Source organism: Mangrovactinospora gilvigrisea (assembly GCF_001879105.1).
Classification (GTDB): Bacteria; Actinomycetota; Actinomycetes; order Streptomycetales; family Streptomycetaceae; genus Mangrovactinospora; species Mangrovactinospora gilvigrisea.
Genome location: NZ_MLCF01000120.1, coordinates 1 through 46,689 on the forward strand (window position 1 = coordinate 1; position 46,689 = coordinate 46,689).

Consider the following 46,689-nt stretch of genomic DNA (forward strand, 5'->3'; position numbering starts at 1 on the left):
CACCGAGGATCCCTCCGAGGAATCCACGTCGTGATAGGCGTGAGACAGGAGAGACATCCGATGAGGCGTCAGGCATGGGGCACCCCAGGGTGGTTGGACGGTGGGAAAGCGCTCGGGTGTGATCACACGCGTGCAGGTATGGGCGAAGGTAGCCGGACGTTTGGGCTCCGACAAGAGGTCGGACGTATGAAAACCTTTCCAAGGTCGGATGATTGCTGAACGAAGAGCGTCAATCCCACCGAAAACGTCGGAGCCCCGGCCCGCCACAAGGGCGGAACCGGGGCTCCGGGTGCTGCTCGTTCAGACCGTCATCGGATCTTCGTCCGGCGTCGTCAGGCGGTGAACACCCGCGTCACGAGGTCCTCCTGCTCCTGGTCGTGCCGCTTCTTGGCACCGACCGCCGGGGCCGAGGAGGACGGGCGGGAGACCCGCACCAGCCGCTCGCCCGGCGCCACACCGTCGCCGATCTTCAGGTCGAGGTGGTCGATCAGGTTGAGCGCGATGAACGGCCACGCCCCCTGGTTGGCCGGCTCCTCCTGGGCCCACACGAACTTCGCCGCGTTCGGGTACTTGGCGATCTCCGCCTGCAGCTCCTCGCCCGGGATCGGGTACAGCCGCTCCACCCGGACGATCGCCGTGTCGGTGATCTTCTCCTGGTCGCGCCGCGCCGCCAGGTCGTAGTAGACCTTGCCGGAGCAGAACACCACCTTGCGGACGCCCGCCGGGTCGACGGTGTCGTCCCCGATGACCGGACGGAACTGGCCCTGGGTGAACTCCTCCGTCTTCGACGCCGCCGCCTTCAGGCGCAGCAGCACCTTCGGGGTGAAGACCACCATCGGCTTGTGGGCCGGGTTGTGCGCCTGCCAGCGCAGCAGGTGGAAGTAGTTCGACGGCAGGGTCGGGTTGGCCACCGTCATGTTGTTCTGCGCGCACAGCTGGAGGTACCGCTCGATGCGCGCCGAGGAGTGGTCCGGTCCCTGGCCCTCGAAGCCGTGCGGCAGCAGCAGCGTCACGCCGGAGCGCTGGCCCCACTTCTGCTCGGACGAGGAGATGTACTCGTCGATCACCGACTGGGCGCCGTTGGCGAAGTCGCCGAACTGCGCCTCCCACATCACCAGGGAGTCCGGGCGGGCCAGCGAGTAGCCGTACTCGAAGCCCATCGCCGCGTACTCGCTCAGCAGCGAGTCGTAGACGGTGTAGCGGGCCTGGTCCTCCGACAGGTACAGCAGCGGGGTGTACTCCTCCGCCGTGTGGTTGTCGATGAGCACCGCGTGGCGCGAGTTGAAGGTGCCGCGGCGGGAGTCCTGGCCGGCCAGCCGCACCGGCACGCCCTCCATCAGCAGCGAGCCGATGGCGAGCGTCTCGCCCATGCCCCAGTCGATGGTGCCGTCCTCCACCATCTGCGCCCGGCGCTGCAGCTGCGGCAGCAGGCGCGGGTGGACGGTGAGCCACTCGGGCATCGACACCTGGGAGTCGGCGATCCGCTTGACGACCTCCAGGGACACCGAGGTGTCCACCTTGGTCGGGAACGGCGCCTCCGGCGGCTGCGCCTCGGTCTCGACCGGGGCCTCCTTCGCCGCCTTGACCTCGGTGAAGACCTTCTCCAGCTGGTCCTGGAAGTCCTTCAGCGCCTGCTCGGCCTCGTCCAGCGTGATGTCGCCGCGGCCGATCAGGCCCTCGGTGTAGAGCTTGCGCACCGAGCGCTTCTTGTCGATCAGCGAGTACATCAGCGGCTGGGTGAACGCCGGGTTGTCGCCCTCGTTGTGGCCGCGGCGCCGGTAGCAGATCATGTCGATCACGACGTCCTTGTTGAACGCCTGCCGGTACGCGAAGGCCAGGTCGGCGACCCGGACGCACGCCTCGGGGTCGTCCCCGTTGACGTGGAAGATCGGCGCCTCCACCATCCGCGCCACGTCAGTCGCGTACTGCGAGGAGCGCGAGGAGGAGGGCGGGGCGGTGTAGCCCACCTGGTTGTTGACGATCAGGTGGATGGTGCCGCCGGTGCGGTAGCCGCGCAGCTGCGACATGTTGAGCGTCTCGGCCACCACGCCCTGGCCCGCGAAGGCCGCGTCGCCGTGGATGGCCACCGGCAGCACCGTGAAGGCGGTGCCGGCCCGGCCCAGGATGTCCTGCTTGGCGCGGGCGATGCCCTCCAGCACCGGGTCGACCGTCTCCAGGTGGGACGGGTTCGCCGCCAGGTTCACCTTGATCTGCTCGCCGCCCAGCGCGGTGAAGGTGCCCTCCGCGCCCAGATGGTACTTGACGTCGCCGGAGCCGTGCATCGACTTCGGGTCGAGGTTGCCCTCGAACTCCCGGAAGATCTGCGCGTAGGACTTGCCGACGATGTTGGCGAGCACGTTCAGCCGGCCGCGGTGCGCCATGCCGATGACGGCCTCGTCCAGGTGCGACTCGGCGGCCTGGCCCAGGATCGCGTCCAGCAGCGGGATGAGCGACTCGCCGCCCTCCAGCGAGAACCGCTTCTGGCCGACGTACTTGGTCTGCAGGAAGGTCTCGAAGGCCTCGGCGGAGTTGATGCGGCGCAGGATGCGCAGCTGCTCCTCGCGCTCGGGCTTGTCGTGGCCCTTCTGCTCCACGTGCTTCTGGATCCAGCGGCGCTGCTCCGGGTCCTGGATGTGCATGTACTCGATGCCGACGGTGCGGCAGTACGAGTCGCGGAGCACCCCGAGGATGTCCCGCAGCGTCATCATCGACTTGCCGGCGAAGCCGCCGACCGCGAACTCCCGCTCCAGGTCCCACAGGGTGAGGTTGTGGGAGTTGACGTCCAGGTCGGGGTGGCGGCGCTGCTTGTACTCCAGCGGGTCGGTGTCGGCCATCAGGTGGCCGCGGACCCGGTAGGAGTGGATCAGCTCCATCACGCGGGCGGTCTTGTTGACCTCGTCGTCGTGCGAGACGGCGATGTCCGGCGCCCAGCGGACCGGCTCGTAGGGGATCCGCAGGCTGCGGAAGAGCTCGTCGTAGAAGCCCTCCTCGCCGAGCAGCAGCCGGTGCATCACCCGCAGGAACTCGCCCGACTGCGCGCCCTGGATGATCCGGTGGTCGTAGGTGGAGGTCAGCGTCATGACCTTGGAGATGGCCAGCCGGGCCAGCGTCTCCTGGGCCGCGCCCTGGAACTCCGCCGGGTACTCCATCGCGCCGACGCCGATGATGGTGCCCTGACCGGGCATCAGCCGCGGCACCGAGTGGACGGTGCCGATGCCGCCCGGGTTGGTGAGCGAGGCGGTGACGCCGGAGAAGTCGTCCACCGTCAGCTTGTTGTTGCGGGCCCGGCGCACGATGTCCTCGTACGCCTGCCAGAAGGTGAGGAAGTCCATCTCCTCGGCCCGCTTGATGCCGGCCACCACCAGCTGGCGGTCGCCGTTGGGCTTGGTGAGGTCGATGGCCAGGCCCAGGTTGACGTGCTCCGGGGTGACGAGCTGCGGCTTGCCGTCCTTCTCGTCGTAGGCCCGGTTCATCTCCGGCATCGCCTTCAGCGCCTGCACCATGGCGTAGCCGATGATGTGCGTGAAGGAGACCTTGCCGCCGCGCGCCCGGCGCAGGAAGTTGTTGATGACGATGCGGTTGTCGATCAGCAGCTTCGCGGGGACGGCGCGCACGCTGGTCGCCGTCGGCAGGCCGAGCGAGGCGTTCATGTTGGACGCCACCCGGGCGGCCGGGCCCTTGATCGGGGTGATCGTGGGGCCGGACTCCTTCTTCTCCGCGGCGGGCGCGGGCTTCGCGGCGGCCGGGGCCGGCGGCGGCGCGGGGCGCGCGGAGGGCGCCGGGGCGGCGGCCGGCTTGGGCTGCGCGGCGGGCGCGGCCGCGGCTGCGGGGGCGGGCGCCGGGGCGGCCGGGGCGGCCTGCGGAGCGGGGGCGGCGACCGGAGCGGCGGCGGCGGGGGCCGCGGCGGCCGGCTGGGCCGGCGTCTGCTTGGTCGTGCCGGTGGCCGGGGTACCCGGCTTGTAGTCGGCGAAGAAGTCCCACCAGGCTCGGTCCACGGAGTTCGGGTCCTGGAGGTACTGCTGATAGATCTCGTCGACGAGCCACTCGTTGGGGCCGAAGTCGGTGCCGGGGGCGGGTGCGCCCGGGGCAGACTGACCGTTCGAGGGGTTGGGGGACTGTGGCGACACGGCGGTAACCGCCCTCTTCCGCTTCCTAGATATGTGGACCAGCGGAAGTCAAGGCTACACAGGGACGTATGGATTGAGTCAGCGGTCCCGATCGATGTGACGAATTGCCAACGGTTGCGGCGCTCGATGGTGACGTCCGGTCGGCTCGGCGTGGCCGGGGGCGTGAGAAGGATCACTCCGCGCTCTCGGGCCGCCGCGGCGCGGGGACCGGCGCGGGCGGCGTCCGGCCCGGCAGCTCCACCCGCATCCGGCAGCCCCGGTCCGACTCCGCGACCTCGATCCTGCCGCCGTGCAGGCTCACCGCCCAGCGGGCTATCGCCAGCCCCAGGCCCGTCCCGCCGCGGGCCGAGGCCGCCCCCGGCCGCGGCTCGGCCCGCGCGAACCGCTCGAAGACCCGGGTGCGCTCGTCCTCCGGGATGCCCGGCCCCTCGTCGTGCACCTCCAGCACCAGCGAGCCGGTGTTGCGGCCGGCCCGCGCCGAGACCGCGACCAGCCCGCCCGACGGGCTGTGCCGGCAGGCGTTGTCGAGCAGATTGGCCACCACCTGGTGGAGCCGCTCGCGGTCGGCGATCGCGGTGAGCCCGCGCGGGCGGACGGCCAGCACGATCCGGACGTCCGGGCGGAGCGCCTGGGCGCCGACGGCGGCCTGCCGCACCACATGGATCAGGAACGTCTCGACGGGGAACCAGCGGGCGTCCAGCGGCACCACCCCGTTGTCGAGCCGGGAGAGGTCGAGCAATTGCGCCACCAGCCGGCCCAGCCGCTCGGTCTGCTCCAGGGCGGCCTTCATGGTGCCCGGATCGGGGTCGCTCACCCCGTCCACGATGTTCTCCAGCTGCGCCTGCAGCGCCGAGATCGGGGTGCGCAGCTCGTGCGCCACATTGGCGACCAGCTCGCGGCGGTGCCGGTCGACGCCGGCCAGGTCGGAGGCCATCCGGTTGAACGCCTCGGCGAGCTCGGCGATCTCCGAGGAGGCGGTGGCGCGGGCCTGGACCCGCCGCCCGTAGTCGCCCCGGGCCATCGCCCGGGCCGCCTCGGCCATCGCCCGCAGCGGGGCGGCGACGGCGTGCGCGAGCAGCTGCATCAGGGCGAGCGAGACCAGCAGCGCGGCCACCACCAGCAGCCGGGCTGGGGTGTGCAGCGGACGGGCGGCCAGCAGCAGGCCCGCGGTGACGCCGACGCACGCCGCCATCAGCAGGCCCATCCGCAGCCGCAGCGAGCCCAGCCCCCGGCCGGACGCGGCGCGCGGCGGGCGCTGCTCGGGTTCCGGGGGCGCGCTCAACGGGCCGTCCGCCTCAGGGCGTCTCGAGCGCGTAGCCGACGCCGTGCACGGTGCGGATCCGCTCCGAGCCGATCTTGCGGCGCAGCGCCTTCACATGGCTGTCGACGGTGCGGGTGCCGGAGGCGTCCGCCCAGTCCCACACCTCGCTGAGCAGCTGCTCCCGGGAGAGCACCGCCCGCGGCCGGCGGGCCAGGCAGGTGAGCAGGTCGAACTCGGTGGGGGTGAGGTGGACGTCGCCGCCGGCGACGCGCACCCGCCGCTGGGTGTGGTCGATCTCCAGGTCGCCCAGCCGCAGCGTGCCGCCGTTGGGGGCGTGCGCGGCCACCGCGGCCCGCTCCACCCGGCGGAGCAGGACGTGCACCCGGGCGGAGAGTTCGCGCATCGAGAACGGCTTGGTCATGTAGTCGTCGGCGCCGACGCCGAGGCCGACGAGCATGTCCGTCTCGTCGTCCCGGGCGGTGAGCATCAGCACCGGGACGGGGCGGGCCGCCTGGACCCTGCGGCACACCTCCAGCCCGTCCAGGCCGGGCAGCATGATGTCGAGCACCAGCAGGTCGGGCTGCCAGGCGGCGGCGAGCTGCACGGCGGACGGGCCGTCCCCGGCGACGGCGGCCTCGAAGCCCTCGGCGCGCAGCCGGGCGGCGACGGCCTCGGCGATGGTGGGTTCGTCCTCGACGACGAGGATGCGGCGGGCGGGCGCGTTCTGCTGCGGCCCGCCGGGCTGCTGGACGTACGGGTTGTGGTTGCGGTGCTGCGGGCCGGTGGTGTGCTGGCTGCCGGCGTGCGGGCCGGTTCCGTGTCGGCTCGGATGGTTGTACGGCCGGTCCTGGCCGTAGCGCATGCCCGTCATGGGTCTGCCCCCCAGGTCCCCAACGGCGGTACCCCTGCCGCCTGGTGGAAGCGTACGGCCCGGGGGCTGTCCGCCGACAGAGAACGACGGGACTCGGAACGGGCGCACCGTGGTGGGCTGGGGCGATGAGGATTCTTGTGATGGGCGGCACGGTGTTCGCCGGTCGGGCCGTGGTCGACGAGGCCCTGGCCCGCGGGCACGAGGTGACGGTGTTCAACCGGGGTGTCTCCGGGGTCCCCGCGCTGGGGGATGTCAATGCGCTGCCCGGGGTGCGCGCGATACGCGGCGACCGGCTCGCCGAGGGCGAGGTGGAGCGGCTCGCGGGGGAGGGCGAGTGGGACGTCGTCGTCGACACCTGGACGCGGGCGCCGGGCGCGGTGCGGGCGGCGGCGCGGGCGCTGGCCGGCGTCGCCGGGCGGTACGTCTACGTCTCGTCCGCGTCGGTCTACGACCACGAGCGGATGACGGCGGACCGCACCGAGTCGGCGCGGACGCTCTCCCCGGCGCCGGACGAGGGGGACGACCGGCCCGAGGGGTACGGCCACAACAAGCGGGGCGGGGAGGCGGCGGCGGAGCAGGAGTTCGGGCCGGAGCGGGTGCTGCTGGCCCGCTGCGGGCTGATGGTCGGCCCGGGCGAGGTGGTCGGACGGCTGCCGTACTGGCTGCGGCGCGCGGCGGCGGGCGGCGAGATGGTCGCGCCGGGGCCGGCCGACCTGGACATCCAGTGGCTGGACATCCGCGACATGGCGGCGTTCCTGCTGGACGCGGCGGGGGCGGGGCGCAGCGGGCCGTACAACCTGGTGTCGCCGGTGGGCGCGCTGCGGCTGGGCGCCCCGCTGGAGGAGTGCGTGCGGGTGACGGGATCGGCGGCGACGCTGCGCTGGATCGACGCGGAGGTGCTGCTGGCGGCGGGCGTCGAGCCGTGGAACGAGCTGCCGCTGTGGATTCCGGAGGGGCATCCGTACCGGTTCCTGCACGGGTGGGACGTGTCGCGGGCGCTCGCGGACGGGCTGCGGATCCGGCCGGTCGCGGAGACGGTGGCGGACACCTGGGCGTGGGTGCGGGAGTTGGGCACGGAGAAGCTCGTGGTGCCGGGGCGGCCGGAGGCGTGGCTGACGCCGGAGCGGGAGCGGGAGCTGCTGGCCGGCTAGGCCGTTTCTGACGGATATCCGTGGAGGTAGGAGCGGCGCCGCGGAGATCCGTCAGAAGCGGCCTAGTTGTTCTGTCTCGGGAGGTTGTGGACGGTGATGCAGGTCTCGGCTGGGGGATCTTGAACGGGTGAGGGCCTTCCGGGTTCGGTGTGGATTGCGACATCGACGCCGACCAGAAAGGCCCTCGTGCCCCACCGTAATGCACCCCTGACCGAGACCGGCCGCCTGCGTCTGGCCCGCTGCGTGGTCGAGGAGGGCTGGCCCCTGCGCCGGGCCGCCGAACGCTTCCAGGTCTCGCCGACCACCGCCCAGCGCTGGGCTGCCCGCTACCGGGCCCTGGGCGAGGCCGGGATGACCGACCGCTCCAGCCGTCCCCGCACCAGCCCGCGCCGGACCCCGACCCGCACCGAGCGCAGGATCATCAAGGTCCGCGTGCTGCGCCGCTGGGGGCCGGCCCGCATCGCCTACCTGCTGCGCCTGAACCCGGCCACCGTGCACCGGGTCCTGACCCGCTGCCGCCTGGCCCGTCTGGCCCATCTGGACCGGGCCACCGGCCGGGTCGTCCGCCGCTACGAACGCGCACGGCCCGGCGAACTGGTGCACGTCGATGTCAAAAAGCTCGGCAACATCCCCGACGGCGGCGGACACAAGGCCCTCGGCCGCCCGGCCGGCCGCAGGAACCGCACAAACGCCGGCTACAGCTACCTGCACAACGCGGTCGATGACCACTCCCGCCTGGCCTACAGCGAGATCCTCGGCGACGAGAAGAAGGAGACCGCCACCGCCTTCTGGGCCCGGGCGCAGGCCTTCTTCTCCGCGGCCGGGGTCACCGTCGAGCGCGTGCTGACCGACAACGGCTCCTGCTACAAGAGCTACTTGTGGCGCACCGCTCTTGCGGAGCAGGGCATTTCACACAAGCGGACCCGCCCCTACCGGCCCCAGACCAACGGGAAGGTGGAGCGGTTCAACCGCACCCTGCTGGAGGAGTGGGCCTACGTCAAGGCCTACCGGACCGAGTCCGAACGGCGTGCCGCATACCCCGGCTGGCTGCACGCCTACAATCACCACCGCGGACACACCGCACTGCAGGGCCAACCACCCGCCAGCCGCGTTCCCAACCTCACGGGTCAATACACCTAGTGCCGTGACGGCACTAGTGCCGGGTGGCGGGCCGTTGCTTGTCGCCTGCGGCGGCGTAGACGATGTCCGGGGCGGCGCGGGGGGTGGGGACGGGCACGGGGAGCGCCTCGACCTTCGCGAAGCGCTCGCGCAGGCGGGCCTCGTAGGGGTCGGACGGCGCCGCGGACCACACCGTCAGCACCCCTCCCGGCGCCAGACGGTCCGTCAGCAGGTCGAGGCCCGCCGGGCCGTAGAGGCCGGCGTTGGAGTCGCCGACCGTCCAGTCCGGGCCGTTGTCGATGTCCAGGCAGATCGCGTCGTACCGGGCCGGGGTGCGGCGCAGGTGGTCGAGGAGGTCCTCCTCGACCACCCGGGTGCCCGCGGGGAGCGGCGACAGCGGCCCCTCCCGGTGCCAGGCGACGATCGCCGGGTCCAGCTCCACCACGGTCACCGCGGCGCCGCGCGGGTCGGCCGCGGCCTCGTCGAGCGAGAAGCCGACGCCGAGCCCGCCGATCAGCACGCCCGGCGCCGGACGGCCGTCGAGCCGGTCCAGCGCGGCGCGGACCAGCAGCCGTTCGGAGCGTCCGTCCGAAGTGTCCATGAGGAACACCCCGTTGGAGATGATCTCGTGGCGGACGCCGCCCCCGGGCGCCGTCCGCCGGCGCAGCACGGTCTCGCCGAACGGTCCGTCACGCCGGTCCAGGACCTCGGGCTCGCGGTTCTCGAAGGTCTCCATGATCGCGGGTCATGCTAGTCCGTTCAGCCGTCCAGGCGCAGCAGCGTGGCGCCGCCGGGGGCGAGCGTCAGGGGGAGCCTGGCGGTGGCCTTCGCGGGGGTGAAGGAGTCCGTGCGGGCGACATAGGCGGCGACGCCCTTCGCCGCCGGGCCGAGGCCGAGGGTGACGGTGGACGTCGCGTGCGGGGTGCGGTTGGCCACCAGCAGGTAGCGGACGGAGGCGTTCGCCGGGTCGGTGAAGCGGCCCAGCACCACCGCCGCGCCCGTCACCGAGGCGACCCAGTCGTCCGGTGCGAAGACCGCCACCCGGGCCGGCGGGTTGGGCTCGTTGGCGTGCTCGACGCTCTCCGAGGGCAGGTGCTTGAGCACCTTGCCGACCCGGGAGAGCCAGGTCGCGTTGAGGTGCTTGGAGTCGGCGTAGTGCTCGGTGCGCTTGCCGTCCACGGTGAGCAGCGCCGACTGGAAGCCCTCGCCGCGGGCCGGGTCGGGCGTCCAGTAGGTGAAGTACTGGATGCCCTTGGCCCCGTACGCCAGGCTGATGTTGACCTGCCAGGCGAGGTCGGCGGCGCTCGGGCTGCGGCGGCCGTTGAAGGCGAGCGTCTGGATGAAGACCCAGGACGGGATGCCGGCGGCCTGCGCCACTGCCCGGTGCTGCGCCCAGTTGGTGAGGTAGTTGGGGTCCTCGTTGCCGTCCGCCGACATCGGGTAGCGGTCGAAGGAGAGCAGCGGCGGGTGGACGGCGTCGACCACCGCGTTGAGGTAGGTGTCCTGGCCGGGCCCCTGTCCGGGCAGCAGGTTGATGTAGGGCAGCAGGCCCGGGGCGGCGGTGCGCATGGCGCCCATCGCCTTGCCGAGGCTGTCGAAGACGGCCTGCCCGCTGGGCTCGTCGTAGAGGTTGAAGCCGGCGAGCGAGGGGTGCCCCTGGTAGGTGGCGACGATCTGCTTGGCGAGCGCCGCCGCGTCCGCGCTGCTGATCGACATCGGGGTGGTGCGGTCGTCGCTGATGGTGAAGCGGTGGGTGAGGTCCAGCAGCGACTGGTCGTCCGCTATCAGCATCTTCAGGCCGACGGCGTCCGCCTGGGTGAGCGCGTACTTGAGGATGTACTGGTCGAAGAGGTAGTTGCCGGTGATGGCGAAGGTGAAGCCGGCGTCCACGATCTCCTGGTAGCGCTGCTTGGTGGTCTCGAAGGGCGGCGGCGGCCAGAAGATGCCGATCGGGAAGTCGGGGCCGGAGAGCAGCGGGAGGTCGTCGGGCCAGGGGTCGGTGTCGGCGGCGGCCGCGGCCCGCGGCGCGGCCGCCGCGGCGGTGCCGGCGGCGGCCGCGGGGACGGCCGCGCCGGCGGCGAGGGCGAGTCCGCTGCCGAGCACGGCGCGGCGTGATGCTCTGGTCATGGTCGTCCTTCTGAGTGCGGGTCAGGAGGTGGAGATCTTGAAGCACCAGGCGTACTGACCGGAGTCCGCGGCCCGGGCGGGGACGTCGATGCGCAGCACCCCGTCGCCGCCCCGGCTCCAGGCCAGGGCCGGGCCGTTCCAGCCGAGCAGGGTGATGCGGGCGCCGGCCGGTATCGGCACGGGGGAGGAGACGGCCAGCGACGATCCCGGCCTGGCGAGCGAGAAGATGTAGAACGCGCGGTCGGGCCGGAGGGTGAAGCGCAGGTCCGCGCCCTCCTCGGGGGTGCGCGACCAGTAGGTGGTGTCGAAGATCGCCTCGCCGTTGACGTCCAGCCAGGCGCCGATCTGCGTCAGCCGGTCGGCCATCACCTGGGGGATGGTGCCGTCCCCGCGCGGCCCGATGTCCAGCAGCAGGTTGCCGTTCTTGCTGACGATGTCGACGAGCAGCTGCACCGCCGCCTCGGCCGTCATGTACTGGTCGTCGGGGGTGGCGCTGTTGTAGCCGTAGGAGTGCGGGTCGAGGCCGCGGCTGGACTCCCACTTGGCGGTGACCGTGGAGTGGTAGGTGGTGTACTCCGGCGTGGTGAAGTCGTGGTGGGCGATGCCGCCCCGGTCGTCCACCGCCACGTCCTTGGGCGCGGCCCCGGACGGGAAGTACGCCGAGTTGTACAGCTCCGAGACGGTGTGCAGCGAGTCGTTGGCGCCGCCGATGTCGAACCACAGGATGTCCGGGGCGTAGCCGTGGATCAGCTCCATCACCTGCGGCGTCTGGTACTGCGAGACGTAGTCGCGGCCGGCCGTGTAGCCGGTGTAGGGCACCGGCTGCAGGGTGTAGGGGTTGCGCGGGGCGTGGCCCATCCAGGGGTTGTCCGGGTTGAACCACTCGGGCAGCGAGTAGTAGAGCCCGTTCTTCAGCTGCGGGGTGTGGCGCCGGGACGCCTCGAAGAGCTCCTTGACCAGGTCGCGGTGGGGTCCGAGCTTGCCGGCGCAGCGGCCGGAGACGGCCGAGTCCCAGTTGGCGAAGCCCTCGTGGTGCTTGGACGTCAGGACGTAGTAGCGGGCGCCGGCCTTGGCGAACAGCTCCACCCAGGCGCGCGGGTCGAACTTCGCGGCCGTGTAGGAGGGGATGAAGTCGTCGTAGGCGAAGGACTCGCCGTACTTCTGCGCGTGGTAGGTGTACGTCGGACCGCCCGTGCTCTGCATCGAGTTCCAGTACCACTCGGCGTAGGTGCCGCCGACCGGCGCCCAGGCGGGTACCGAGTACACGCCCCAGTGGATGAATATCCCGAACTTCGCGTCCTGGAACCAGTAGGGCGCCTGGTGGGTCGCGAGGGAGGCGTCGGTGGGCTGGAAGCGGGGGATGCCGACGGTGAGCGCGGTGCGCTGGGAGGCGGCGGTGGTGCTGCCGGCCCGGGCGAGCACGGTTCCGGTGACGGAGGTGCCGGCGGCGGTGCCGTCCGTGGTGCGCACCGCGATCCGGACGCGGGCCTGCTCGCCGGGCTCCAGCCGCTGGATCTCCGCGGGGGCGGCGGTGGCCAGGTGGGGCGCGTCGACGAGGACGCGCAGCCGGTCGCCGGGGGTGACGGCGACGGTGCCGGAGTTGGTGACCGTGGCCTCCACGGACTGCCACGCGCGCGGGCCGAGCAGGCTGGTGGTGGAGCGGGCGCCGGTGAGGGCGAGGGAGCGGCCGCGGGCGGCGGGGCGCAGCGTCAGGGCGAAGATGTGCGAGGCCGTCTCGTTGGCCTGCGCGGGGTTGCCGGGCGGCAGGGTGAGGGCGACGGCCTGCCGGGACGGGTCCATCCACACCTCGGAGACCGAGATGCCGACGGGGTTGTCGTCGCGCTGGCCGTTCGGGGCGTAGCGGAAGGCGGTGTGCAGCGGCGCGCCGGCGCCGGCCTGGTACCAGTCGGGGGCGGCGAAGCTGCCGGTGGTGGTGGAGCCGTCCGCGTAGCTGACGGTGACCGTGCCGCCGCCGTTGCCGTAGGAGCCGGCGGTGAGCAGCGAGGCGGCGTAGTAGCCGCCCTGGGGGAGGGGGATGCGCTGGCCGTTGGCGACGAGGTTGTTCCTGGCGCCGGCGGCGTCGGAGGGGAAGAGGTACGGGGTGCCGGCGACGGTGGTGGTGCCGGCGGCGGGGAGCTGCTCGCCGGGGAAGGCGTAGCCGGAGCCGTCGAAGTTGCCGTCACGGGCCGGGGCGGTGGCGATGCCATCGTTGTCGAAGAGCGCGCCGAGGTCGACGGTGACGGGGTCGGCGGGCGGCTGCCAGCCGCCGCCGGCCTGCGCGCTCGCCCGGGGGGTGCCCAGGGCGGCGGCGGTGCCGGCGGCTGCTGCGGTGGCTAAGACGGTGCGGCGACGGTAGGTGCTCATGAACCCTCCCGGGGGTCGGGCGGCGCTTCTGAGGTCCAGTCATCCGATGTGAAGCGTCGGCCGGGAGGGACATGGGTGTCAATGCACGAATCAGCCTCGGATCGCGGCTGACCGAGCGTTAGCGCGCAGCGAGCAGGTGGTCCATCGCCAGCTGGTCCAACCGCTCGAAGGCGCAGCCGCGCTCGGCGAGCTCGTCGGCGGTGGGCGTGTCCTGCTGGTTGCGCAGGTCGGCGAGGGTCTCGCCGGCGCCGAGGGTGGGCTGCGCGAGCTCGTCGACCTTGGCGACGCGGAGCGCCTCCTGCACCTCGGGGTCGGCGCGGAAGGCCGCGGCCCGCTCCTTGAGGATCAGGTAGTTCCGCATGCAGCCGGCCGCCGACGCCCAGACGCCGTCGTAGTCCTCGGTGCGCGGCGGCTTGAAGTCGAAGTGCCGCGGCCCCGCGTAGCCGGCCCGCTCCAGCAGGTCCACCAGCCAGAACGCCTGCCGCAGGTCGCCGTTGCCGAAGCGCAGGTCCTGGTCGTACTTGATGCTGTTCTGGCCGTTGAGGTCGATGTGGAAGAGCTTGCCGGCCCACAGCGCCTGCGAGATGCCGTGCGTGAAGTTGAGCCCGGCCATCTGCTCATGGCCGACCTCGGGGTTGACGCCGAACAGCTCGGGGTGCTCCAGGCGCTCGATGAAGGAGAGCGCGTGGCCGACGGTCGGCAGCAGGATGTCGCCGCGCGGCTCGTTGGGCTTCGGCTCGATGGCGAACCTGATGTCGTAGCCCTGCTCCAGGACGTACTCCGCGAGCAGGTCGAAGGCCTCCTTCATGCGGTCCAGCGCGTTGCGGACGTCCTTGGCGGCGCCCGACTCGGCGCCCTCCCGGCCGCCCCACGCGACGAAGGTCTTCGCGCCGAGCTCGGCGGCGAGGTCCAGGTTGCGGGCGACCTTGCGGATCGCGTAGCGGCGCACCTCGCGGTCGTTGGCGGTGAAGCCGCCGTCCTTGAAGACCGGGTGGGTGAAGAGGTTGGTGGTGATCATCGGCACGGTCATGCCGGTGGACTCCAGCGCCTTGCGGAAGCGGGCGAGGATCGCCTCCCGCTCGGCGTCGGACGACCCGAAGGGGATCAGGTCGTCGTCGTGGAAGGTGAGCCCCCAGGCGCCGAGGTCGGCGAGGCGCTCCAGGGCCTCGACCGGGTCGAGGGGGCTGCGGGTGGGGTCGCCGAACTGGTCCTTGCCGAGCCAGCCGACGGTCCACAGCCCGAAGCTGAAGCGGTCGGCGGGGGTGGGGCTGAAGGCTGAGGTCATCGCGTGCTCCTATTCGTCAAGCCGATTGACAAACTAGTATGCGGAGGCCGCCCGCGGCAATGTGTCGGAGCGAACGGCGCGCGGCGGACAGCGCGGCGCGCACAGCGCGGGGCGGACGGGTTCGGGAGCGGACGAGAGGATGCGGGCATGGCAGCGATCGTGATCGGGGTGGACAGCTCGACCCAGGCGACCAAGGCGCTGGCGGTCGACGTCGAGAGCGGCGAGGTCGTCGGCACCGGCCGCGCCCCGCACACCGTCCGGGGCACCGGCGGCGCGCGGGAGTCGGACCCCGAGCAGTGGTGGGACGCGCTCCGCGCGGCGCTGGAGGCGACGGGGCGCGCCGGGGAGGCCGCGGCCGTCTCGGTGGGCGGCCAGCAGCACGGGCTGGTGGCGCTGGGGGCGGACGGGCGACCGGTGCGGCCGGCGCTGCTGTGGAACGACGTCCGGCCCGCGCCGCAGGCCGAGCGGTTGGTGGCGGCGCTGGGCGGGCCGCAGGAGTGGGCGCGGCGGATCGGCTCGGTGCCGACGGCGGCGTTCACCGCCGCCAAGTGGGCGTGGCTGCGCGCCAACGAGCCGGAGGCGGCGGCGCGGGTGCGCGGCATCCGGCTGCCGCACGACTATCTGACGGGCCGTCTGCTCGGCGACGCGCTGCGGCACGGGGTGACGGACCGCGGGGACGCCTCGGGGACGGGGTGGTGGTCGGCGGTGACGGGGGCGTACGCCGAGGAGGTGCTCGCGCTCCCGGAGGTGGCCCTCGATCCGGCCCTGCTGCCGGAGGTCGCCCTGCCGGGCAAGCCGGTCGGGGAGGCGGCCGCGGGGCTCCCGCTGCGTCCCGGGGCGCTGGTCGCCACCGGCACGGGCGACAACATGGCCGCGGCGGCGGGGCTCGGGCTCTCCGCGGCGGGCTCGGGCGGAACGGCCGTGCTCAGCCTCGGCACCTCCGGGACCGCCTACACCGCCTCCGCCCGACCGGCCGCCGACCCGACGGGCGTGGTCGCCGGCTTCGCCGACACCCTCGGCGGCCACCTGCCGCTCGCCTGCACCCTCAACTGCACGCTGGCGGTGGACAAGACGGCCGCCCTGCTCGGCCTCGACCGCGACGCCGCGGCGGACTCCTCCGGCGAGGTGGTGATGCTGCCCTTCCTGGACGGCGAGCGCACCCCCAACCTGCCGTACGCGTCCGGGCTGCTGTACGGCCTGCGCCAGGGCACCACCGGCGCCGAGGTGCTGCGCGCCGCCTACGAGGGGGCGGCCTACCTGCTGCTGGCGGCGCTCGACGAGGTCCGCGCCCAGGCGGGCGGCGGTGGTTCGCCCTCCGGCGAGCTGCTGCTGATCGGCGGCGGCGCGCGCGGACGCGTCTGGCTCGACGTCGTCCGGCGCCTCAGCGGCGCCCCGGTGCGCGTCCCCCGCGCCGACGAGCTGGTCGCCCTCGGCGCCGCGGCCCAGGCGGCCGGCCTGCTCACCGGCGAGGACGCCGCCGCGGTGGCTCACCGCTGGCAGACCGCCACCGGGCCCGTCCACCCGGCCGTGCGGCGCGACGAGCGGGCCTGCGCCCGGCTCGCCGAAGCGGTGGCGCGGTCGGGGGAGCTGACGGCCCGTCCGCTCTGAGACCGGCCGGGGTCAGCGTGCCGGCAGGCGGTCGGCCGCCGCGGCTGCCAGGGCGGCCGGGGCGGGGCCGATGTCCAGGCTGGTGCCGGGCTCGTCCGGGCCGAGCGGCTCCAGGGTGGCGAGCTGGGAGTCGAGCATCGCGGGGGACATGAAGTGGCCCTCGCGGTGGCCGATGCGGTCCTCGAGGAGGGCGCGGGAGCCGGTGAGGTGGAGGAAGGCGACCTCGGGGGCGGCGGTGCGCAGCAGGTCGCGGTAGGCGCGGCGGAGGGCCGAGCAGGTGACGACGCCGCCGGTGCCGTCCTCGTGGCGGGCGCGCAGCCACTCCTTGACCGCCTCGAGCCACGGCCACCGGTCGGCGTCCTCCAGCGGGATGCCGGCGCTCATCTTGGCGATGTTCGCGGCCGGGTGGAACTCGTCGGCCTCGGCGAGCGGCAGTCCGAGCCGCTCGGCGAGCAGCGCGGCGACGGTCGTCTTGCCGGCGCCGGCGACGCCCATCACCACGACGAGCGGAGGATGCGGGGAGTGGGTCATGGGGTCAGCCTGCCTCGATTGGTAGTACTTAAGCAAGGTGATGTGACTGATTAGTAATACCGTGTGGAGCGGATACCCTGAGGCTGTGACCAGTAAGGCGCTGCCCGACCGGCTGGTCGGGGCCCTCGGACCCGACATCGTCTCCGGCCGGCTCGCGGCCGGCGATGTGCTGCGCCTCACCGAGCTGGAGGCGCGGTTCGCGGTCTCCCGGACGGTCGTCCGCGACGCGGTGCGCCGGCTGGAGGGGGCCGGGCTGGTGGCCGCCCGGCGCAGCGTCGGCATCACCGTCCAGCCCGCCGCGCGCTGGGACGTCTACCACCCCGCCGTGATCCGCTGGCGCCTCGCCGACCCCGGCGCCCGCCGCGCCCAGCTGCGCTCGCTCGGCGAGCTGCGCGCCGCCGTGGAGCCGTCCGCCGCCGCGCTCGCCGCCCGCCGCGCCGACCCCGATCAGTGCCGCCGGCTCAGCGCCCTCGGCGCCGACCTGACGACCACCGCCCGCTCCGGCGACATGGCCGCCTTCGCCGGCCACGACCGGGAGTTCCACACCCTGGTGCTGGAGGCGTCGGGCAACGAGATGTACGTGCGGTTGGGCGAGGTGGTCGAGGAGGTGCTGCGGGGCCGCGGCGAGCTGCGGCTGATGCCGCGTCACCCCGCGTCCGAGGCGGTGCGGTTGCACCGGGCGGTCGCCGAGGCGGTCTGCGCGGGGGAGCCGGAGGACGCCGCGCGCGCCATGCGGGGCATCGTCGACCAGGCGATGGAGGAGATCGCCGAGGACCTCGACGCCCGGGACGGTGCGGCATGAACGTGCCGAGCGGAGGCCCGGCGTCCCAGGCCGGGATGCGCCGCCGCAACCTCGCCCTGGTGCTGCGGACGGTCGCCGAGCGCGGCCCGCTCTCCCGCGCCTCGGTCGCCAACGAGGTGGGGCTGACCAGGGCCGCCGTCTCCACGCTGGTGGAGGACCTGCTCGCCGCCGGGCTCCTCGCCGAGCTGGGCCCGGAGCGTTCGCAGCGCGGCCGGGTGGGGCGGCCGGGCAGCGCGCTGCGCCTCGCGGCGGGCCGGTCCGCGCCGGTGGGCCTGGGCGCCGAGATCGGCGTCGACCATCTGGCGGTCTGCGCGGTCGATCTGCGCGGCGCGGTGCTCGCCCACGTCCACGAGGAGACCGACAACCGCGGCCGTCCGCCGTCCGCCGTGGTGGGCCGGCTCGCCGAGCTGGCCGCCAAGCTGACGGAGGGTCTGGACGCCGGCGGCCCGCCCGCCGGCCTCGCCGTCGCCGTCCCCGGCCTGGTGGGCGACCCCGCGGACGGCGTCGTCGCCCGCGCCCCCAACCTGGACTGGACGGAGGAGCCGGTGGCGGCCCCGCTGCGGGACCGGCTGGGCGGCCTGCCGGTCACCGTCGACAACGAGGCCAACCTCGGCGCGCTCGCCGAGATGTGGCTCTGCCGGCCGCCCGGGGTCCGCGACTTCCTCCATGTCTCGGCCGGCATCGGGGTGGGCGCGGCGCTGGTCATGGACGGCCGGCTGCGCCGCGGCGCGCGGGGCTTCGCCGGGGAGCTGGGGCATGTCCCGGTGCGCCCGTCCGGCCCGGTCTGCAGCTGCGGGGCGCGCGGCTGCCTGGAGCAGTACGCCGGGGAGGAGGCGGTGCTGCGGGCCGCCGGCATCGACCCGGCGGAGGCCGCGCGGCAGGCGGGGCCGGCCGGCCGGGTGCGGCTGCTGGCGGAGCGGGCGCGGCGGGGCGACGGACGGGTCCGCGGTGCGCTGGTGCGCGCGGGGACGGCACTGGGCATCGCGCTCGCCGGGACGGTCAACCTGCTGGACCCGGCGGCGGTGGTGCTGGGCGGGGGCTTCGCGGAGGTGGCGCCGTGGGCGCTGGCCGCGGTGCAGCGGGAGTTGGCGGAGCGGCTGCCGGCGCGGGGCGTGCCGCGGCTGCTCGAGGTGTCCGTCCTGGGGCGGGAAGGGCCGCTGCTCGGGGCGGGTAATTCGGTGATCCGCGGGATTGTCGAGGATCCGGTGGGATATTGGGAATCCAGAGCGCGATGAGCTGAGGTTTTCGCGTTGTCCGGGGCGGCCCGCTTGTGGGCGCTGTTCGGATCCGCTGTGCTTATTCGCGCAGTTCCGTGCGCCCTGTGCCGGGGCCCGCGGCAATCGGAGGGGTGGGTTCCCAATTGGCCGACGATTTTCCGGAATTGACCATTCTGCATGTGGCGCAGCCGGTCACCGCCGGGGTGGCGCGGATCGCCGCCGACCTGATCAGGCGGCAGCGCGCCGAGGGGCTGGACGTGGTGCTCGCCTGCCCCGACGCCGGGACGCTGCCCGGCGAGGCCGCCGCGGCCGGGGCGCGCGTGCTGCGCTGGGAGGCGAGCCGCGAACCCGGGCGCACGCTCCCCGGGGAGGTGGTGCGGCTGCGCGCCGCCGTGCGGGCGGCCGCGCCCGGCCTCGTCCATCTGCACTCCTCCAAGGCCGGGTTGGCCGGGCGGCTGGCGCTGCGCGGCCGGCTGCCCACCGTCTTCGAGCCGCACGCCTGGTCGTTCGCGGCCGTCGGCGGCGCCACCGCGCGGGCCGCGCTCGCCTGGGAGCGGTACGCCGCCCGCTGGGCGCACCGGGTGCTGTGCGTCAGCGACGGGGAGCGCGCGCAGGGCGCGGCCGCCGGGGTGCGGGCGCGCTTCGCCGTGGTGCCCAACGGGGTGGACACCGACTCCTACGGCGACGGCGATCCGCGGATGCCGTCCCGCGACGAGGCCCGCCGGGCACTCGGCGTCCCGCCGGACGCGGCGCTCGCGGTGTGCCTGGGACGGGTGTGCGAGCAGAAAGGGCAGGATCTGCTGGTGCGCGCGTGGCCCGCGGTGGTGGACCGACTCGGGGGATCCGGGGGCGCGTTGGGGGAGCCCGGCACCGGAGCGCGCGCGGGAGTGCGCCGTCCGGTCCTGGCCATTGTCGGGGAAGGGCCCTGGGCGGGGCGGGTGCGCGAGGCCGCCGGGGGGCGTGGGGACGTGCTGTTCCCGGGGGCGGTGGACGACCCCCGCCCCTGGTACGCCGCCGCCGACGCGGTGGTGGTGCCCTCGCGGTGGGAGGGCATGGCCCTGGTGCCGCTGGAGGCGATGGCGGCCGGACGGCCGGTTGTGGTCGCCGACGTCGCCGGAGCCGTCGAGGGGCTGCCACCGGAGTGGCGGGATCGGGCTGCTGTGCCGCCCGGGGAGCCCGGGACGCTCGCCGCCGCCCTCGCCGACCTGCTCCAGGACCCGGACGCGGCCGCCCGGTTCGGCGACGCGGGCCGCCGCCGGATGCGCGAGCGGCACGGCCTGGCGGCGATGGGACGCGGCGTCGCGGCCGTCTACCGGGAGGCGCTGGCGGAGGCCGGCCGCGGCTGACCGGAATGCCGTTCGTCGGATCCTCGATTGCGCAAGGGTCGATCGGGCCGCATTTCAAAGGAGTTCGATGATGGCCGGTAAGCATTGCCCGGGTCACGACCCCGACAAAGGCCGGTCACAGGGTTTCGGCAACGCGTTGTACCTTCGCGGGGGCAACCGGTAGCCTCTCGAATGCGTCTCTGCCATGGGGAAGGCAGCGCACTCTTGGGGAACACAAGTCTTGGGGATCTTTGGGGAGTTCGGGGGGCGTGGGGGGTCCGCGGCATGGCACGGAGGTGCCGCCGAGCACACCCTTGTCGTCGTCCTTCTCCCGGTTCACAGCGCCCGGTCAGGCGCGGGCGGTCCGCCTCCGCACGCGCTGAGCGGGTGGTTCGGGTTATGGGAGGGGCCTCGAACCGATGACGACCTATCACGATCAGGATCTGCACGGGGGGATGCAGCGCGGCGCGGTCGCCGCGCCGCCCGAGGCGCGGCCTGCCGCGCCGGTCCCCGCGCTCACCACGACAACGCTCAACACCGGGCGGCGCGGCCGTCGTCCGGACACCGCTGACCGCCGGCCGGGCAGCCGCCCGGCCGCGAGGGGCAGCGGCGGCGGTCTCCGCCAGGCGCTGGCGCCGGCCCTGGTCGACGCCCTGGCGCTGGTGGCCGGGCTGATCGCGCCCGGCGCCGGCTCGCTGCACGGCGGGCTGCTGCGCGCCGCGGTGCTCGTCCCGGTCGTGCTCGCGGCGAACGCCGCCGGCGGCCTCTACCGGCCCCGGCTGTCGCTCTCCGCGCTGGACGAGACGCCGCAGCTGGCGATCCGGGGTGCGGCCTGCCTCGCCGTCGTGCTGGCCCTGGGGCAGAGCCTGCGCTGCGGCTTCCTGAGCGTGCCCGCCGCGCGCGGCGCGTTCCTCGTCTCCTTCACCGTCTACCTGGTCACCGCGGTGTGCGGGCGCTCCGTCCTGTACGGGCTGCGGCGCGCGATGCGGCGGCGCGGGCCCGGCCGCCCGGTGCTGATCCTGGGCGCCGGACGGGTCGGGCGGCGCATCGCCGGCGCGCTGCGCGAGCACCCCGAGTACGGGTTGTGGCCCGTCGGCTTCCTGGACGCGGCCGTGCCGCGCACCTCCGAGCCGCTGGCGCTGCCCGTGCTGGGCACGCCCGCCGACCTCGGCCGGGTGGCCGTCGACTTCGGCGTCCGGGACGTGGTCGTCGCCTTCGGCTCGTTCGGCGAGTACGAGACCGCCGAGGCCGTGGAGACCTGCCGCCGCCTCAACCTGACGGCCCAGGTGGTGCCGTGGCCCTCGGGCGCGCGCACCGGCGCGGCCCCAGAGGGCGGCGCGCGCGGCGACCACCTGTGGGGCTTCCCGGTGCGGCGGTGCGCCGCGGAGCGGGAGCGCCCCGGGGCGCGGTTCGTCAAGCGGTTCATCGACGTGGCGGTCGCCGGCGGCGCGCTGCTGCTGCTCTCGCCGCTGCTGGCGGCGTTCGCGGTGGCGGTGCGGCTGGACGGCGGGCCGGGTGTGATCTTCCGTCAGAAGCGCATCGGGCACGGCGGGCGCGCCTTCACCATGCTGAAGTTCCGCAGTCTGCGGCCCGCCACCGAGGGCGAGTCGGAGACCCGCTGGTCGATCGCGCACGACGACCGGCTCAGCAAGGTCGGCAACCTGCTGCGCAAGACGTCCATCGACGAGCTGCCGCAGCTGTGGAACGTCGTCAAGGGCGAGATGAGCCTGGTCGGGCCGCGGCCCGAGCGGCCGCACTTCGTCGAGCGGTTCAGCCGGGCGTACCCGGGCTACGGGCAGCGGCACCGGATGCCGACCGGGCTGACGGGGCTGGCGCAGATCAACGGCCTGCGCGGGGACACCTCCATAGAGGACCGGGCGCGGTTCGACAACTACTACATCGAGCACTGGAGCCCCTGGCAGGACGTGGCGATCGCGCTTCGCACCGTCGCGGGGCTGATCCGTCCTGGGGGTAGCTGAGGTATGTCACGGTTGCCGTCCGCGGTGCTCACGCGCCGTTCGCGCCGCCCCTCCGCCCCGGCACCCCGCCCGGTCCGCTCCGCGGACCGCGGTGCCGGGCGGGGGCGGGGTCCGGGCGGGCAAGGGGGCGCCGCCGGCGATGTCGCGGCGCTTCCGTTCGCGCCGATGGCGGCCCTGCTCGGGCTGGCGCGCGGGCTGGTGCGGCGGCCGGCGTGGCTGGCGGCGGCGACCGCGGTGCTGGTGTGCGTGCCGACGGGCAATCAGGACGTCTCCGCCTCCTTCCACATCGGCCCCGCCGATGTCGCCTCCCTGCTGCTGGTCTGCGCCGTCGCGATGCAGGCGCTGCTCGGCCGGGTGAAGCTGCCGCGGCGGATGCTGTGGCCGGCCGGCGCGCTCACCGCGGCCTTCGCGATATCGGCGATCACCGCGGTGGACACCTCCGCGGCGCTCTCCGGCTTCATCCGCTACATCCAGATCTTCGTGCTGGTGCCCAGCGCCGTCGCCCTCTCGCTGCGCGAGCGGCGCGATCTGCGGCTGGTGCTCGGCGCGGTGCTCACCACCGCGCTCTTCGAGGGCGTCTACGGCACCGTCCAGTACCTCACGCACACCGGCGCCTCCTACGACGGCCAGAACATCCGGGCCGTCGGCACCTTCGGGGCGCTGGACATCATGGGCATGTCCACGGTGGTCAGCTTCGGGATGATCGCCGCCCTGGGGCTCGCGCTGACGGCCCGTCGGACACGCAACCGGGTGCTGCTGCTGCTTGCCGCGGCGTTCTTCCTGGCGCCGCTGGTCTTCTCGCTGAGCCGGGGCAGCTGGATCGCGGTCTCCGTCGCGCTCGTCGCGCTGGCGCTGCTGTCCGCGCCGCTCGCCGCGCTGCGCGGCGCGGTGGTGGTGATCGCCCTCGCGGTGATCGTCATCGGCGGGTTCGGCGTCGGCTCCGCGACCGTCGGCCAGCGGCTCTCCTCCATCACCTCGGCGAGCTCCGCGCCCGACCAGTCGGTCGACGACCGCTACGCGCTCTGGGCCACCGCCGAGAACATCTGGCGGGACCGGCCGATCACCGGCGTCGGCCTCAAGGGCTTCCCGGTCTTCCGGGACGGGCACGCCGGGATGCAGCTCTCCGCCGCCTCGGACGCCGAGTCGCAGGGCCTCGCCTTCACCCGCGAGCCGCTGCTGTCCCCGCACAACATGTATCTGCTGGTCCTCAGCGAGCAGGGCCTGATCGGCATGTCCGCGTTCCTGCTGCTGATGGTCGGGATGCTGGTGCTGGGGGCGCAGCGGCTGATCCGGGTGCGGGTGGCCGGCCGCCAAGCGCGGGTGGGGCGCGGCGCGCTGAGCAGATCCGGCTTCGGCGCGGGCCCGGCGGCGTTCGGGCTCGGGCTGTGGATCGCCATCGACTTCCTCTACGCCGACATCGGCGGCGCGGACACCGTGCTCACCGCGGTGGCGCTGGGCGTCGCCGTCTGGTGGGCCTTCGGCGAGGTGCGCACCGCGCCCGCGCCGCCGGCCGCCGACGCGGGCCGGGCGGCGCCGACCTCGCCCGCCGGGCTGCCGTCCGCGGTCCCGCCGCCGCGCCGCCCCTGGCCGCGGGTCCCCGAGGAGTGGACGTCGCGCGGGGCGCTCTACCCGCCGGAGGCGCCCACCCAGCACGGTTTCGGGCGGCCCGCCGGGGTGTGGCCGGCGCCGCTGACCCGGGGGCGGGAGCCCAGCCCGCCGGGGGTGTTCCCGTTCAACGCCGGCTCTCCGCTGGACGCGGTGATGACCCCGGCGTACGGCATCCCGGCGGCGGTCGAGTCCGCCGCGGCTCCACCCCGGCGGCGGGGCCGCGGCCTGCTGCGGGCCACCGGGGTCACCGCGGTGCTGTCCGCGGCCGGCTCGATCCTGGGCCTGCTGCGCGACCTGCTGATCGCCCGCTACTTCGGCGCCACCCGCGACACCGACGCCTTCCTGGTCGCCTGGACGGTGCCGGAGACCGCGGCGCCGCTGCTCATCGAGGACGCCATGGCGTTCCTGATGGTGCCCGCCTTCTCCCGCACCGTCACCGAGGCCGCCCGGCGCAGCGCCGAGGCGGACGCGGACGGCGGCACCGACGGCGACACCCTCTCCGGGCTGGCGCTCAATCAGCTGGACGCCGTCCGCGAGGCGGTGCGCGGCCTGGTCGCCGCCACCCTGCCGCGCATCGCGCTGGGCCTCGCCGTCTTCGGCGGGATCGTCCTCGCCGGGGCGCCGCTGCTGGTCCACGGGCTGGCGCCGGGCCTGGAGGACGTCTCGCTCGCCGTCACCTGCACCCGGCTGACGGCCGCCACCGTGCTGCTCTTCGGCCTCGCCGGGTACCTGTCGGCGGCGCTGCGCGCGCACCATGTCTTCGGCGCCCCGGCCGGCATCTACGTCGCCTACAACGTCGGCATCCTGGCGCTGCTGATCGCGCTGCACTCCAGCGTCGGCATCAAGGCCGCCGCGGGCGGCGTGGCGCTCGGCGCGCTGCTGATGATCCTCGTCCAACTGCCGGGGTTCCTGCGGATTCTGAGGCTGCGCCGGAAGGTCGCCGGGATCGCCCTCGACCTGGGGCTGCCGAGCCCCGTGCCGGGGCCGCGCACCCGCACCAAAGGGCGGGGCGCGAAGCGCTTCCTTGGAGGGGCGGTGGTGGGAGACGGGCGGGCGCTGGCCGGGATCTCGATGGCGGCGTTCGTGCCGATCGCGGTCTTCACGCTCTCCCGGCAGGCGCAGGTCTTCGTGGAGCGGTTCCTCGCCTCCGAGCTGGCGCCCGGCACCATCTCGTACCTCAACTACGCCACCAAGGTGGCGCAGGTGCCGATGTCGTTCGCGCTGATCCTGTCCACCGTCACCTTCCCGCTGCTCTCCCGGCACCTGGCCGCGGGGCGGATGGACGCGGCGCGCCGCCGCATCGAGGCGGACCTGGGCGGGGTCTCGGCGGTCACCGCGATCGGCGCCGCCTTCATGATCGCGTGCGCTCCGCAGCTGGTCCAACTGCTCTTCCAGCGCGGCGAGTTCACCCCCGCCGACACCGCGGCGACCGCCTCGGTGATGCGGGTCTACCTGCTCGGGCTGCTCGGCCAGGCGCTGGTGGGGGCGCTGGTGCGGCCGTTCTTCTCGGGCACCGCGGCCGGCGGGGCGGCCGGGGTGCGGCGCGACCGGGACGGGAACCCGGCCGGCCGGATCACCCGCCACGACGTGTGGTTCCCGGCCTGGTGCATGCTCACCGGTCTGGTGCTCACCGGCGTCGTCGGCGAGCTGCTGCTGCATGTCTGGGGGGCGAAGGGGATCGCCCTCGCCAACGCGGTCGGCATCACCGTCCCGGCCCTGATGCTCCTGGTGGGGCTGAAGGTGCTGGTGGTGCGGGTGTCGATCACCCGGCTGGCGCTGCGCGTCGGCCGCTGCCTGATCGCCGCCGGAATGGCCGGGGTGACGGGCTGGGCGCTCGCCGACGCCGTGCTCAAGCCGCACGGCTGGCCGCCGATCGCGATCATCGTGGTCTGCGCGGTCGTCATGGGCGGCGAGTACCTGATGACCGGTTACGGCCTGGGGGCCGAGGAGATCACCGGCCTGCTGCGGCCCTTCGCCCGGCGGGGCGAGGAGCAGGGCGCCGAGGGGAACGGCGCCGGCGGAGCGGTGGAGGAGAGGGGGAAGGGATGACCGAGGAACGCGCGGAAAGACCGGATCCGGCGGGCGCGCAGGGGCGCTTCCCGCCGATCCTGATGTACCACTCGGTGGCGCACACCGCCGACGACCCGTACAACATCACCGTCACCCCGGAGCGGCTCGACCGGCAGCTGGCCTGGCTGCGGCGGCGCGGCCTGCGCGGCGTCTCCGTCGCCGAGCTGCTGGACGCGCACACCGCCGGCCGCTCCCGCGGCATGGTCGGGCTCACCTTCGACGACGGCTACGCCGACTTCGCCGAGCACGCCCTGCCGGTGCTGCGCCGCCACCGCTGCACCGCCACCCTCTATGTGGTGGCCGGCCGGATCGGCGAGGTCAACGCCTGGGACGAGCAGGGCGACCGGCGCCGCCTGCTGGACGCCGACGGGGTGCGGGCGATGGCCCGGGCCGGCGTCGAGATCGGCGCGCACGGCATGCTGCACCGCCACATGGCCGGCCTTCCCGAGGCCGAGCTCAAGGACGAGACGGCCGGCTGCCGCGCCCTGCTGGAGGAGGTGCTGGGCCGCGCCCCGGCCGGCTTCTGCTACCCCTACGGCGAGGCGGACGCCGCCGCGGCGGCGGCCGTCGAGGACGCCGGCTTCGCGTACGCCTGCGGCATCCGGCGCACCGGGCTGACGGGCCGCTGGGCGCTGCCCCGCCGCTACGTCGGCTCCATGGACGTGTGGTGGCGGCTGGAGGCGAAGCTCCTCAAGCAGCGCCTCACCGAGCGCGGCGGGGTGCCGCTGTGACGCCGCCGCTGAGGGTCCTCCATGTGATCACCGGGCTCGCCGCCGGCGGCGCCGAGCAGCAGCTGCGGCTGCTGCTGCGGCACCTGCCCGAGGAGCGGGTGCGCTGCGAGGTCGCGGTGCTCACCAACCCCGGGATGCTCGCCGAGCTGATCGCCGCCGACGGGGTGCCGGTCGCCGACGTGGGGATGCGCGGCAACCGGGACTTCGCCGCCACCCGCCGCCTCACCCGGATGATCGGCGCCGGCGGCCGGGACGGCGCCTACGATCTGGTGCACGTCCATCTCTACCGGGCGATGCTGCACGGCCGGCTGGCCGCCCGGCTCGCCGGGGTGCCGCACCTTCTCGCCACCGAGCACTCGCTCCATCCGGAGCGGATCGAGGGACGGCGCGTCAACGCGGCGATCCGCGGCCTCTACGTCGCCGGGGAGCGGCTGGGGGAGATGACGGTCGCCGTCTCGGACGCCGTCGCCGAGGCGCTCGCCGGCTGGCGGGTGCCCGCCTCCCGGGTGCGGGTGCTGCCCAACGCCCTGGACACGGCCGCGTTCGCGCACCGCCCGGAGCGGCGCGCCGAGCTGCGCGGCCGGCTCTCGATACCCGGCGACCGGCCGGTGATCGCCGCGGTGGGGCGGCTGGAGGCCGACAAGGAGTGGCCGGTGCTGCTGCGCGCGGTCGCCGCGATGGCCGACACCGAGCCGCTGCTCGCCGTCGTCGGCGAGGGCTCGCGCCGGGCCGAGCTGACGGCGCTCGCCGAGCGGTTGGGGATCGCCCGGCGGGTGGTGTTCACCGGGGAGTCGGGTGAGGTCGCCTCCTGGCTGGACGCGGCGGACGCGCTGGCGTCGCCGTCGCCCCGGGAGACGTTCAACCTGGCGGTCGTCGAGGGGCTGGCGGCGGGGCTGCCGGTCGCCTGGCGGTGCGCGCCGGCGCTGGCCCGGGCCCGCCTGGACGCGGGGATGGCGCGGCAGGTGGGGACCGACGAGGCGGGTGCGTGGCGCGAGGCGCTGGAGGGTCTGCTGACGGCGCATCCGCCGACGGGGGTTCGGGCGTCTGTACCCGTGGGGGTTCTGGAGAGGTTCTCACCGGAGAGGCTGGGGGCCTCGATGGCCTCGCTGTACGAGGAGTTGGCGGGTCGTCCGGGGCTCCGGAGGATCGCCGCGGGGCGTGCGGTCCGCCGCCGCGCGGCCGGCCGCCCCTACTCGCTCGCGCCCACCCGGCGGAGCCGCACGTCCAGCAAAAGTCCCGCGCCCCTGACGGGGCGTGCGGCGCCAAGGCTTGAGCCCGGCGTTCGGGGCGGCGAGGGGGATCGCCTGCCGGACGGGTCCGGGCCCGATACACATCCGCACAGCTTGACGGAAGGTCACCATGGCTGACTCGGCCCGGATTCTGCGCAACCTCATGCGACGGTGGTGGCTGGTGCTGCTCGCCGTCGTCGTCGGCGTCGGCGGCGGGGCGGCCTATGCGTTCAGCGCCGCCAAGTCCTACAGCGCGTCCGCCTATGTGGTGGTCTCGCCGACCAGCCGCGCCGCGACGGCCGACAACACCCTGGCCACCAACTTCGCCCAGGCGTACGGCAGGATCGCCGCCCAGCCGCAGGTGCTCGCCCCGGCGGCGACCACCCGCGGCATGACCGAGGACGACCTGCGCCGCCATGTGGCGCCGCAGACCTCGCCGGACGCGCCGATCGTCCAGATCACCGGCAGCGCCGCGCTGCCCGCCGCGGCCTCGGCGAACGCCAACGCCACGGCCAACGCGCTGGTGGCGTTCGGCAACCAGCACTCCACCGACACCCAGGTGCGGCTCTCGGTGCTCTCCGCCGCCACCGCGCCGACCGCCCCCAGCTCGCCGAAGAAGTCGCTGGACATCGCGGTCGGCGCGGCCGCCGGCCTGCTGCTCGGCGCGCTCGCCGGGCTGCTGCGCTCGACGCCCGCCTCCAGCGGTGCGAACGGCCTTGCGTCGGGCTCCGGATCCGGGCCCGGCCCGCTGCCCAACCAGGTGCCGTCACCGGCCCCGTCGCGTCCGGCGACGCCGGAGGGCTGGGGCGAGGGCGGCGGCTACGGGCCGCCCGCCGGGCCGTCGGCGTCCGGGGGGACGCCGGCCGGCAAGAGCGCCAACAGCGCGTCGAAGGCCGCCCCGGGCAAGGGGTCCGGCCGATGAGGTCCACCGGAACGGGGGAGGCGGCGGGCATGCCGAGGACATCGCGAACACCAAGGATCTCGAAGCCGCAGGGCGGCCCGCGCCGCCCCCATGTGCCGCGCGTGCTGCGGGTACCGCCCATCACGCTGGCCTCGCGCACCGGCCGGGACGGCTGGAGCAGCGAGATCCTCACCGACCCGGCCGCGTTCACCGCGCTCGCCGCCGAGTGGGACGCGCTGCACGCCGTCTGCTCCACCGCCACGCCGTTCCAGACCCGCGGCTGGCTCGCCTCCTGGTGGCGCCACTACGGCGGGCACGACCGGCTGCGGCTGGCGGTGGTGCGGCGCAGCGGCCGGCTGGTGGCCCTCGCCCCGATGATGATCGTGCGGCGCGGGCCCTGGTGGGTGCTCTCCGCGATCGGCGCCGGGATCTCCGACTTCGCCGATGTGCTGGTGGACGACGCCCGCGGCACGGCGGAGCCGTCCGAGGTGCGGGAGGCGGTGCGCCGGCTCGGCTGGACGCTGCTGCGCATCCCCGGCTGGCAGGTGATCGACCTGCGCGAGGTGCGGCCGGGCGCCTCCGCCTTCCGGCTGCTGGACGTCTGGCCGGGCGCGCGGGCCCGGCTCGCCGACTCGGTCTGCATGCAGCTGCCGTCCCGTCCCATCGAGGAGTTCGTGCGGAGCCTGTCGCACCGCACCGGCTCCAAGACCCGCAGCAAGATCCGGAAGATCGACGCGCTCGGCCTGAAGGTGGAGCGGGTCGAGGCGGACGAGGCCGCGGACGCCGCGTCCGCCGTCCTCGACCTGCACCGCCGGCTGTGGGTGGGGCGCGGCATCACGCCGGAGCACCTCAAGGGCCGCTTCGAGGGCCATCTGCGCACCGCGACGCGGGAGATGGCGGCCGCGGGCCAGGCCGAGGTGCTGCTCTACCGGCACGGCGACGAGCTGGTCGCGGGCGACCTGGTGCTGGTCGGGCACGACATGGTCGGGCCGTACCTGTACGGCGTGCACCCGGAGTTCCGCAACAAGGTGGACGTGGCCGTGCTGCTGCTGCGCCAGAACCTGGTGCTGGCGCAGGACCTGGGCCTGCCGGTGCTGAGCCTGCTGCGCGGCCAGGAGCCGTACAAGGTGCGCTGGCACCCGCAGGAGGAGCACAACTCCCGGGTGCTGCTGGCCCGCCGCGGGCGGCTCGGCGAGGGCGAGCTGACCGGCTACCGGGCGCTGGCCCGCGGCCGGCGGAAGGCCGCGGACCTGGTGAAGGAGCGGATGCCGAAGGCGGTCGAGGGCCGGGAGCGGCTGCGGCGCGCCCGTTCGGCGATGATCGAGAGAGGGTGGGGTGGTTGACCCGATCCGCAACGGCTCGCTGCGTCCCCAAACGCAGCGAGGCGTCACCGGGGGCGTGCGCCCCCATGTCCGGCTCAGCCCGCCGCCGACCTCATCCCCGACCGGTACGCCTGCGCCGACTGCGTGTTGCTGCCGCAGCCCCAGTCGCCCGAGCCGTAGACGCCGTGCGGGCAGTAGTTGGTGATGGTCTGGTAGGCCACGTTGTGGGTCGCGATCCACTTCAGCATGTCGGTGACGAACGCCGTGTCGTCGCCGTGCCGGAAGAGCCCCCACTCGGGATAGGAGACCGGCTTGCCGTGCTTGGCGGCGAAGTCGACCTGGTCCTCCAGGCCGTCCGGCTGGTCCACGTAGTCGCGCCAGGTGCTGCCCGGCTCCTGGTCGTAGCTGTCCATGCCGATGATGTCGACGACGTCGTCGCCCGGGTAGCACTTCTCCCAGGAGATGGCGTCGGTGCCCCGGCTGGGGTCGAAGTCGAACCTGAACTTCTGGCCGGGCACCGAGCGCATGGTGGCGACGATCGAGCGCCAGTACGTCTTCCAGGCCGTCGGGTCGGGGCCGCAGCGGCCGGTGTAGGTGATGCCGTTCATCTCCCACCCCAGCACGATCACCGCCCCGTTCATGCCGTCCGACACCAGGTTCTGCGCCAGCGCCCGGTAGTGCGCGTCGAACGCGCCGCCGGCGCCCTGCCGCAGGATGCCGCGCACCTGGTCGTCGCTGAGGTTGTCCTCGTTGCGGTCGGACATCGGGACGTTGAGCACCAGGATGCGGCCCGACTTCTGCTTCACCCACTGGGACCAGGGCCCCAGGATGTCGTCGCTGCCCTCGATGTCCGACCAGGACCCGCCGCGCAGATAGGTGTGGCCGACGGTCACCGGCCCGGCCCCGGCCCAGGCCTCGAAACCGGCCACCTTGGAGACGCCGTCGTCCCCGGAGCCCAGGAAGGCCCCGAACGGCACCTGGTGACGGGCCGTCTGATGGCGGTGCGGCTTCGGCGGCGGATGGCTGCCGCCGTCCCGTCCGAGCAGCGCGTCGCGGGCGAGCAGCGCTGCCCCGGCGACGATCACCAGCCCCAGCACGACCGATGCGGCGAGCAGCCGCGGCCTGCGGCGCAACCGCCGGCCGCGGCCGCTCGCCTCCCCCTTCTCGGCACCCCTGTCCCCGGTGCCACGGCCGCCCCTGCGGGCCCCGCGGTTGCGTCTGGCATTCATGCCTGCCCCCCAATCCGGAGCCATCGGCCCCGGAACCCTCGAACGGGTGAACCCCCGTCACATCATCCCGCAATAACGGCCTTTGTCGACACTCTTGCACGTTTCCCTGTGGAGGCCGCATGAGTGGGTTCGGGCTTGACAGCGCGGTGCCGGCATTGGTGCTTCGCATCGACCGAAACCCGTTGCACCACGGCACGCTCGGCGCGATCCGCTCGCTCGGACGCGCCGGTGTCGAGGTGCATGCAGTTCTGGAGGACCGCGGCGTGCCCGCGGCCCGCTCCCGCTATCTGCGCCGCGTCTACCCGATGGGCCCCGAACCCGGTCCCGTGCTGCTCGGCGGGCTGCTGCGGCTCGGCGAGCGCATCGGGCGCCCGACGCTCCTGGTCACCATGGACGACGCCGGGGCGCTCTTCGCCGCCGAGAACGCCGAGGCGCTCCGCGAGCGGTTCCTGCTGCCCGTCCCCAAGGACGCCGGGCTGCCGCGGCGGCTCGCCGACAAGCAGGCCGTCGCCGAGCTGTGCCGCTCCTGGGGCGTGCCGCACCCGCGCACCGAGGCGCCGGCCGACGCGCTCGGGCTGCGCGCCGCGGTCGCCGCGCTCGGGCTGCCGCTGATCGCCAAGTGGGCGCGCCCCTGGCTGCTGCCGGCGGCGGCGACCGCGAGCGCGGCGGCGCCGCCGCTGCGCAGCACCCAGGTGGTGCGCACCCGGGCCGAGGCCGAGGCGCTCTTCGCGCGCCGCGGCGAGGCCGGGACAACGTTGCTTCTGCAGGAGCTGCTGCCGGAGTCGCCGCAGGGCGACTGGTTCTTCCACGGCTACTTCGACGCGGCCGGGCGGTGCCTCTTCGGGGCGACGGGCCGCAAGGACCGCTCCTGGCCGCCGCACGCCGGGCTGACGGCGCTGGGCCGGTGGCTGCCCAACCCGGACATCTTCGGACTGGCGGAGCGGCTCGCCGGCGGAATCGGCTACCACGGCGTCGTCGACCTGGACTTCCGCCGCGAGCCGGGGACGGACCGCTACCACCTGCTGGACTTCAACCCGCGGCTGGGCGCGCAGTTCCGGCTCTTCGCGGACGGGTCCGGGCTGGACGTGGTCCGCGCGATGCACCTGGACCTGACGGGCCGCCGGGTGCCGGCGGTCCGGCCGCGGCCGGGGCGGGGGTTCTGGGTGGAGAACTACGACCCGGTCGGAGCGCTGCGGCTGATGCGGGAGGGGGAGCTCGCGCCGGCCGCGTTCGTGCGGTCGCTGCGGGGGGTCGGCGAGCGCGCATGGTTCGCGGCGGACGATCCGGTGCCGTTCGCGCTGATGTGGCGTCAACTGGCCGCGCGGGGCGCGGCACGGGCGCTGCGCGGGCGCGCGCGGCGGCGCGCGGACGAGGAGCAGGCGCCGGGCCGGGTCCCGCTGGAGCCGATCGCCGCGTCGGAGGGGCCCGCATGAACGCGGCGGCTCGGCGGCGGCTGCGTGCCCCGCCTCGAAGGGCGATGACCCGGTCCCTAACCAGAACCACCTCCGAGGGGGAGGAAGCACCATGCCGAACCAGAACCGACCCGCCGACGTCACCGTCCTCGGCGCGGGCCCGTACGGGCTCTCCGTCGCCGCACACACCCGCGCCGCGGGCCTCCGCACCCGGCTGCTGGGCAAGCCCATGAACACCTGGGCCGCCCACATGCCGTCCGGCATGCTCCTGAAGTCCGAGTGCTGGGCCTCGCACCTCTCCTCGCCCGCCGCCGGCAACGGCCTCGACGCCTGGTCGTCGGCGCACGGCCGGCCGTACGGCCACGGCACCCCCGTCCGCGTCGAGGACTTCATCGACTACGGCCGCTGGTTCGCCGAGAACGCCGCCGGCGGGGACGTCGAGGAGACCGCCGCCGTCCGGCTCGCCGGGGCGCCCGGCCGCTACGAGATCACCACCGCGGACGGCGAGGTCTTCCGCTCCCGCACCGTCGTCCTCGCGCTGGGCGTGCTGCCCTTCGCGCACCGTCCCGACGAGCTGGACGGCCTGGCCCCGGAGGTCGCCACGCACGCCGGCGACCTGCACGACCTCTCCCCGTTCAAGGGCCGCAAGGTCGCCGTCATCGGCGCCGGGCAGTCCGCCCTGGAGACGGCCGTGCTGCTCGCCGAGGCCGGCGCCGAGCCGCACCTGGTGGCGCGGAAGGACGCGCTGCGCTGGAACGGGCGGCCCACCCTGGAGGCGCGCTCGCGCATCGAGCGGCTGCGCGCGCCGGAGGGCGGCCTCGGCCCGGGGTGGCCCAACTGGATCTTCTCCAACCTGCCCGCCGCGATGCACCGCGCGCCCTCGCCGGCCCGGATGCACACCGTGCGCACCGCGCTCGGCCCCGCCGGGGCGTGGTGGCTGCGGGACCGCTTCGAGGGCGTCGTCCCGACCCTGCTGGGCCACCGGCTGGTGCGGGCGGCGCAGCGCGGGGACGGGGTCCGGCTGGAGCTGGAGGGCGAGGCGGGGCGCCACGTCCTCGACGCCGACCATGTGGTGGCCGGCACCGGCTACCGCGTCGACCTCGACCGGCTGGCGCTGATCGACCCGCAGCTGCGGGCCGGCATCCGGACCCGGGAGGGCTTCCCGGTGCTCGACCCGCACCTGCAGTCCTCGATGCCGGGCCTCTATGTCGTCGGCCTCGCCGCGGCGGGCTCCTTCGGCCCGGTGATGCGCTTCGTCTACGGGGCGCCGTTCGCGGCCAAGCGCGTTGCGGCGCGGCTGGAGCGGGGGCGCTCCCGGGCGGCGAAGCGCGCCGCGTGATCGTCGCGGGGCCGGGGAACCGGCGCGGCCGCGGGTGGACCCTCGCTCACCCGCGCACCCGCGGCGGAGGCGCGTAGTCGCTGCTGCCCCGCGCCCCCGACGGGGCGAAGCTGCCGGCGATCAGCAGGACGCCGCCCACCAGCAGCAGCGGCACGATCATCGCCACCCGGTAGCCGCTGCCGTCGGCGATCGCCCCCACCAGGGGCGAACCGACGAGGAAGCCGACGTAGTTGAAGACGTTGAGGCGGGCCACCGCGGTGTCCGAGCGTCCCGGGAAGCGCTGGCCGCCGGAGGCGAAGATCTGCGGGACGAGCACCGAGATGCCCAGCCCCAGCACCACGAACCCGACGATCCCGAACCACGCCCCCGGCGCCGTCGCCACCACCGCGAACCCGGCCACCGCCAGCACCGCGCCGCCGCGCACCACCCACACCGGGCCGACCCGCCGCACCGCGCGGTCGCCGAAGGCGCGGCCCAGCAGCACCGTCACCATGTAGGCGTTGTAGGGGACGGTGGAGAGCTGGTCGCTGCTGTGCAGGGCGTCCTGGAGGTACTTGGCGCTCCAGTTGGAGACCGTGGAGTCGCCGATGTAGGCGAACGTCATCGCCGCGCAGAGCGGCAGCAGCGGCTTCCACGGGATCTTCTCGCTGGCGGCGGCCTGGATCTGGGCGGCCTGCTCGGCGCTGGGCGAGGGGTACTTCAGCGACGCGACCAGGCAGACGGGGATCACCAGCGCGGCGACCACCCCGAAGAGCAGCGAGAGGTGCAGGTGCCAGTGCGCCCCGGCCCACGCCCAGGATGCGCCGAGGATGCCGCCGAGCGCGAAGGCGGCGTGGAAGCCGAGCATGATGCTGCGGCCGTACTGGTGCTGGAGGTTGACGCCCAGCATGTTCTGGCTGGCGTCCAGACAGCCGACGGCGAGGCCGAAGGCGGCCAGCGAGATCGCCGCCTCGGGGAGGGTGCCGCCGAAGCCGGTCCCGGCGAGCGCCAGGCAGAGCACCGGCTGCGCCCAGCGCAGCACCTGGCGGGGGCGGATCCGCCGGACCAGCTGGTCGGTGGTGATGCTGCCGACGCCGGCGAGGATAGGGACGGCCGCGAGGAAGATCGGCAGCACCGCGTCGGAGATCCGGTACTGGTCCTGGATCGCCGGTATTCGGGTCACCAGCAGGCCGAACGACAGCCCCTGGGCGCAGAAGCTCACCGCCAGCGCGATGCGCGAGGTGCGGAGTTCCGGTGACGGTGCGGGAACGGCCATGCAGGCACCTCGCGAAGTGACGGTTACCCCCGGGTATCTGGCCGTCAGAGTAACCGCGGGGCACCGATCTTCCTAGAGGTCGGCGGGCTCAGGCGTGCAGCGCCGGACGGAGCCGCTTGGCGGACCAGGTGCGCTGCACGGCGGCGACCGCCGCGGCGATGATCCAGAAGGCGGCGAGCAGGCAGGCGAGCACCGCGACGTCCCGCCACAGCTCGGACGTCCGCCCGCCGGTGAGCGTCACCCGCAGCCCGTTGACCAGGTACGTCATCGGGCAGAACGGGTGGATGGCGCGGAACGGGGCCGGCTCGGTCTGGATCGGGTAGAGCCCGCCGCAGGAGACCAGTTGGAACATCAGCAGCACCAGCATCACCAGCGCCCCGGCCACCCCCCACAGCGCCCGGCACACCTGGCCCACCGCGGTGAACGCGGCGGCGGCCAGCGCCAGCAGGCCCAGCGTCGCCCACAGGTGCTCGGCGCCCAGGCCCAGCCCGGCGTCCGCGACGACGTAGAGCACCACCGCGCCCACCACGCCGATCAGCGCGGCCGGGGCCCAGCCGCCGATCGCCACCGCCCAGGGGCGCGTCCGCGCGCTGAGCGCCCGCAGGTTCAGCGGCCGGACGATCTCGTAGACCACCAGCCCGAAGACCCACAGCGCGATGGAGAAGAAGAACGGCGCCAGCCCCCGCCCGTACACCCGGGCCGGGTGGTGCGTCACGGTGTCGATCTTCACGCCGCGGCCGATCGCCGCCGCCTGCGCGTCGATCGCCGACTGCTGGGCGGCCACCGCCTGCTGCAGCGCCGAGCCGGTGGCGCCCTTCGCCTGCGCCTGCGCCTGGGCCTGCTGGGTCAGCGCGGCCTTCGCGTACTGGGTGAAGGCCGCAGAGTCGACGGCGGCGCGCAGTTCGCCCACGGCCGCCTCGGTGAGCTTGCTGACGATGTAGCCGTGCGCGTTGTCCAGCCGGAACGTCAGCCGCGCCTGGCGCGGCGAGGAGCCGGAGACGGAGGCGAGGTCCGCGCTGAAGTCGCGCGGGATGGTGAGGGTGACCAGGAAGTCGCCGTTCTTCAGCCCCTCGGCGGCGCCGTCCGCCCGCACCGCCGACCACTTGAGGTCGTGCCGCTTGAAGAGCTCGGCGCGCAGCCGGGTGCCCGCGTCGAGGGTCCGGCCGTTCACCGCCACCGGCCGGTCCTCGTTGACCAGCGCGGCCGGCACCTCGTCGACCCTGCCGTACGGGTCCCAGTTGGACCACAGGTAGACGCAGCCGTAGAGCGTCGGGATCAGCGCCAGCGCGATCAGCGCGGCCGGGCGGATGGGGGAGCCGCGCAGCCAGCGCCGCAGTTCGGCCCAGGCGAGGTGGAGGCCCGTCATCGCTCGCCCTCCCGGCTGCTGTCGCGCGGTTCGGATCCCGGGTCCTGGTGGTCGCTGAGCGCCACCACCTGGTGGGCGCCGCCGATCCGGGCGCCCTCGGCGGAGTCGCAGGTGGCGACGATGAGGGGGCCGCCCTCGTGCTCGGCGGCGCCGCTCAGCGCGCTCCAGGCGCGCTGCCGGGAGGCGTCGTCCAGGTCGCGGTCGACGGCGTCCACCACGACCGCGTCCGCCTCGCCGGGCAGCACCAGGGCGACGGCGAGCAGCAGCCGCTCGACGGGGGTGAGCGTGCCGTAGCGGCGGTGCCGTCCGCTGCGGACCAGGCCGCCGAGGCCCACTCGTCCGAGTGAGGTCTCCACGGCGGCGGCCGGCACCCGGCGGCGCAGGTAGCGGTGCGCGGAGCGGACCAGTTCGCCGACGGTCTCGTAGGAGTCCGGCTCGGCGGCGCCCGTCGCCCGCGCCACCAGCACGCGTTCGCGCAGCTCGCGACGCGGTGTGGAGGCGCCGGGCACGGCGGCGGTGGTGGCGGTGGCCCCGTTGCCGGCGACGCCCAGGCGGACGGTGCCGGTGGACGGGCGGAGCCGTCCGGCGAGCGCCAGCAGCAGGCAGGTGGCGCCGGTGCCGCCGGCCCCGGCGACCGCGGTGAGGGTCCGCGGCGGGGCGCTGACGTGGGCGTACCGGAGGGCGGGGCGGCCGTCGGGTCCGCGCACGCTCAGCGAGGAGGCGACGAGGCTGGGGCCGGGCTCTGACATATCGACAAGTTTGCTGCCCTATGAGGTGAATGTCCGGGATTTGTGCGCGGTGCGCCGCATGACGGCCCGGATAGGTGGTCATAGGCAACGGCAGTAGGCTTGCTCGCCATGCGGACGGAGCCGGGAACGCCGGAGACCAGCGAGGACGCCGGCGGCGGTGACGAGATCGCCGCCGTGGAGCACGAGCTTGCCGTGCTGACACGCAAACTGCGCTCGTTGGCGCGGGAGTTCGCCCGGCTCGTCCACCCGGAGCTGGACCCGAGCGCGTACGGGCTGCTCACCCGGTTGATCGAGGTGGAGCACTGCCGGGCGTCCGACCTGGCCTGCTACTTCGGGGTCGGCAAGGCGACGATGAGCCGGCAGCTGAAGGTGCTGGAGGACCTCGGGCTGGTGCGGCGCGAGCCGGACCCGGAGGACGGGCGCGCGTGGCAGCTGCTGCCCACGGAGGAGGGGCTGCGCCGCTGCGAGCAGGTGCGGGTCACCCGGCAGGGGGAGTTCCGCAAGCGGCTCGGGGCGTGGGACCGCCCCGAACTCGCCGAGCTCGCCCGCCTCCTGGCCAAACTCAACCGCACCGGCGACGCGTAGGACCGCGAAGCGGTCCAGGCGGGGCGCCCCGCGCCGCGGGCCCGGCACGGCGGGGCGACCGCCGTCAGCCGTGCAGCTGGGGGACGATCAGGTACAACCCGTACAGCACCCCCGCCGCGCACAGCGCGAAGCAGCTCACCGCACCCGTCAGCGCCGCCGCCCCGCCGGAGCCCGCCTCGCGCCGCCCCCACGCCGCGATCCCGACGCAGAAGAGCGCGACCAGCACCACCGTCGAGGCGATCCCGACACCGGCGACGATCCCCAGTGCGTTCCAGTCGACATTCATCGGCATCGCTCCCAAAGCCTCATGCCGCCCGCGCCGGCGGCTCCGCCGCCAGCGGAACCGCCACCGCCGGCGCCACCGCCGGCGCCGCCAGATCCACCGCGTTGACGTTGTCCGCGCCGACCCGGCTGCGCCGCGACCGCACGAAGACAAGCGCCGCCACCGCCGCGCCGACCGCCGCCACCGCGGCCACGCCCGCCGTCCCGCGGTCCGCGACCAGCGCCGCGCCCCCGCCGACCAGCGCCGCCGCCGGCAGCGTCAGCACCCACGAGACCGCCATCCGGCCGGCCACGTTCCACCGCACCGAGCGCGCGCTCCTGCCGACGCCCGCGCCCATCACCGCGCCCGAGCAGACGTGCGTGGTGGACAGCGCCATCCCCAGGTGCGACGAGGAGAGGATCGCCGCGGTGGCCGCGGCCTGGGCCGCGAACCCCTGCTTGGGGGAGATGTCGGTGAGGCCCGAGCCCAGCGTCCTGATGATCCGCCAGCCGCCGCAGTACGTCCCGAGGGCCATCGCGGCGCCCGCCGAGACGATCACCCAGACCGGCGGCGTCGCCCCGTGCGGCAGCGCGCCCGCCGCGATCAGCGTCAGCGTGATGACGCCCATCGTCTTCTGCGCGTCGTTGGTGCCGTGCGCCAGCGAGACCAGCGCGCCGGTGGCGATCTGACCGGCGCGGAAGCCGCGCCGCGCGGTCTCCGGCGCGTCCTGCTCCGCGCGGCGGGTGATCCGCGCGGCCGCCTTGGTGGCCAGTGCCGCGGCGACCCCCGCGACCAGCGGCGCGGCCAGGGCCGGCAGCACCACCTTCTGCACCACCGCGGCGAAGTGCACCCCGTGCATCCCGACGCCCACCACGGTGGCGCCGATCAGCCCGCCGAAGAGCGCGTGCGACGAGCTGGAGGGGATGCCGTACAGCCAGGTGACGAGGTTCCAGAGGATCGCGCCGACGAGGCCGGCGAAGATCACGGCCGGGTTCAGGCCGCTGGATTCGTCGATGATGCCGCCCGAGATGGTCTTGGCGACCTCGACGGAGAGAAACGCTCCTGCGAGGTTCAGGACGGCGGAGACGGCCACCGCGACTCGGGGTGAGAGCGCGCCGGTGGCGATGGTGGTGGCCATGGCGTTGGCCGTGTCATGGAACCCGTTGGTGAAGTCGAACACCATTGCCGTGATGATCACGGCGAGCACGAGTGCGGAGATGTGTTCCATGCCTCAAAGCAATCGTCAGGTGACAGCGACGCGACGAAACGTAGGGAGATCAGGTGAACGGAAGATGAACCCAGCAAGCCTTTGGTCTTAACCCGCCCCCGGAGTGCTCCCCGTGCGCCGGTCATGCGCCCGTCATGCCCCGATTTACGGGAGTTGTCACTCTGTTTTCGGATGCCTTCAGTTCTGATCGAGACGGACGAGAACGGCGGTCGCGTCGTCCGTCGGCTTGCCGCGCGGGACCTCCGTGCCGTCCGGGTCGGCCGCCTCCGCCTTGCGCACCGCCGCCACCAGCCCCTCCGGCCCCTCGGTGCGCAGCCGGCGGAAGGTGTCCGCCCAGTCCTCGGTGCCGAACACCTCCACCAGCCGCGCCGCCCCGTCGGTGAGCAGCGCGAGCCCCCGCGCGGCGGACCGCGGCAGCCGTCCCGCCACCGCGGCGTGCGCCGCCGCCGGGGCGGCCGCCGCGGTGAAGAAGCCGTCCGGGGCGTTGCGCAGCCCCTCCACCGCGGCGACGTACGCCCGGCGCGCGGCGGTGTGCTCGGCGGAGCCCTCCCCGGACGCCTCGGCCGCCGCCCGCACCGCGGCGCGCAGCGACGGGACCGGCTCGGGCAGCCGGCGCAGCCGGTCGTCCTCGATCGCCGATACCTCGCCGCCGAACCCCTCGATCAGCAGCACCGAGTCGGAGAGCACCAGGTACTCCACCTCCTCGGGCCCGATCCGCACCGCGGCGACGGTCGACTGCGGGGTGCGCGGATGGGCCAGGTCGCAGCTGCCGGCGTGGCGTTCGGCGACCTGCGCGATCGCCGCCGCCAGGCAGTCGGCGAGCGGCCGGCCCGGCTCCTCGGTGGCCGCCGTGAACAGTGCCGCGCCCAGCCGCCGGACGTACCAGGGGACGTCGTGCAGGCAGCCGGAGCCGTCCGGGTGCGGGGTGACCCCGTCGAGGACGACGGCGAGCTCCGGGGTGGCCAGGGCGAGGTCCTCGTTGGTGCGGTCCGGGAGGCCGGGCTCGGAGGCGAGTTCGATGCGGTGCGTCGGCATGCGCCCAGTATTGATCAACCGCACCTGATCGCCCGCGGTCGGAAACGATCGGCACCGGGTTGACGCGCCCGGACGGCCCCCCTGCGCCGCCCGGCCTCGCTACTCCCGACCGTCGCGCGGCGCGCCCCTTCCGGGTGGCATCACTCGATTGAGTGAACGGCTGGCGGTGGCGGGCGACTTGGGACGCCGAAGGTGCCATCGTCTCGTCTGTCCCGATACTCCTCAGCACCCCGTTATTTGGTGAGGGACCACCACATCAACCGGATTGCGCGAGATTGCGAGAAGCGGTGCCCACCACGCCCTCCCAGCAGCCCGCGGCGGACTGGTCCTGGCGCGATCGGCTCCACGCCCTGGTGGCCGGGCCCGCCGTCGCCCGCCGGCTGCACGACGCCGCGCAGGACGAGCGCCGGGCCGCCGAGGCCGCCCGCGAGCAGGCCGCCCAACTGGCGGCCGAGCGCGACGCCCTGACGCAGGAGCGCGAGACGCTGCGCGCCAGAATCGCCGACCAGGAGACCAGGCTGGCCGCGCTCGACGCGCGGCTCGCCGACGCCGCCAACCAGCGCGGCGAGCTCGCCGCCCAGCAGGAGGTGCTGCGCCGCAGCAGCCACTCCACCATCGTCAACCTCTCGCTGCGCACCCTGACCCTGGTGGAGCGCCAACTCGGCCTCATCGAGAGCCTGGAGAGCACCGAGGAGGACGCCGACAGCCTCGACAGCCTCTTCAAGCTCGACCACCTCGCCACCCGGATGCGCCGCAACAGCGAGAACGTCCTGGTGCTGGCGGACGCCACCGGCGCCGGCGCCGCCCGCCAGGGCCGCACCTCCACCGAGTCCGTCCCGCTGCTCGACGCGCTGCGCGCCGCCGTCTCCGAGATCGAGCACTACGAGCGCGTCAATGTGCAGTTCCTGCCCCGGGTGGACATCGTCGGCCGGTGCGCCGACGACATCGCCCACCTGCTCGCCGAACTGCTGGAGAACGCCGCGGCGTTCTCGCCGCCCACCGAGGAGGTCGCGGTGAGCGGCTGGCGGCTGGACGGCGCCACCGGCAGCAACGGCGAGGTGATGCTCTGCATCGAGGACGCCGGCATCGGCATCGTCGCCGAGCGCATCGCCGAGCTCAACGAGCTGCTCGCGTCCGGCGCCCCCGGCGGGATGGCCGCCGCGGCCGGCGCCGACGGCGAGGAGCCGGCCGGCGCGCCCGCCGGCCGCGGCGGCGCCTACTCCTCCCGCAGCATGGGCCTCTTCGTGGTCGCCCGGCTCGCCCAGCGGCACGGCGTCCGCGTCCAGCTGCGCGAGGTGGCGCAGGGCGGCACCACCGCCGTGGTGGTGCTCCCCGACGAGCTGCTGCGCGAGCCCGCCCCCGAGGAGCGGCCGACGGCGGCCGTTCCGGTCTCCCGCCCCGGTGCGGCGGTCGAGGCCCGCGGGGACGGGCCCGCCCAGCACCCCGGGCTGCAGTCCGGGCAGGCCGGCGGAGCCCTTCCGGCCCGCCGTCCGGGCGCCGCTCCCGAGCCGCAGCCGCAGCCCGAGGCGGACGGCGCGGAGCAGACCCCCGCCGGTCTGCCCCGCCGCGTCCCGATGGCCCATCACCTGCCCGGCAGCCTGCAGGGATCGGTGCCCGAGGCGGCCGCCGCCACCCCGCGCAACGGCACCCCGGCCAACGGCGCCGCCGTCAACGGCGGCACCCCGCGCCCGCCGCGCCCGCGCACCGAGGACGGCCCCCGGCACGCCCGCGGCTCCGACGCCGCCGAGGAGCTGCGCCGCCGGCTCGGCGGCTTCCAGCGCGGCCTGAGCGCCGGCCGCGCCGCCGACGTCGGCGACGAGCTGCCCGACGAGGACGCCGCCCCCGGCGTCGAACCGGACGGCGGCGTCCCCGGGTTCGGCGAGTTCGGCGCCGGAGGCCGCGCCGACGACGAACCCAGGCCCGAGGGGGACCGATGAGACGACCGAGGCCGATGAGACCGGTGCGCTTTCCCGGGCAGCCGCCGGAGGCGCCGCCGCCCGGCTCCAGCCGCGCCGCCCGCAACCTCAAGTGGCTGCTCGCCAACCTGGTCTCCGAGGTCGAGGGGATCCGCCAGGTGGTGGTGGTCTCGGCGGACGGGCTGCTGCTCGCCTCCAGCGGCCCCGGCGCGCCCGAGCCGGCCCCCTCCGGCCGGCGGCAGCCCGCCCGGGTGGGCGCCGGCGTCCACGAGGCCGGGCTGGCCACCGTGGTCTCCGGCGTGGTGAGCCTCGCCTCCGGCGCCGCCGGCCTGCTCGACCAGGGCGAGATGCGCCAGACCGTGATCGCGATGGACCGCGGGCACCTGTTCGTGATGTCCATCAGCGACGGCTCCTGCCTGGGCGTGCACGCCGCCGAGGAGTGCGACCTCGGCGTCGTCGGCTACCAGATGGCCGTCTTCGTGGAGCGGGCCGGCCATGTGCTCACCCCGGAGCTGCGCACCGAGCTGCGCGCCTCGCTGGCCACCACGGGAGCGGGGTGAACGCCATGGGCGCCGGCACGGCGGCGGCGGACGGGGGAGGACGCGGCGGCTCCGCCCGCGTCCGCCCGTACACCATCACCGGCGGGCGCACCCGCGTGCACCGCGAACTCAATGTGGAGACGCTGGTCTCCGTGCTCACCGGCGGGCCCTCGGTGCGGCGGCTGCGCACCCGGCCGGAGCTCGCCGCGATCTGCGAACTCTGCGTCCGGCCGCACTCGGTGGCCGAGGTCTCCGCGCTGATCAGGGTGCCGCTCGGGGTCGCCCGGGTGCTCATCGGCGACCTCGTCGACCAGGGCCGGCTGCGCGTCCACGGCCTCGGCCCGGACGCCGACCCGAACGGCAGCCCCGACAAGGTGCTGCTGGAGCGGGTCCTGGGCGGTCTGCGGAGGCTGTGACGCACCGTCACCGCCCGCGGCGGGCACGTCCCCGCCCCGCCCCGCGCACGTGCAGCACACCGCACCACCCACGGAAACCACGGAACCCTCTTGACCCACCGGAAGGGGTCGACCGCTGCGATGAGCATGACGGACACCGGGACCGCGAGGCCCGGGCCGGGCGGGCCCGCCATCTCCACCAAGATCGTGGTGGCGGGCGGCTTCGGCGTCGGCAAGACGACATTCGTGGGAGCGGTCTCCGAGATCGCCCCGCTCACCACCGAGGCCGTGATGACGCAGGCGAGCGCCGCCGTCGACGACCTCTCGGCGACCCCCAACAAGATAACGACCACCGTGGCCATGGACTTCGGGCGCCGCACCCTCGAGTCCGACCTGGTGCTCTATCTCTTCGGCACCCCGGGGCAGGCGCGCTTCTGGTTCATGTGGGACGACATCGTGCGTGGCGCGATCGGCGCCGTGGTGCTGGTCGACACCCGCAGGCTGGACGACTGCTTCGCACCCATCGACTACTTCGAGGCGTGCGGGCTGCCGTTCGTGATCGCCGTCAACCGCTTCGACGGGGCGCCGCAGCACAGCCTGCTGGACGTCCGCGAGGCGCTGGCGCTCTCGGAGAACGTTCCGGTCGTCTCCTGCGACGCCCGCCACCGCCACTCGGTGGTCGAGTCGTTGATGACGCTGGTGATGCACGCGCTGTCGGCCCGGGCATAAGGCGCAACTCGGGTCAGACCGAACCCGGCTCCCCCGGAAGCCTGTTCGCACTTGCCGCTGCACGGGACTATGCACACGTCAACCGCACGCGCAGCGCGGCGCGAACCCGTAGGGTGGAAGGCGTGACGGGCACAATGCTGATTGTCGGAGCGGGCCAATCCGGGCTCCAGCTTGCGCTGGGCCTCCAGGCGCAGGGGCGTGAGATCACCCTGGTGACCAACCGCAGCGCCGCGGACATCCGCGGCGGGCGGGTGCTGTCCACCCAGGCGATGTTCCACACCTCCCTCCAGATCGAGCGCGATCTGGGGCTCAACGCCTGGGAGGAGGAGACCCCCCGGATCGCCGGCCTCGGCATCAGCGTCGCCGCGCCGGAGGGTCTGGATCCGGCCATCGACTTCCTGGGCACGCTCGACGGCTACGCCCAATCCGTCGACCAGCGGATGAAGTTCGCCGGCTGGCTGGAGACGTTCGAGGAGCGCGGCGGCCGGGTGCTCGTCCAGCACGCCGACCTCGACACCCTCGACCGGCTCTCCGCCGGCCACGACCTGGTGATCGCCGCCACCGGCCGCGGCGACCTCGGCCGGCTCTTCCCCGTCGACCCGTCCCGCTCCCCCTACGGCGAGCCGCAGCGCGCGCTGGCCGTCGCCTATGTGCACGGCGGCCGGCTGCGCGACGGCGACGGCGGCCGCCCGGCGATCCACTGCAATCTGCTCCCCGGCGCCGGCGAGCTCTTCGCGATCCCCGCCCGCACCCTCTCCGGGCCGTGCGACATCCTGTTCATCGAGGCGGTCCCGGGCGGCCCGCTCGACGTCTTCGGCGACGTCCGCGACCCCGACCGCTTCCTGGAGCTGATGCTCGAGAAGGTGCGGCAGTTCGCGCCGTGGGAGTACGACCGGTTCAAGGACGCCGAGCTGACGGACGAGCAGGCCTTCCTCTCCGGCCGCGTCACCCCGGCCGTCCGCCGCGCCGCCGCCGAGCTGCCCTCCGGTGTCCCGGTGCTGGGCGCCGCCGACGCCGTCGTCTCCAACGACCCGATCACCGGCCAGGGCGCCGGCGCCGCGGCCCGCTGCGGCGCGCACTACCTGCACGCCCTGGTGCAGCGCGGCGACCGCCCCTACGACCAGGCCTTCCTCCAGGGCGTCTTCGACCGCTACTGGACGGAGCACGCCCAGCACGTCACCAAGTGGTCGAACGGCCTGCTCATGCCGCCGCCTGAGCACATCGTCAAGCTCTTCGCGGCCGCCGAGCGGCTGGAGCCCGTCGCCGACCGGATCGCCAACGCGTTCGACGACCCGTCGGACCTCGAGGAGTTCTGGTACCAGCCGAAGGACGTGGACGAGTACCTCGGCAAGGTCCGCGCCTCCCTCGGCATCTCCCAGGCGCGCTAGCGCCGGAGCACCGGCCCGTGCTCACCCCGCGGTCGGGGACGGCGACCCGCTGGGCGTGGGCGACACCGAGCTGCCGCCCGAGGCGGAGGTGGACGTGGACACCGACGCCGAGGGGCCGGGCTTCGCCGAACCGCTCGCGGTGGCCGTCGGTCTGGGTGTCGGGCTCGGCTTCGCGCTCGTCGACCTCGACTTCGACGGCGACGGCGACGGCTTCGGGTGCGAGGGCGAGCCGCCGCCGGAGCCGCCGCTCGAAGCCCCGGTGGTGCCCATCGAGGCGCCGGTGAACCCTATCCCCGACGCGCCCGAGGCCGCGGCGCCGCCCGGCACCCGGTAGCCGTTGTCCACCGACGGCGCCAGCGGGTCGGGCCGCACCACGCCCTTGATCGGCATCGACGCCATGTCGGCGATCTTGATGACGGTGCCCGGCCGCGGCGCCTCGATGATCAGCCCGTTGCCGATGTACATCGCCACATGGCTGGCGTCCGCGAAGTAGACCACCAGGTCGCCCGGCCGGATCCGGTCGAGCGGCACCCGGGTGAGCTGCGCCCACTGCTGCTGGCTGGTCCGCGGGATGGCCACCCCGGCGTGCGCCCACGCCTGCGAGGTGAGCCCGGAGCAGTCGAACGCGCCCGGCCCGTCGCCGCCCCACAGGTACGGCTTGCCGAGCTGCCCGAACGCCCACTCCAGCGCCGCCTTCCCGGCCGCCGAGGGGTAGCGCTCGCCCCGGCCCAGCTTCCCGGAGTGCAGCAGCGCCAGCTGCGCCGCGTTGATCTGCTGCTGCTCCAGCTTGAGCAGCTGGTCCAGCTGAGCGCCCGTCAGCGACATGATGATGCCCTGCACGGCGGCCAGCTGCTTCTGGACGTCGGCCGCGGCCTTCTTCTGCTGCGCGGCGAGCTTCTTGGCCTGCGCGACGGCCTGGTCGGACTTGGCCTTCAGCGCCTTCAGCCGGGCCTGTTGGCCCTCCAGGTCGGTGAGCACCCCGGCCTGACGGCCGGCGGCCTGCTTCAGCGCCTGGCCGACGTCGAGGGTGTCCTGCGGGTCCTTCCCGGCGAGCAGGTCCGCGAGCCCGCCGGTGCCGGCCTCCCGGTACTGCTCCCGGGCCAGCGCCCCGGCCTGGTCGTGCTGCGAGGCGAGCTTCGCCCGGGTGGCCTTGATCTGCGCGGAGAGCGTCCTCTGCTGCTTCTGCAGCGTCTGCTCCTTCACCACCACGGTGTTGTAGGCGTCGGTGGCCGCCTCGGCCTTCCGGTAGAGGCCCTGCAGCCGGGCGAGGAGGGCGTTCAGGTCGACGGGGGACCCGGCCGACGGCTGGGCGACGGCGGCCGATGCGGACGCGGCCGTCGCCACCGGCACGGCGAGGGCGGCGCAGGCGGCCAGCGCGACGGCCGCACGGCGGCGTCTGGTCCCGAGTCCCGACATCAGCAACCCCTCCCGACGGCCCTGGCCCTGACACAACGTCATCGACAATGCCCCTACCCACCGGTATCGGCAAGAGCCCCGGTTCCCCTTTCCTCCCGAATGCGCAACGGAATTCATCCGTACGGCAGCCAACGCCGCCCGCCCCGCACCCTTCCCGCACCCGCCCCGCAACCGTCCCGCGCCCGCCCCGACGCGTCGGCCCCCGACGTCCGGAGCAC

At 74.5% G+C, this 46,689-nt stretch carries 36 protein-coding genes; 20 read left to right on the forward strand and 16 right to left on the reverse strand.

All coding sequences use genetic code 11. From position 1 onward, the window contains the following. Positions 1 to 332 precede the first annotated feature (332 nt). The 3 genes from BIV57_RS18865 to BIV57_RS18875 all read right to left on the reverse strand — a co-directional run bounded on the left by BIV57_RS18865 (position 333) and on the right by BIV57_RS18875 (position 6,259). Positions 333 to 4,127, reverse strand: a complete 3,795-nt coding sequence (locus tag BIV57_RS18865; protein ID WP_071658028.1) for a multifunctional oxoglutarate decarboxylase/oxoglutarate dehydrogenase thiamine pyrophosphate-binding subunit/dihydrolipoyllysine-residue succinyltransferase subunit — start codon at positions 4,125 to 4,127, stop codon at positions 333 to 335. A gap of 172 nt (positions 4,128 to 4,299) precedes the next feature. Further along, complete coding sequence (locus tag BIV57_RS18870) at positions 4,300 to 5,409, reverse strand: HAMP domain-containing sensor histidine kinase (RefSeq protein ID WP_245797803.1); 1,110 nt, start codon at positions 5,407 to 5,409, stop codon at positions 4,300 to 4,302. Positions 5,410 to 5,422: 13 nt separating this feature from the next. Continuing rightward, positions 5,423 to 6,259, reverse strand: a complete 837-nt coding sequence (locus BIV57_RS18875; RefSeq protein WP_245797804.1) for a response regulator transcription factor — start codon at positions 6,257 to 6,259, stop codon at positions 5,423 to 5,425. Positions 6,260 to 6,384: 125 nt separating this feature from the next. On the opposite strand from BIV57_RS18875, the gene BIV57_RS18880 reads away from it, so the two are divergent. Both BIV57_RS18880 and BIV57_RS18885 read left to right on the forward strand, forming a co-directional pair. Beyond that, the gene (locus BIV57_RS18880; RefSeq protein ID WP_107409625.1) at positions 6,385 to 7,410 is read left to right on the forward strand and encodes an NAD-dependent epimerase/dehydratase family protein; all 1,026 of its coding nucleotides are present in this window, start codon (positions 6,385 to 6,387) and stop codon (positions 7,408 to 7,410) included. Positions 7,411 to 7,596: 186 nt separating this feature from the next. Next, positions 7,597 to 8,550, forward strand: a complete 954-nt coding sequence (locus BIV57_RS18885; protein WP_071658030.1) for an IS481 family transposase — start codon at positions 7,597 to 7,599, stop codon at positions 8,548 to 8,550. A gap of 13 nt (positions 8,551 to 8,563) precedes the next feature. Here the strand turns inward: BIV57_RS18885 and BIV57_RS18890 are convergent, their stop codons facing one another. The 4 genes from BIV57_RS18890 to xylA all read right to left on the reverse strand — a co-directional run bounded on the left by BIV57_RS18890 (position 8,564) and on the right by xylA (position 14,305). Beyond that, the gene (locus BIV57_RS18890) at positions 8,564 to 9,265 is read right to left on the reverse strand and encodes a spermidine synthase (protein WP_071658031.1); all 702 of its coding nucleotides are present in this window, start codon (positions 9,263 to 9,265) and stop codon (positions 8,564 to 8,566) included. Between the two features lie 23 nt (positions 9,266 to 9,288). Continuing rightward, positions 9,289 to 10,656, reverse strand: a complete 1,368-nt coding sequence (locus BIV57_RS18895; RefSeq protein ID WP_217651745.1) for a hypothetical protein — start codon at positions 10,654 to 10,656, stop codon at positions 9,289 to 9,291. 21 nt (positions 10,657 to 10,677) lie between these two features. After that, positions 10,678 to 13,020, reverse strand: coding sequence for an alpha-L-fucosidase (locus BIV57_RS18900; protein WP_071658032.1), 2,343 nt, complete (start codon positions 13,018 to 13,020; stop codon positions 10,678 to 10,680). 118 nt (positions 13,021 to 13,138) lie between these two features. Next, positions 13,139 to 14,305 carry a xylose isomerase gene (gene xylA / locus BIV57_RS18905; RefSeq protein WP_071658033.1) on the reverse strand — a complete coding sequence of 389 codons (1,167 nt, stop codon included), beginning with the start codon at positions 14,303 to 14,305 and terminating at the stop codon, positions 13,139 to 13,141. Positions 14,306 to 14,452: 147 nt separating this feature from the next. On the opposite strand from xylA, the gene xylB reads away from it, so the two are divergent. Next, the gene (xylB, locus tag BIV57_RS18910; protein WP_071658034.1) at positions 14,453 to 15,913 is read left to right on the forward strand and encodes a xylulokinase; all 1,461 of its coding nucleotides are present in this window, start codon (positions 14,453 to 14,455) and stop codon (positions 15,911 to 15,913) included. 12 nt (positions 15,914 to 15,925) lie between these two features. Here xylB and BIV57_RS18915 read toward each other — a convergent pair whose 3' ends face one another. Beyond that, positions 15,926 to 16,444: a gluconokinase gene (locus tag BIV57_RS18915; RefSeq protein WP_071658035.1), complete on the reverse strand. Its 519-nt coding sequence runs from the start codon at positions 16,442 to 16,444 to the stop codon at positions 15,926 to 15,928. Between the two features lie 85 nt (positions 16,445 to 16,529). Here BIV57_RS18915 and BIV57_RS18920 point away from each other — a divergent pair, with 85 nt between their 5' ends. The 9 genes from BIV57_RS18920 (at position 16,530) to BIV57_RS18960 (ending at position 29,649) form a co-directional block, all read left to right on the forward strand. Next, a complete protein-coding gene (locus BIV57_RS18920; protein ID WP_071658036.1) occupies positions 16,530 to 17,246 on the forward strand; it encodes a FadR/GntR family transcriptional regulator in 717 nt (238 codons plus the stop codon). Further along, entirely contained in the window at positions 17,243 to 18,481 is a 1,239-nt protein-coding gene (locus BIV57_RS18925) for an ROK family protein (protein WP_071658037.1), read from the forward strand. The genes BIV57_RS18920 and BIV57_RS18925 overlap by 4 nt, the downstream gene beginning before the upstream one ends. A gap of 146 nt (positions 18,482 to 18,627) precedes the next feature. After that, entirely contained in the window at positions 18,628 to 19,809 is a 1,182-nt protein-coding gene (locus BIV57_RS18930; RefSeq protein WP_071658038.1) for a glycosyltransferase family 4 protein, read from the forward strand. Positions 19,810 to 20,207: 398 nt separating this feature from the next. Next, entirely contained in the window at positions 20,208 to 21,767 is a 1,560-nt protein-coding gene (locus BIV57_RS18935) for a sugar transferase (protein WP_245797805.1), read from the forward strand. Between the two features lie 165 nt (positions 21,768 to 21,932). Then, on the forward strand, positions 21,933 to 25,424 hold the full coding sequence (locus BIV57_RS18940; protein WP_071658039.1) for a lipid II flippase MurJ: 3,492 nt from the start codon (positions 21,933 to 21,935) through the stop codon (positions 25,422 to 25,424). Then, complete coding sequence (locus tag BIV57_RS18945) at positions 25,421 to 26,176, forward strand: polysaccharide deacetylase family protein (RefSeq protein WP_071658040.1); 756 nt, start codon at positions 25,421 to 25,423, stop codon at positions 26,174 to 26,176. Before BIV57_RS18940 ends, BIV57_RS18945 begins: the two co-directional genes overlap by 4 nt. Next, positions 26,173 to 27,543 carry a glycosyltransferase gene (locus tag BIV57_RS18950; RefSeq protein ID WP_139275718.1) on the forward strand — a complete coding sequence of 457 codons (1,371 nt, stop codon included), beginning with the start codon at positions 26,173 to 26,175 and terminating at the stop codon, positions 27,541 to 27,543. The genes BIV57_RS18945 and BIV57_RS18950 overlap by 4 nt, the downstream gene beginning before the upstream one ends. Next, on the forward strand, positions 27,536 to 28,327 hold the full coding sequence (locus BIV57_RS18955; RefSeq protein ID WP_071658042.1) for a Wzz/FepE/Etk N-terminal domain-containing protein: 792 nt from the start codon (positions 27,536 to 27,538) through the stop codon (positions 28,325 to 28,327). Before BIV57_RS18950 ends, BIV57_RS18955 begins: the two co-directional genes overlap by 8 nt. Positions 28,328 to 28,356: 29 nt before the next feature. Beyond that, a complete protein-coding gene (locus tag BIV57_RS18960) occupies positions 28,357 to 29,649 on the forward strand; it encodes a GNAT family N-acetyltransferase (protein WP_079170479.1) in 1,293 nt (430 codons plus the stop codon). Positions 29,650 to 29,723: 74 nt separating this feature from the next. Here the strand turns inward: BIV57_RS18960 and BIV57_RS18965 are convergent, their stop codons facing one another. Beyond that, positions 29,724 to 30,857: a glycoside hydrolase family 26 protein gene (locus tag BIV57_RS18965; protein ID WP_107409627.1), complete on the reverse strand. Its 1,134-nt coding sequence runs from the start codon at positions 30,855 to 30,857 to the stop codon at positions 29,724 to 29,726. A gap of 119 nt (positions 30,858 to 30,976) precedes the next feature. Between BIV57_RS18965 and BIV57_RS18970 the strand changes: the two genes are divergently transcribed. Further along, positions 30,977 to 32,290 (forward strand): carboxylate--amine ligase, encoded by a 1,314-nt coding sequence (locus BIV57_RS18970; RefSeq protein ID WP_139275719.1) that lies wholly within the window; start codon positions 30,977 to 30,979, stop codon positions 32,288 to 32,290. Between the two features lie 91 nt (positions 32,291 to 32,381). Next, positions 32,382 to 33,608, forward strand: coding sequence for an FAD-dependent oxidoreductase (locus tag BIV57_RS18975; protein WP_071658045.1), 1,227 nt, complete (start codon positions 32,382 to 32,384; stop codon positions 33,606 to 33,608). A 46-nt stretch (positions 33,609 to 33,654) separates the two neighbouring features. On the opposite strand, the gene BIV57_RS18980 is transcribed toward BIV57_RS18975, so the two are convergent. The 3 genes from BIV57_RS18980 to BIV57_RS18990 form a co-directional block, all read right to left on the reverse strand. Further along, complete coding sequence (locus BIV57_RS18980) at positions 33,655 to 34,863, reverse strand: MFS transporter (protein ID WP_071658046.1); 1,209 nt, start codon at positions 34,861 to 34,863, stop codon at positions 33,655 to 33,657. Between the two features lie 88 nt (positions 34,864 to 34,951). Then, positions 34,952 to 36,229, reverse strand: coding sequence for a YhgE/Pip domain-containing protein (locus BIV57_RS18985; RefSeq protein WP_071658047.1), 1,278 nt, complete (start codon positions 36,227 to 36,229; stop codon positions 34,952 to 34,954). Further along, a complete protein-coding gene (locus tag BIV57_RS18990) occupies positions 36,226 to 36,978 on the reverse strand; it encodes a hypothetical protein (protein ID WP_071658048.1) in 753 nt (250 codons plus the stop codon). Before BIV57_RS18990 ends, BIV57_RS18985 begins: the two co-directional genes overlap by 4 nt. A gap of 108 nt (positions 36,979 to 37,086) precedes the next feature. Here BIV57_RS18990 and BIV57_RS18995 point away from each other — a divergent pair, with 108 nt between their 5' ends. After that, positions 37,087 to 37,563, forward strand: a complete 477-nt coding sequence (locus BIV57_RS18995) for a MarR family winged helix-turn-helix transcriptional regulator (protein ID WP_071658061.1) — start codon at positions 37,087 to 37,089, stop codon at positions 37,561 to 37,563. A gap of 64 nt (positions 37,564 to 37,627) precedes the next feature. On the opposite strand, the gene BIV57_RS19000 is transcribed toward BIV57_RS18995, so the two are convergent. From BIV57_RS19000 to BIV57_RS19010, 3 genes are all read right to left on the reverse strand, one after another. After that, positions 37,628 to 37,855: a hypothetical protein gene (locus BIV57_RS19000; protein WP_419185731.1), complete on the reverse strand. Its 228-nt coding sequence runs from the start codon at positions 37,853 to 37,855 to the stop codon at positions 37,628 to 37,630. 13 nt (positions 37,856 to 37,868) lie between these two features. After that, positions 37,869 to 39,053 (reverse strand): inorganic phosphate transporter, encoded by a 1,185-nt coding sequence (locus BIV57_RS19005; protein ID WP_071658049.1) that lies wholly within the window; start codon positions 39,051 to 39,053, stop codon positions 37,869 to 37,871. Between the two features lie 177 nt (positions 39,054 to 39,230). Continuing rightward, complete coding sequence (locus BIV57_RS19010) at positions 39,231 to 40,088, reverse strand: protein phosphatase 2C domain-containing protein (RefSeq protein ID WP_071658050.1); 858 nt, start codon at positions 40,086 to 40,088, stop codon at positions 39,231 to 39,233. Between the two features lie 287 nt (positions 40,089 to 40,375). Between BIV57_RS19010 and BIV57_RS19015 the strand changes: the two genes are divergently transcribed. The 5 genes from BIV57_RS19015 to BIV57_RS19035 all read left to right on the forward strand — a co-directional run bounded on the left by BIV57_RS19015 (position 40,376) and on the right by BIV57_RS19035 (position 45,055). Further along, a complete protein-coding gene (locus tag BIV57_RS19015) occupies positions 40,376 to 42,025 on the forward strand; it encodes an ATP-binding protein (RefSeq protein ID WP_071658051.1) in 1,650 nt (549 codons plus the stop codon). A gap of 14 nt (positions 42,026 to 42,039) precedes the next feature. Further along, on the forward strand, positions 42,040 to 42,564 hold the full coding sequence (locus BIV57_RS19020) for a roadblock/LC7 domain-containing protein (protein WP_071658052.1): 525 nt from the start codon (positions 42,040 to 42,042) through the stop codon (positions 42,562 to 42,564). 5 nt (positions 42,565 to 42,569) lie between these two features. Beyond that, positions 42,570 to 42,959 (forward strand): DUF742 domain-containing protein, encoded by a 390-nt coding sequence (locus BIV57_RS19025; RefSeq protein WP_071658063.1) that lies wholly within the window; start codon positions 42,570 to 42,572, stop codon positions 42,957 to 42,959. Positions 42,960 to 43,079: 120 nt separating this feature from the next. Then, complete coding sequence (locus BIV57_RS19030) at positions 43,080 to 43,667, forward strand: GTP-binding protein (protein ID WP_071658053.1); 588 nt, start codon at positions 43,080 to 43,082, stop codon at positions 43,665 to 43,667. Between the two features lie 134 nt (positions 43,668 to 43,801). Next, complete coding sequence (locus BIV57_RS19035) at positions 43,802 to 45,055, forward strand: styrene monooxygenase/indole monooxygenase family protein (protein WP_071658054.1); 1,254 nt, start codon at positions 43,802 to 43,804, stop codon at positions 45,053 to 45,055. 21 nt (positions 45,056 to 45,076) lie between these two features. Here the strand turns inward: BIV57_RS19035 and BIV57_RS19040 are convergent, their stop codons facing one another. Next, complete coding sequence (locus BIV57_RS19040) at positions 45,077 to 46,471, reverse strand: C40 family peptidase (protein WP_071658055.1); 1,395 nt, start codon at positions 46,469 to 46,471, stop codon at positions 45,077 to 45,079. Between the last annotated feature and the right edge of the window lie 218 nt (positions 46,472 to 46,689).

Excerpts from the sequence above, each read along its gene's own strand:
- xylA (WP_071658033.1), bottom strand. The coding sequence starts at position 14,305 with ATGACCTCAGCCTTCAGCCCCACCCCCGCCGACCGCTTCAGCTTCGGG.
- BIV57_RS18955 (WP_071658042.1), top strand. The coding sequence starts at position 27,536 with ATGGCTGACTCGGCCCGGATTCTGCGCAACCTCATGCGACGGTGGTGG.
- BIV57_RS19010 (WP_071658050.1), bottom strand. The coding sequence starts at position 40,088 with ATGCCGACGCACCGCATCGAACTCGCCTCCGAGCCCGGCCTCCCGGAC.
- BIV57_RS18890 (WP_071658031.1), bottom strand. The coding sequence starts at position 9,265 with ATGGAGACCTTCGAGAACCGCGAGCCCGAGGTCCTGGACCGGCGTGAC.
- BIV57_RS19030 (WP_071658053.1), top strand. The coding sequence starts at position 43,080 with ATGAGCATGACGGACACCGGGACCGCGAGGCCCGGGCCGGGCGGGCCC.
- BIV57_RS19000 (WP_419185731.1), bottom strand. The coding sequence starts at position 37,855 with ATGCCGATGAATGTCGACTGGAACGCACTGGGGATCGTCGCCGGTGTC.
- BIV57_RS18945 (WP_071658040.1), top strand. The coding sequence starts at position 25,421 with ATGACCGAGGAACGCGCGGAAAGACCGGATCCGGCGGGCGCGCAGGGG.
- BIV57_RS18985 (WP_071658047.1), bottom strand. The coding sequence starts at position 36,229 with ATGACGGGCCTCCACCTCGCCTGGGCCGAACTGCGGCGCTGGCTGCGC.
- BIV57_RS19040 (WP_071658055.1), bottom strand. The coding sequence starts at position 46,471 with ATGTCGGGACTCGGGACCAGACGCCGCCGTGCGGCCGTCGCGCTGGCC.
- BIV57_RS18900 (WP_071658032.1), bottom strand. The coding sequence starts at position 13,020 with ATGAGCACCTACCGTCGCCGCACCGTCTTAGCCACCGCAGCAGCCGCC.
- BIV57_RS19020 (WP_071658052.1), top strand. The coding sequence starts at position 42,040 with ATGAGACCGGTGCGCTTTCCCGGGCAGCCGCCGGAGGCGCCGCCGCCC.
- BIV57_RS18995 (WP_071658061.1), top strand. The coding sequence starts at position 37,087 with ATGCGGACGGAGCCGGGAACGCCGGAGACCAGCGAGGACGCCGGCGGC.
- BIV57_RS18880 (WP_107409625.1), top strand. The coding sequence starts at position 6,385 with ATGAGGATTCTTGTGATGGGCGGCACGGTGTTCGCCGGTCGGGCCGTG.
- BIV57_RS18965 (WP_107409627.1), bottom strand. The coding sequence starts at position 30,857 with ATGAATGCCAGACGCAACCGCGGGGCCCGCAGGGGCGGCCGTGGCACC.
- BIV57_RS18935 (WP_245797805.1), top strand. The coding sequence starts at position 20,208 with ATGACGACCTATCACGATCAGGATCTGCACGGGGGGATGCAGCGCGGC.
- BIV57_RS19005 (WP_071658049.1), bottom strand. The coding sequence starts at position 39,053 with ATGGAACACATCTCCGCACTCGTGCTCGCCGTGATCATCACGGCAATG.
- BIV57_RS18975 (WP_071658045.1), top strand. The coding sequence starts at position 32,382 with ATGCCGAACCAGAACCGACCCGCCGACGTCACCGTCCTCGGCGCGGGC.
- BIV57_RS18875 (WP_245797804.1), bottom strand. The coding sequence starts at position 6,259 with ATGACGGGCATGCGCTACGGCCAGGACCGGCCGTACAACCATCCGAGC.
- BIV57_RS18980 (WP_071658046.1), bottom strand. The coding sequence starts at position 34,863 with ATGGCCGTTCCCGCACCGTCACCGGAACTCCGCACCTCGCGCATCGCG.
- BIV57_RS18925 (WP_071658037.1), top strand. The coding sequence starts at position 17,243 with ATGAACGTGCCGAGCGGAGGCCCGGCGTCCCAGGCCGGGATGCGCCGC.
- BIV57_RS18895 (WP_217651745.1), bottom strand. The coding sequence starts at position 10,656 with ATGACCAGAGCATCACGCCGCGCCGTGCTCGGCAGCGGACTCGCCCTC.
- BIV57_RS18990 (WP_071658048.1), bottom strand. The coding sequence starts at position 36,978 with ATGTCAGAGCCCGGCCCCAGCCTCGTCGCCTCCTCGCTGAGCGTGCGC.
- BIV57_RS19025 (WP_071658063.1), top strand. The coding sequence starts at position 42,570 with ATGGGCGCCGGCACGGCGGCGGCGGACGGGGGAGGACGCGGCGGCTCC.
- BIV57_RS18960 (WP_079170479.1), top strand. The coding sequence starts at position 28,357 with ATGCCGAGGACATCGCGAACACCAAGGATCTCGAAGCCGCAGGGCGGC.
- BIV57_RS18970 (WP_139275719.1), top strand. The coding sequence starts at position 30,977 with ATGAGTGGGTTCGGGCTTGACAGCGCGGTGCCGGCATTGGTGCTTCGC.
- BIV57_RS18915 (WP_071658035.1), bottom strand. The coding sequence starts at position 16,444 with ATGACCCACTCCCCGCATCCTCCGCTCGTCGTGGTGATGGGCGTCGCC.
- BIV57_RS18940 (WP_071658039.1), top strand. The coding sequence starts at position 21,933 with ATGGCGGCCCTGCTCGGGCTGGCGCGCGGGCTGGTGCGGCGGCCGGCG.
- xylB (WP_071658034.1), top strand. The coding sequence starts at position 14,453 with ATGGCAGCGATCGTGATCGGGGTGGACAGCTCGACCCAGGCGACCAAG.
- BIV57_RS19035 (WP_071658054.1), top strand. The coding sequence starts at position 43,802 with ATGCTGATTGTCGGAGCGGGCCAATCCGGGCTCCAGCTTGCGCTGGGC.